Origin of the sequence: Lentzea rhizosphaerae (assembly GCF_042649515.1) — a bacterium.
Lineage (GTDB): Bacteria > Actinomycetota > Actinomycetes > Mycobacteriales > Pseudonocardiaceae > Lentzea > Lentzea aerocolonigenes.
In genome coordinates this window covers 53,606-108,901 of sequence record NZ_JBHRZI010000032.1, presented here as the reverse complement: position 1 = coordinate 108,901, position 55,296 = coordinate 53,606, and the positions used below count along the sequence as shown (strand labels likewise).

At 69.9% G+C, this 55,296-nt stretch carries 52 protein-coding genes and 1 pseudogene (1 of these 53 running past the window's edge); 22 read left to right on the top strand and 31 right to left on the bottom strand.

Features of this window, described 5'->3' with window-relative positions; genetic code table 11:
• Positions 1–485: 485 nt before the first annotated feature.
• On the top strand, positions 486–1,430 hold the full coding sequence (locus ACFOWZ_RS37320) for an MBL fold metallo-hydrolase (RefSeq protein ID WP_382378659.1): 945 nt from the start codon (positions 486–488) through the stop codon (positions 1,428–1,430).
• Positions 1,431–1,480: 50 nt separating this feature from the next.
• On the opposite strand, the gene ACFOWZ_RS37315 is transcribed toward ACFOWZ_RS37320, so the two are convergent.
• Together ACFOWZ_RS37315 and ACFOWZ_RS37310 are read right to left on the bottom strand one after the other, a co-directional pair.
• Entirely contained in the window at positions 1,481–2,788 is a 1,308-nt protein-coding gene (locus tag ACFOWZ_RS37315) for an MFS transporter (protein ID WP_382378658.1), read from the bottom strand.
• A 76-nt stretch (positions 2,789–2,864) separates the two neighbouring features.
• Positions 2,865–5,678, bottom strand: coding sequence for an FAD-binding and (Fe-S)-binding domain-containing protein (locus tag ACFOWZ_RS37310; protein ID WP_382378670.1), 2,814 nt, complete (start codon positions 5,676–5,678; stop codon positions 2,865–2,867).
• Between the two features lie 128 nt (positions 5,679–5,806).
• On the opposite strand from ACFOWZ_RS37310, the gene ACFOWZ_RS37305 reads away from it, so the two are divergent.
• Positions 5,807–7,354, top strand: coding sequence for a PucR family transcriptional regulator (locus ACFOWZ_RS37305; RefSeq protein WP_382378657.1), 1,548 nt, complete (start codon positions 5,807–5,809; stop codon positions 7,352–7,354).
• A gap of 63 nt (positions 7,355–7,417) precedes the next feature.
• Here the strand turns inward: ACFOWZ_RS37305 and ACFOWZ_RS37300 are convergent, their stop codons facing one another.
• Positions 7,418–8,116: a GntR family transcriptional regulator gene (locus tag ACFOWZ_RS37300; RefSeq protein ID WP_382378656.1), complete on the bottom strand. Its 699-nt coding sequence runs from the start codon at positions 8,114–8,116 to the stop codon at positions 7,418–7,420.
• 163 nt (positions 8,117–8,279) lie between these two features.
• Here ACFOWZ_RS37300 and ACFOWZ_RS37295 point away from each other — a divergent pair, with 163 nt between their 5' ends.
• The 6 genes from ACFOWZ_RS37295 to ACFOWZ_RS37270 are packed head-to-tail and all read left to right on the top strand — an operon-like array spanning position 8,280 to position 16,772.
• Positions 8,280–9,668, top strand: a complete 1,389-nt coding sequence (locus ACFOWZ_RS37295) for an MmgE/PrpD family protein (RefSeq protein ID WP_382378655.1) — start codon at positions 8,280–8,282, stop codon at positions 9,666–9,668.
• On the top strand, positions 9,668–10,774 hold the full coding sequence (locus ACFOWZ_RS37290; RefSeq protein ID WP_382378653.1) for an ABC transporter ATP-binding protein: 1,107 nt from the start codon (positions 9,668–9,670) through the stop codon (positions 10,772–10,774). Before ACFOWZ_RS37295 ends, ACFOWZ_RS37290 begins: the two co-directional genes overlap by 1 nt.
• On the top strand, positions 10,771–12,552 hold the full coding sequence (locus ACFOWZ_RS37285) for an ABC transporter permease (RefSeq protein WP_382378651.1): 1,782 nt from the start codon (positions 10,771–10,773) through the stop codon (positions 12,550–12,552). The genes ACFOWZ_RS37290 and ACFOWZ_RS37285 overlap by 4 nt, the downstream gene beginning before the upstream one ends.
• Positions 12,545–13,642, top strand: a complete 1,098-nt coding sequence (locus tag ACFOWZ_RS37280; RefSeq protein ID WP_382378650.1) for an ABC transporter substrate-binding protein — start codon at positions 12,545–12,547, stop codon at positions 13,640–13,642. Before ACFOWZ_RS37285 ends, ACFOWZ_RS37280 begins: the two co-directional genes overlap by 8 nt.
• A gap of 20 nt (positions 13,643–13,662) precedes the next feature.
• Complete coding sequence (locus ACFOWZ_RS37275; RefSeq protein WP_382378649.1) at positions 13,663–14,817, top strand: acyl-CoA dehydrogenase family protein; 1,155 nt, start codon at positions 13,663–13,665, stop codon at positions 14,815–14,817.
• The gene (locus ACFOWZ_RS37270; RefSeq protein ID WP_382378647.1) at positions 14,814–16,772 is read left to right on the top strand and encodes a 3-hydroxyacyl-CoA dehydrogenase NAD-binding domain-containing protein; all 1,959 of its coding nucleotides are present in this window, start codon (positions 14,814–14,816) and stop codon (positions 16,770–16,772) included. The genes ACFOWZ_RS37275 and ACFOWZ_RS37270 overlap by 4 nt, the downstream gene beginning before the upstream one ends.
• On the opposite strand, the gene ACFOWZ_RS37265 is transcribed toward ACFOWZ_RS37270, so the two are convergent.
• The gene (locus tag ACFOWZ_RS37265; protein ID WP_382378646.1) at positions 16,773–17,609 is read right to left on the bottom strand and encodes an acyl-CoA thioesterase; all 837 of its coding nucleotides are present in this window, start codon (positions 17,607–17,609) and stop codon (positions 16,773–16,775) included.
• 66 nt (positions 17,610–17,675) lie between these two features.
• Between ACFOWZ_RS37265 and ACFOWZ_RS37260 the strand changes: the two genes are divergently transcribed.
• The 3 genes from ACFOWZ_RS37260 to ACFOWZ_RS37250 all read left to right on the top strand — a co-directional run bounded on the left by ACFOWZ_RS37260 (position 17,676) and on the right by ACFOWZ_RS37250 (position 21,191).
• Positions 17,676–19,760 carry an acetate--CoA ligase family protein gene (locus ACFOWZ_RS37260; protein WP_382378644.1) on the top strand — a complete coding sequence of 695 codons (2,085 nt, stop codon included), beginning with the start codon at positions 17,676–17,678 and terminating at the stop codon, positions 19,758–19,760.
• Positions 19,757–19,993 carry a hypothetical protein gene (locus ACFOWZ_RS37255; protein WP_382378643.1) on the top strand — a complete coding sequence of 79 codons (237 nt, stop codon included), beginning with the start codon at positions 19,757–19,759 and terminating at the stop codon, positions 19,991–19,993. The genes ACFOWZ_RS37260 and ACFOWZ_RS37255 overlap by 4 nt, the downstream gene beginning before the upstream one ends.
• A gap of 802 nt (positions 19,994–20,795) precedes the next feature.
• A complete protein-coding gene (locus ACFOWZ_RS37250; RefSeq protein WP_382378642.1) occupies positions 20,796–21,191 on the top strand; it encodes a pyridoxamine 5'-phosphate oxidase family protein in 396 nt (131 codons plus the stop codon).
• A 28-nt stretch (positions 21,192–21,219) separates the two neighbouring features.
• Here ACFOWZ_RS37250 and ACFOWZ_RS37245 read toward each other — a convergent pair whose 3' ends face one another.
• The 4 genes from ACFOWZ_RS37245 to ACFOWZ_RS37230 form a co-directional block, all read right to left on the bottom strand.
• The gene (locus ACFOWZ_RS37245) at positions 21,220–21,651 is read right to left on the bottom strand and encodes a DUF1931 family protein (RefSeq protein WP_382378641.1); all 432 of its coding nucleotides are present in this window, start codon (positions 21,649–21,651) and stop codon (positions 21,220–21,222) included.
• 45 nt (positions 21,652–21,696) lie between these two features.
• The gene (locus tag ACFOWZ_RS37240; protein ID WP_382378640.1) at positions 21,697–22,776 is read right to left on the bottom strand and encodes a glycosyltransferase family 4 protein; all 1,080 of its coding nucleotides are present in this window, start codon (positions 22,774–22,776) and stop codon (positions 21,697–21,699) included.
• The gene (locus ACFOWZ_RS37235) at positions 22,764–24,905 is read right to left on the bottom strand and encodes an amylo-alpha-1,6-glucosidase (RefSeq protein ID WP_382378639.1); all 2,142 of its coding nucleotides are present in this window, start codon (positions 24,903–24,905) and stop codon (positions 22,764–22,766) included. Before ACFOWZ_RS37235 ends, ACFOWZ_RS37240 begins: the two co-directional genes overlap by 13 nt.
• A 181-nt stretch (positions 24,906–25,086) precedes the next feature.
• Positions 25,087–25,428: a hypothetical protein gene (locus ACFOWZ_RS37230; protein WP_382378638.1), complete on the bottom strand. Its 342-nt coding sequence runs from the start codon at positions 25,426–25,428 to the stop codon at positions 25,087–25,089.
• Between the two features lie 125 nt (positions 25,429–25,553).
• Between ACFOWZ_RS37230 and ACFOWZ_RS37225 the strand changes: the two genes are divergently transcribed.
• Together ACFOWZ_RS37225 and ACFOWZ_RS37220 are read left to right on the top strand one after the other, a co-directional pair.
• Positions 25,554–26,507, top strand: a complete 954-nt coding sequence (locus ACFOWZ_RS37225; RefSeq protein WP_382378637.1) for a S1C family serine protease — start codon at positions 25,554–25,556, stop codon at positions 26,505–26,507.
• Entirely contained in the window at positions 26,504–26,794 is a 291-nt protein-coding gene (locus ACFOWZ_RS37220) for an iron-sulfur cluster biosynthesis protein (protein WP_382378636.1), read from the top strand. Before ACFOWZ_RS37225 ends, ACFOWZ_RS37220 begins: the two co-directional genes overlap by 4 nt.
• A 186-nt stretch (positions 26,795–26,980) precedes the next feature.
• Here ACFOWZ_RS37220 and ACFOWZ_RS37215 read toward each other — a convergent pair whose 3' ends face one another.
• Positions 26,981–27,130, bottom strand: a complete 150-nt coding sequence (locus ACFOWZ_RS37215) for a hypothetical protein (RefSeq protein ID WP_382378635.1) — start codon at positions 27,128–27,130, stop codon at positions 26,981–26,983.
• A 64-nt stretch (positions 27,131–27,194) separates the two neighbouring features.
• Here ACFOWZ_RS37215 and ACFOWZ_RS37210 point away from each other — a divergent pair, with 64 nt between their 5' ends.
• From ACFOWZ_RS37210 to ACFOWZ_RS37200, 3 genes are all read left to right on the top strand, one after another.
• Entirely contained in the window at positions 27,195–28,331 is a 1,137-nt protein-coding gene (locus ACFOWZ_RS37210) for a glutathione-independent formaldehyde dehydrogenase (RefSeq protein ID WP_382378634.1), read from the top strand.
• 430 nt (positions 28,332–28,761) lie between these two features.
• Entirely contained in the window at positions 28,762–30,009 is a 1,248-nt protein-coding gene (locus tag ACFOWZ_RS37205) for a glycosyltransferase (protein ID WP_382378669.1), read from the top strand.
• A 254-nt stretch (positions 30,010–30,263) separates the two neighbouring features.
• Entirely contained in the window at positions 30,264–30,428 is a 165-nt protein-coding gene (locus ACFOWZ_RS37200) for a hypothetical protein (protein ID WP_382378633.1), read from the top strand.
• A 29-nt stretch (positions 30,429–30,457) separates the two neighbouring features.
• On the opposite strand, the gene ACFOWZ_RS37195 is transcribed toward ACFOWZ_RS37200, so the two are convergent.
• The 11 genes from ACFOWZ_RS37195 to ACFOWZ_RS37145 are packed head-to-tail and all read right to left on the bottom strand — an operon-like array spanning position 30,458 to position 40,355.
• Positions 30,458–32,128 carry an FAD-dependent oxidoreductase gene (locus ACFOWZ_RS37195; RefSeq protein WP_382378632.1) on the bottom strand — a complete coding sequence of 557 codons (1,671 nt, stop codon included), beginning with the start codon at positions 32,126–32,128 and terminating at the stop codon, positions 30,458–30,460.
• The gene (locus ACFOWZ_RS37190) at positions 32,106–32,369 is read right to left on the bottom strand and encodes a UBP-type zinc finger domain-containing protein (RefSeq protein WP_382378631.1); all 264 of its coding nucleotides are present in this window, start codon (positions 32,367–32,369) and stop codon (positions 32,106–32,108) included. Before ACFOWZ_RS37190 ends, ACFOWZ_RS37195 begins: the two co-directional genes overlap by 23 nt.
• The gene (locus ACFOWZ_RS37185; protein ID WP_382378630.1) at positions 32,366–32,791 is read right to left on the bottom strand and encodes a DoxX family membrane protein; all 426 of its coding nucleotides are present in this window, start codon (positions 32,789–32,791) and stop codon (positions 32,366–32,368) included. Before ACFOWZ_RS37185 ends, ACFOWZ_RS37190 begins: the two co-directional genes overlap by 4 nt.
• A complete protein-coding gene (trxA, locus tag ACFOWZ_RS37180) occupies positions 32,788–33,228 on the bottom strand; it encodes a thioredoxin (RefSeq protein ID WP_382378629.1) in 441 nt (146 codons plus the stop codon). The genes ACFOWZ_RS37185 and trxA overlap by 4 nt, the downstream gene beginning before the upstream one ends.
• Positions 33,225–35,852, bottom strand: a complete 2,628-nt coding sequence (clpB, locus tag ACFOWZ_RS37175; RefSeq protein ID WP_382378628.1) for an ATP-dependent chaperone ClpB — start codon at positions 35,850–35,852, stop codon at positions 33,225–33,227. The genes trxA and clpB overlap by 4 nt, the downstream gene beginning before the upstream one ends.
• Entirely contained in the window at positions 35,834–36,136 is a 303-nt protein-coding gene (locus ACFOWZ_RS37170; RefSeq protein WP_382378627.1) for a chaperone modulator CbpM, read from the bottom strand. The genes clpB and ACFOWZ_RS37170 overlap by 19 nt, the downstream gene beginning before the upstream one ends.
• Positions 36,136–37,026, bottom strand: a complete 891-nt coding sequence (locus ACFOWZ_RS37165; protein WP_382378626.1) for a DnaJ C-terminal domain-containing protein — start codon at positions 37,024–37,026, stop codon at positions 36,136–36,138. Before ACFOWZ_RS37165 ends, ACFOWZ_RS37170 begins: the two co-directional genes overlap by 1 nt.
• 6 nt (positions 37,027–37,032) lie before the next feature.
• Complete coding sequence (locus tag ACFOWZ_RS37160) at positions 37,033–37,524, bottom strand: nucleotide exchange factor GrpE (RefSeq protein ID WP_382378625.1); 492 nt, start codon at positions 37,522–37,524, stop codon at positions 37,033–37,035.
• A 5-nt stretch (positions 37,525–37,529) separates the two neighbouring features.
• Positions 37,530–39,407 (bottom strand): molecular chaperone DnaK, encoded by a 1,878-nt coding sequence (gene dnaK, locus ACFOWZ_RS37155; protein WP_382378624.1) that lies wholly within the window; start codon positions 39,405–39,407, stop codon positions 37,530–37,532.
• Positions 39,407–39,937 carry a general stress protein gene (locus ACFOWZ_RS37150; RefSeq protein WP_382378623.1) on the bottom strand — a complete coding sequence of 177 codons (531 nt, stop codon included), beginning with the start codon at positions 39,935–39,937 and terminating at the stop codon, positions 39,407–39,409. Before ACFOWZ_RS37150 ends, dnaK begins: the two co-directional genes overlap by 1 nt.
• A gap of 10 nt (positions 39,938–39,947) precedes the next feature.
• The gene (locus ACFOWZ_RS37145; RefSeq protein ID WP_382378622.1) at positions 39,948–40,355 is read right to left on the bottom strand and encodes an Hsp20/alpha crystallin family protein; all 408 of its coding nucleotides are present in this window, start codon (positions 40,353–40,355) and stop codon (positions 39,948–39,950) included.
• Between the two features lie 182 nt (positions 40,356–40,537).
• On the opposite strand from ACFOWZ_RS37145, the gene ACFOWZ_RS37140 reads away from it, so the two are divergent.
• The 4 genes from ACFOWZ_RS37140 to ACFOWZ_RS37125 all read left to right on the top strand — a co-directional run bounded on the left by ACFOWZ_RS37140 (position 40,538) and on the right by ACFOWZ_RS37125 (position 44,275).
• Complete coding sequence (locus ACFOWZ_RS37140; RefSeq protein ID WP_382378621.1) at positions 40,538–42,250, top strand: PucR family transcriptional regulator; 1,713 nt, start codon at positions 40,538–40,540, stop codon at positions 42,248–42,250.
• Complete coding sequence (locus ACFOWZ_RS37135) at positions 42,247–42,798, top strand: MEDS domain-containing protein (RefSeq protein ID WP_382378620.1); 552 nt, start codon at positions 42,247–42,249, stop codon at positions 42,796–42,798. Before ACFOWZ_RS37140 ends, ACFOWZ_RS37135 begins: the two co-directional genes overlap by 4 nt.
• 44 nt (positions 42,799–42,842) lie before the next feature.
• Entirely contained in the window at positions 42,843–43,883 is a 1,041-nt protein-coding gene (locus tag ACFOWZ_RS37130) for a hypothetical protein (protein WP_382378619.1), read from the top strand.
• 98 nt (positions 43,884–43,981) lie between these two features.
• Positions 43,982–44,275, top strand: coding sequence for an STAS domain-containing protein (locus ACFOWZ_RS37125; protein WP_382378617.1), 294 nt, complete (start codon positions 43,982–43,984; stop codon positions 44,273–44,275).
• Between the two features lie 53 nt (positions 44,276–44,328).
• Here the strand turns inward: ACFOWZ_RS37125 and ACFOWZ_RS37120 are convergent, their stop codons facing one another.
• A complete protein-coding gene (locus tag ACFOWZ_RS37120; RefSeq protein WP_382378616.1) occupies positions 44,329–45,504 on the bottom strand; it encodes a zinc-dependent alcohol dehydrogenase in 1,176 nt (391 codons plus the stop codon).
• Positions 45,501–46,043, bottom strand: coding sequence for an SRPBCC family protein (locus tag ACFOWZ_RS37115; RefSeq protein ID WP_382378615.1), 543 nt, complete (start codon positions 46,041–46,043; stop codon positions 45,501–45,503). Before ACFOWZ_RS37115 ends, ACFOWZ_RS37120 begins: the two co-directional genes overlap by 4 nt.
• 83 nt (positions 46,044–46,126) lie before the next feature.
• Here ACFOWZ_RS37115 and ACFOWZ_RS37110 point away from each other — a divergent pair, with 83 nt between their 5' ends.
• Positions 46,127–47,218 carry an Rv2629 family ribosome hibernation factor gene (locus tag ACFOWZ_RS37110; RefSeq protein ID WP_382378614.1) on the top strand — a complete coding sequence of 364 codons (1,092 nt, stop codon included), beginning with the start codon at positions 46,127–46,129 and terminating at the stop codon, positions 47,216–47,218.
• A gap of 230 nt (positions 47,219–47,448) precedes the next feature.
• On the opposite strand, the pseudogene ACFOWZ_RS48050 reads toward ACFOWZ_RS37110, so the two are convergent.
• Positions 47,449–47,577 (bottom strand): annotated as a pseudogene (locus ACFOWZ_RS48050) (hypothetical protein); the annotation flags it as partial.
• A gap of 86 nt (positions 47,578–47,663) precedes the next feature.
• On the opposite strand from ACFOWZ_RS48050, the gene ACFOWZ_RS37100 reads away from it, so the two are divergent.
• Positions 47,664–47,810: a hypothetical protein gene (locus ACFOWZ_RS37100; RefSeq protein ID WP_382378612.1), complete on the top strand. Its 147-nt coding sequence runs from the start codon at positions 47,664–47,666 to the stop codon at positions 47,808–47,810.
• Positions 47,811–47,864: 54 nt separating this feature from the next.
• Here ACFOWZ_RS37100 and ACFOWZ_RS37095 read toward each other — a convergent pair whose 3' ends face one another.
• From ACFOWZ_RS37095 to ACFOWZ_RS37060, 8 genes are all read right to left on the bottom strand, one after another.
• Positions 47,865–48,365, bottom strand: a complete 501-nt coding sequence (locus ACFOWZ_RS37095; RefSeq protein ID WP_382378611.1) for a hypothetical protein — start codon at positions 48,363–48,365, stop codon at positions 47,865–47,867.
• A gap of 70 nt (positions 48,366–48,435) precedes the next feature.
• On the bottom strand, positions 48,436–48,792 hold the full coding sequence (locus tag ACFOWZ_RS37090; protein ID WP_382378610.1) for a hypothetical protein: 357 nt from the start codon (positions 48,790–48,792) through the stop codon (positions 48,436–48,438).
• A 10-nt stretch (positions 48,793–48,802) separates the two neighbouring features.
• Positions 48,803–50,011 carry an FAD-dependent monooxygenase gene (locus ACFOWZ_RS37085; RefSeq protein WP_382378609.1) on the bottom strand — a complete coding sequence of 403 codons (1,209 nt, stop codon included), beginning with the start codon at positions 50,009–50,011 and terminating at the stop codon, positions 48,803–48,805.
• A complete protein-coding gene (locus ACFOWZ_RS37080; protein WP_382378608.1) occupies positions 50,008–51,405 on the bottom strand; it encodes an MFS transporter in 1,398 nt (465 codons plus the stop codon). The genes ACFOWZ_RS37085 and ACFOWZ_RS37080 overlap by 4 nt, the downstream gene beginning before the upstream one ends.
• Positions 51,402–52,109 carry a YoaK family protein gene (locus ACFOWZ_RS37075; RefSeq protein WP_382378607.1) on the bottom strand — a complete coding sequence of 236 codons (708 nt, stop codon included), beginning with the start codon at positions 52,107–52,109 and terminating at the stop codon, positions 51,402–51,404. Before ACFOWZ_RS37075 ends, ACFOWZ_RS37080 begins: the two co-directional genes overlap by 4 nt.
• The gene (locus ACFOWZ_RS37070; RefSeq protein WP_382378606.1) at positions 52,106–53,911 is read right to left on the bottom strand and encodes a gamma-glutamyltransferase family protein; all 1,806 of its coding nucleotides are present in this window, start codon (positions 53,909–53,911) and stop codon (positions 52,106–52,108) included. The genes ACFOWZ_RS37075 and ACFOWZ_RS37070 overlap by 4 nt, the downstream gene beginning before the upstream one ends.
• Positions 53,912–53,927: 16 nt before the next feature.
• Positions 53,928–55,037, bottom strand: coding sequence for a DUF3500 domain-containing protein (locus tag ACFOWZ_RS37065; RefSeq protein WP_382378605.1), 1,110 nt, complete (start codon positions 55,035–55,037; stop codon positions 53,928–53,930).
• Positions 55,038–55,265: 228 nt separating this feature from the next.
• A protein-coding gene (locus ACFOWZ_RS37060; RefSeq protein ID WP_382378604.1) for a TetR/AcrR family transcriptional regulator crosses the window boundary here: on the bottom strand, positions 55,266–55,296 show its 3' end. 587 nt of this gene lie beyond the right edge of the window; only the last 31 of its 618 coding nucleotides appear in the window; its start codon lies beyond the right edge, outside the window; the stop codon is at positions 55,266–55,268.

Below are 55,296 nucleotides of genomic sequence, written 5' to 3'. Positions count from 1 at the left end.
TGAGCACCGGAGGCGAGGCAGGTGTCGATGAGCGAGACGGAGTGGCCGGCGCGGCTGGAACTGCGCCTGCTACCGGATCTTCAACTACCTCGGCTGATCGAAATGATCTTCAACCGCATCACGGCGCGGGTGCCGGGGCAGGAGGGAACACCTGCTGATCAACCCGTTCGGGCCGATGGACCACGAGGTGACCGCGTCCAACCTGGTGAAGATCGATCTGGACGGCACCGTCCTGTCCGATTCGGACTGGCCGAATGGTGGCACACCACGACTTGGAGGGCGTCACCGTCGACCCGGAGGAGAAGCCGCTTGGTGGCGAACCTCGGGACCTGATGATCCTGAGCAACCACGGTCTGTCGGCACTGAGCCCGACGGTACTGGCGACCTTCGCGGCGCTGTGGACGCTGCCCGAGGCCCGCGTCGCGGGATCGACCCGGACTGCGCAAAGCCAGTCACCGGGAACTACCCCACAGATAGGAGTCCGTTTGTCCAGGCACTTCGATTCCCCGCTGTCACGCCGGAAACTGGGCCGCTACGCGGCCGGTGTCGGCGCCGCCGCCCTCCTGGGTGGCGGTGTCGCGAACGCGGCGACAGAGACGGCCGAGCACTACTACGCCAAAGCGCGAAGGCTGGCGGGGCGCGATCCCGTGCTGTTGGATCTCGTCGACGCCCTGAGCCGCGACTTCGTACTCCCTGACCTGCCGGCACCGGCTCCGGTGAAGGTCTTCGACAACGTCGCGGTGCTCAGCATCGGCTGGGTTTCGGCGCTTGCCCTGTTCACCAGCGACGGCATCGTGCTGATCGACGCGCTCAACACTCCCGCGGAAGCCGAGAACGTCATCGCGTCCGGGCTGCGCACCCTCGGCGCCGACCCCGCGACGATCCGGTACGTGATCGTCACCCACGGCCACTTCGACCACTTCGGTGGGGCGCAGTACCTCGCCGACACGTACGGCGCCAGGGTCATGATGTCGGCTGCCGACTGGACGTACATGGCGGGCACCACGCAGTCCAACCAACCCCGGCGCGACCTCGACATCAGCGACGGCCAGCAGCTCACCGTCGGGGACACCACCGTCACGCTCAACCTCACCCCCGGTCACACGCCCGGCAGTGTGTCACCGATCTTCCCCGTGCGAGACAAGGGAAGGCGGCACACCGCGATGCTGTGGGGCGGCACCAGGCCGCCCGACACCGCGGCGAACCTGCGCACCTATCTGTCCTCAGTGGAGTTGTTGCGGAACCGGATGAGCCAGGCACGCGTCGATGTGGAGCTGTCGAACCACCCGTTCTGCGACAACGGACTGGAACGTATCGCGCAGCTGGGGAACGCGCGGAACCCCTTCGTCGTCGGGGTGTCCGGGACACAGCGGTTCATGAACGTGATGGCCAACATGGTGCGCGGGCACATCATCGCCGCGGGCGGTTGAGACAAGGTGTGGCGCACTGGCCCTGTGCGCCACACCTTCGCGTTGACCGGTCAGGCTTGCAGGTCCACCCCTCGCGGTTCTCGGACCAGGGACACCGCGATCGTCGAGATCACCGCCAGCACCATGATGTAGACCCCGACCGAGACGACGCTGCCGGTCGACTTCACCAGTGCCTGTGCGATCGTCGGGGCGAACGCGCCGCCCAGGATGGCGCCCAGGGCGTAGCCGATGGACACGCCGGAGTAGCGGACCTGGGGCGGGAACATCTCGGCGTAGAGCGCCGACATCGGGCCGTAGGACAGGCCGAGGCCGAACGACAGCACGACGATCGCCAGCGTGAAGAGCAGTACGTCGGCGGTCTGCATGAGCAGGAACAACGGGATCATCCACACGAACAGCGCCGCGTAGCCGATCTGGAAGGTCCGCACCCGCCCGATCCGGTCGGACAGCCCGCCGCTCCACAGGGTGAAGACCAGCCAGCCGACGGCGCCCGTGACGGTGGCGGCGAGGACGCTGGAGCGAGCCATGCCCAGGGACGTGCCGTAGCCGATGAAGTAGGCGATGAGCAGGTAGCCCGCGGCGTTCTGCGCCACGAAGATCAGCGCGGTCAGCACGACGTTGCGGGTGTGGGAGCGGAACAGGTCACGCAGCGGCGCCGACGAGTGCGCCTTGCGGTTCAGCATCTCCTGGAAGACGGGGCTCTCCTCGACGATCCGCCGGATGACGTAACCGCCCACGATCAACACCACGGAGAAGAGGAACGGGATGCGCCAGCCCCAGGAGAGGAACTGGTCCTCGGTGGTGAGCGAGCTGGTCAGCCACAGCATCCCGGTGGCCAGGATCAGGCCGATCGGGACGCCGATCTGCGGGTAGGCACCGAACAGGCCGCGCTTGTCCCGCGGGGCGTGCTCGACGGCCATCAGCGCCGCGCCACCCCACTCGCCGCCTGCCGAGAAGCCCTGCACGATGCGCAGCACCACCAGCAGGAGCGGCGCCCCCACTCCGATGACGGAGTAGGTCGGCAGCAGGCCGATGAGCGTGGTCGCCCCGCCCATCAACAGCAGCGTGAGAACGAGCATCTTCTTGCGGCCGAGCCGGTCGCCGAACCATCCGGCGATGATGGCGCCGAGCGGGCGGAACAGGAAGCTGATGCCGATGGTGGCCAGCGAGACGATCTCGGCGAACCCGCCGGACGGCGCGAAGAACAGCGGGCCGAAGACCAGGCTCGCGGCCTGGGCGTAGATGAAGAAGTCGTACCACTCGATGGTCGTGCCGGCGAGGGTGCTCGCGAGGACCCGGCGTTCCTCACGGGTGCGGGTGGGGCTGTCCACGCGGACGGATTCGGCGGATTCGGACATCGGAACCTCTCTGTTCTGATGGTCGCGGTGGTGGGGGACTGTTGGCCGGAACTGGGCATCGCCGGGGCTGGTGGGGTCAGCGGGTGGCGCGTTCGAGCGCGACGATCGCCGACTCGTAGGGGCGGCCGGTGGCGTGTTCCAGGCCGAGTTCGCAGGTTCGGTTGCCGGACAGGTGCAGGTCGGCGTCGGCGGCGTGGACCTCCACGGCTTCGCGCCGGGTGGCGCTCTCGGTGACCTCGCGGTGCAGGAATCCCCGGTCGCCGGCGAACCCGCAGCAGGTCGCTTCCAGCGGCTCGACGACGTCGTCGGCGACGGCCGCGGCCAGCGCCCGCAGGTCCGCGCCCAGACCGAGCTGGCTCATGGCGCAGGTCGGGTGCAGCACGGCGCGGGCGACGCGGCGCCGCACGCTCGCCCGCGGCAGCAGCTCGGTGGTGACCCAGGCGAGCGCGTCGACGACGGTGATCGCGGCGTGGCGGCGCCGGTTCTCGTCGGTCAGCACCGGGGCGAGATCTCCCAGGATGCCCAGCGTGCACGAGGCCGCGTCGACGACGACGGGCAACCGGCCGCCGTCGGACCAGGCCCACATGCGTTCGACGAGGTCGTTGGCCGCGTGCGCGCGTGCCTCGGGGAACCCCTTGCTGTACCAGACCGTGGAGCAGCAGGACCCGGCTGTGTCGGCGGGCAGCCACAGGCGCGTGCCGGTGCGTTCGGCGAGTGCCGGTAGAGCGCGGGTGATGGTCGCGTCCGCGCGGTCCCGTGGAGCGCCGAAGATCCGGTTGACGCAGGCGGGGTAGTAGACGGCGACGGCATCACCTGGGCGGATCGCGGCACCGCGCACCGGTTGGGCGGGTCCTGGCGTGGCGGGCAGCCATTCGGGCACCAGGCCGGTGCCGCCGAACCGTCGCACCAGCCGGGTCAGCGCGGTCAGCGGCCGGTCGCCGGTCACGCGGGTGAGCAGCCGGGCGACGTCGAGTACGACCCGGACCACCGCCTCGACGGCAGCCCACCGGCGGGCCAGGACCAGCGCGACGCGGCGGGCCGTCCGGGACTGCCGGGCTTGGCGGTGTTGCTTCATCGCCGCGCCGGTGTCGATGCCCACCGGGCAGGCCACCGCGCACGAGTTGTCGGTGGCGCAGGTGTCGACCGCGGCGTAGGTGTGTTCGGCGCGCAGCTGTCGGCTGTCGGCGCCCAGCGCGTCCCTGCGGGCGATCTCGCGTCCGAGCGCGATGCGCTGCCGGGGTGTCGTCGTCACGTCACGGCTGGGGCACACCGGTTCGCAGAACCCGCACTCGATGCAGCCGTCGGTGATGGGGTCGGCCGACGGGATCGTCTTGAGGTTGCGGAGGTGGATCAGGGGGTCGTCGGTGAAGAGCACGCCGTCGCCGAGGATGCCGGCCGGGTCGATCGCCTTCTTGACCCGGCGCATGTGACCCAGGAGCTGCTCGCCCCATTCGCGGCGCACGTAGGGCGCCATGTTGCGGCCGGTGCCGTGTTCTCCTTTCAGCGAGCCGTCGAACCGGTCGAGGACGAGGTCGACGATCTCGTCGACGCAGACCCGGTAGCGCTCGACGTCTGCGGGCCGGCTCGGGTCGAACACCATCGAGTAGTGCAGGTTGCCGGCCGCTGCGTGGCCGGCGACGGCACTGTCGAAACCGTGGCGCTCCAACGTTTCGCGGAGCGCGACCGCGGCCTCGGCGACCCGGTGCGGCGGGAAGCAGGCGTCCTCACCGAGCAGGATCGTGCCGGCCGGACGGCCGGCGCCCAGCGCGGCGAGCAGTCCTTTGCGGACCGCCCAGTACCCTCGGGCGACGGCCGGGTCGCGGGTGAACGCCTTGGCGCAGCCGGGAAGCACGTCGTCCGCGCCTTTCTCGAACACCTCGAGCTCCGTCGGGTCGGAGGTGCGGAACTCGATGAGCAGCGCGGCGTCGTCCTCGCCGATGCCGGCCATCCAGTCCGGGGCGCCGGCGATGCCGCGGGTGCTGCGGATCGACAGGTTGTCCATGAGCTCGACGGCGCGGGCGCCGAGCTGGACCAGCGACGGCACCGCACCTGCGGCGCCGGCCAGGTCGGGGAAGCGCAGGAACGCCGTGGTCGCGAGCTTGCCCAGCGGCACGGTCCGCATGGTGATCTCGTCGAGGAAGCCGAGGGTGCCCTGCGACCCGACGAGGAGGCGCCGCAGGATCTGTGCCGGGGCGGTCTCGTCGAGGAACGCGTCGAGCCGGTAGCCGTTGGTGTTCTTGATCGCGAACTTGGCTCGGATCCGCTGGGCGAGCGCGGTGTCGGCACGCAGCTCGTCACGGATCGCTTCGAGTTCGGCGACCATCGCGGGTTCGGCCGCGGCGAGGTGGGCGTCGGCGTTCGGGTCGGCGGTGTCGACCACCGTGCCGGTCGGCAGCACGATCCGCAGCGCGGCGACGGTCCGGTAGGAGTTGTCGGTGACCCCGCACGCCATGCCGCTGGCGTTGTTGGCGACCACCCCGCCGAGGCAGGCGGCGCTGGAGCTGGCCGGATCCGGGCCGAGAACGCGGCCGTACTTCGTCAGCCGCACGTTGGCGCGGGCCAGGACGACCCCGGGACCCGCGCGCAGGATCTGGCCGTCCTCCTCGACCGCGACCCGGTCGAAGTGCCGGCGGACGTCGAGCAGGATGTCATCGCCCTGGGCCTGGCCGTTGAGACTGGTCCCGGCGGCGCGCAGCACGACGCGGCGACCGTGGGCGGCGGCGAACCGGAACACCGCTGCGACGTCGTCGGCGTCCCTCGGCACCGCGACCACCTGGGGGACGAGCAGGTAGGGACTCGCGTCGGAGGCGTAGCGCACCCGGTCGGTCTCCGAGAGCAGGACCCGGTCGGTGCCGAGGACCTCGATCAGGGGTTCCGGCTTCGTCAGCATGGGTTTCACGGCCTCCAGGTCGTCGTGGGAGCCAGCATGACGGCCTGTCAGACTCTGCGACAATGTCCACTCGTACATCCGTGGGACGGGTTGAGTGGCCTGTCGAACATCGCCGAAAGAGGGCAGCCATGTCGTCGATCCCACTGAGCGAACTCGTCATGGCGCTGGGGCCGGGCATCGCCGAGCACGTGGCCGGACCGGCAGACGCCGCGGTGGCCGCGGTCGACCTGTTCGACCCCGACGAGGAGGGGGAGACACCGGCCCGCAGCCTGCAGCTGGCGATCGGACTGGATCCGCGGTCGCCGGAGGCGCTCGACCGGGCGCTGGCCGTGGTCGCCGAGCACGACGGCGTGCTGGCCGTGCGGTCCCACCGCGACGGCGCGGAGTTCCTGCGCACCGCTGCCGAGGCCGCCGGAGCCGCTGCCGTGGCGATCGACCCCGCGATGCCGTGGACGCGATTGTTCGGCCTGGTCTCCGCGCTGCTCGCGACCGCGGTCGACGGGGAACGCGGCGGTGGAGCCGACGCCGGCGCCCCTGGAGGAGGCGGCGACCTGTTCGCCCTGGCCAACTCGGTCGCGATCACGACCGGCGGCGCGATCGCGATCATCGACACCGACCGCACGATCGTGGCCTACTCCAGCGTGCCGGGCCAGCCGATCGACGAGCCGCGCCGTGCCGGGATCCTCGCCCGCCGGGTGCCCGACGACAACCTGCCCGACCACCTGATCGCCGGGCTGTGGCGCAGCAACACCGTGTACGCGGTCCGCCGGCCAGGACACCTGCCGCGGTCGGCGATCGTCATCCGCGCGGGGGACCGGGTGCTCGGCTCGCTGTGGGCCCTCTTCCCGGACGAGGCGGCGACGGTCGGCGTCGAGCCGCTGCTGATCGCCGCGGCCCGCACCGCGGCACTGCACATGCTGGTGGCACGCCGGCAGTTCGACGCCGACCAGGACGCGCGCGACCAGGCGCTGCGCAAAGCCCTGGACCGGCCGGGCGCCGCGGCCGCGGTCCCGTGCCCGGCCACGCTGGTCTGCCTGGCCGAGACGGCCGGCGACAGCACGCGCACGAACCTGATGAGCGTGCTGGACGCGCTCGGTCCGGCCGCCCGCGCGCTCGGGTACGAGCCGGCGCTCGCCCTGGTCGGCGACATCGTGTTCGTGCACGTCCCGCACGTGGCGTCGGCGGTCCGGATGCCGGCGCTGCTCGACCAGCTGACCCGGCGGGCGGCGGGGGTGTCGGCCGTTCCGGTCCACCTCGTCGACGGCGGTGTCGTCACCTCGCCGCAGGAGCTGCCCGAGCGGCGCGAGGACCTGGAGGGCACCGTGCGGCACCTGCGGGCGGCCGGTGCGGCCCCAGGCCGGTACGCGCTGGCGGACCTGCGGATCGACCTCGTCGCGCAGCGGCTCGTCGACGCGGTCCGCGCTGATCATCGACTGCGTTCCGGTCTCGGCGCCCGCATCACCGCCGACGATCGCGAACGCGGCACCGAGCTGGGCCGCACCCTGCTGGCCGTGCTGCGCCACGCCGGGGACGTGCGTGCGGTGGCCGAGGAGCTGTCACTGCACCCGAACACCGTCCGGCAACGCCTGCGCCGGGCCACCGAGACCTACGGCATCGACCTGGCGAAGCCGGCCCAGCGCCTGGTGCTGGAGCTCGAGCTACGGGCGGGGTGGTGAGCGCACATCCGAGTTGGAGAAGGACAGCGGAACGGGAAGCGGGTCACACTCCTGCTCGGCGGATCAGGTGGCGCCGAGGTCCTCCCGGTCCTGGCTGCCGGAAGCGCGCAGTTCGGGGTGCTGGTCGCGGATCGCGGCCGCGTGCCGGACGTGCTCCGCGGTGAGCCGACCGGCGGCCTCCGCGTCGCCATCGCGCAACGCCTGGAGGATGCCGTCGTGATCACGCTGCAACGCGTCCGCGTGCTCGGTCGACCAGATCGTCGCGGGCGGCGTGAAGCGCACCCACAGCGCCTCGACGTACTGCAGCATCAGCGGTGACGACATCTCGTAGATCGCGAAGTGGAACCGCTTGTTGAGCCGGGACAGCTCGGCGGGTGCCGTGCCGTCGCGCATGGCCCGTTCGATGTCGGCGTGTCGTGCCTCGACGGTGCGCAGGCCTTCCGGGGTCATCCGCTCGACGGCCGCGCTCGCCGCGACGGCCTCTACGGCGGCGCGCAGGCGATAGAGGTCGGCGGCGGTGTCCGGTGTCATCTCCCGGACTGTGGCGCCTCTGTGCGTGGCGTAGTCGATCACGCCGTCGGCCTCGAGGATGCGCAGTGCCTCGCGTACCGGTGTGGGGCTCACGCCGTAGCGCTTGGCCAGCACCGTCTGCTTGATCAGCTCGCCGGGGCGCAGAGCGCCCGACGCGACCTCCTCGCGGATCCGGTCGGCAACCCAGGCTGTGCGGCTCTGCGGGGGAGACGCGGAGCTTCCGTTGGTCATTCGACGTCCTTCGGTCCGGAGGCCTGATCTCTACAGTCTATGGGCTATGGGAAATCGTCCCCGGATACTCAGGCGTAACCCGTAGACAACACTCTATAGACTATGTAGCTTCTCTCGCACGCCGCCGACGCCGGTGGCCCCACCAGCCGAGCGGGAGGGTGCAATGGCTGCACATACCGGTTTGACCTGGCACGTCTCGGAGTGGATCGTCGAGCAAGGGCACCGGCTCTTGCCTGCCGAGCTCGATCGGCACCTGCGGCGGATGACTCTCGACGCCGTCGCCGGGATGGTGGCCAGCTCGGCCGGGTCCGTCTCGCACGCGGTCGCGCGACATGCGGCGGCCCTGTACCCCGGCGACGAGGTGACCGCGATCGGTCACGGGCGTGCCTCGGTTCTCGGTGCGGCGCTGGTCAACGGCACGAACGGGCACGGCATCGAGTCCGACGAGGGGTACACCCCCGGGAGCATGCATCCCACGTCCGTGGTGCTGCCGGTGGCGTTCGCCCTCGGCCAGAGCACCGGCGCCGACGCGGCACGCGTGCGGGTGGCGGCTGCGATCGGGATGGAGCTGGCGTGCCGGATCGCGGCGGCCGGTCACCCCGCGACGCGCAATCGCCACTTCCACAACACCCCGCTCGGCGGCGTGTTCGGCGCGGCGGCCGCGGCGGCTGTGCTGCGCGGCCTCACGGTCGAAGAAACGGCGAACGCGCTGGGCATCGCCGGGTCGCACGCGAGCGGGCTGTTCGAGTTCCTCGGCGACTCGGCCGAGGTCAAGCGGTTCCACCCCGGCAAGGCCGCGCGGGACGGCATCGCCGCCGCGGACCTGGCGGCATGCGGACTGACCGGGCCCACCACCGTGCTGGAGGGCGTCGACGGGTACTTCGCCGCCTACGCGGGACCGGTGGGGGAGGCGTGGTCGCCGGAACGGGTTCGCGACGGCCTCGGCGAGCGGTGGGTGCTGCTCGACACGTACGTGAAGCCCTACCCGTGTTGCCGGCACGTGCACGGTGCGATCGACGGCGCGCTGGCTTTGCGTCAGGAGCACGGCATCGACCCGGCCGAGATCGAGGCGGTGCGGGTCGAGACGTTCCCGATCGCGGCCCGGCACAACGGCACCGAACTGGACACCGTGTTGCAGGCCCAGCTCAGCCTTCCGTACACGGTCGCCGTCGCGCTCACCCGCGGCGCGGTGACGTTGCGCGACTTTGCCGAGGAGGCCCGGTCCGATGCCGCCGTCCGCGCGCTGATGAACCGCGTGACCGTGACCATCGACCCGGACGCCGACGCCGCGTACCCGAGGTCGGGCCGCCCGGCCCGGACCACGGTCGAACTGAGCGACGGGCGCACCGTCAGCACGTGGGTCCAGCACCCCTACGGCGAGCCCGCGAACCCGTTGTCCGACGCCGCACTGGAGGAGAAGGTCCGCGGTCTCTGCGAACCGGTGATCGGCGAACCCGCGACCAAGGACCTGATCGACGCCGTGCACCGGTTCGACGACCTGGACTTCCTGGACGACGTCGACCGCGCGGCCCGCACCCGAGGAGCCAACTGATGAAGGTCGGTGTCGAGTCGCTCGAGCTCGTCTACGGCGAGCACCGTGCCGTGAAGAACCTGGATCTCACCATCCCCGACGGCAAGTCGGTGGTGCTGCTCGGCGAGTCCGGCTGCGGCAAGACCAGCACCATGCGCTGCATCGCCGGCCTGGAGGCGCCCTGCGGCGGCCGCATCACGATCGGCGACCGGACCGTGTACGACGGCGCGCGTGGTGTGTCCGTACCACCGTTCCGGCGCAACGTCGGCATGGTGTTCCAGTCCTACGCGGTCTGGCCGCACATGACGGTCACGGACAACGTCGCGTTCCCGTTGCGCATGAAGGGAATCAGTCGTACCGAGAGCCGGCGCCGCGCACTCGCCGTGCTGGAGGTCGTGGGACTGGCGCACCTGGGCTCACGCGGCGCCAGCCTGCTCTCGGGCGGCCAGATGCAGCGGGTGGCGCTGGCCCGCTCGATGGCGATGGAACCGGCCGTGCTGCTGCTCGACGAACCACTGTCCAACTTGGACGCACGACTGCGGGACGAGCTGCGGGTCGAACTGCGGCGCATCCAGCTGGAGAACGGGCTGACGAGCCTCTACGTCACCCACGACCAGCAGGAGGCGTTGGCGCTCGCGGACTCGATCGCGATCATGCAGAACGGCAGGATCACCCAGTTCGGCACACCGGAGGACATCTACGCCCGTCCGGCGAGTGCGTCCATCGCGCGCTTCCTCGGCGTCACCAACGTTTTCGAGGTCTCCGCCGTCGACGGTCACCGGGTGCGGCTGACCGGCCAGGAACTCGCGGTCGACGAACTGGGCGACGGTGATGGTCCGTGGCACGCCTGCATCCGACCGGAGCACGTCCGGGTCGACCTGACCTCCGGTGCGGAAAGCCCCGCGGTGAACCGGTTGTCCGGCACCGTCGAGGTCGCGGTGTTCCAGGGCGCGTCGATCCGGTGCACCGTGCGGACGGGGTCCGGGATGGTGCTGGAGGCGATCTGTCCTCCGCCGCCGGACGGGACGCTGACCGCGGGGACCGAGGTGAGCGTGGCGATCGAGGCACGCGACATCCACCTGCTGCCGGAGCACACAACGGAGTACGGGGAGGTCGTGGCGGCATGACGACAACTCCCGTCCCCACCCGTCCTCCCGCCACCCCTGCACCCGGCGTTGCAACCCCGAGGCCTCGCCGCCGCGCCACCGTCCCGCTTCGTACTCGCCTGCTCGGCCTTCCCCTGCTGGGTCTGGTCGCGTTCCTCGTGCTGGTCCCGGCCGGCTTCATTCTGCTCGCGGCGTTCAGCTCGGACGTGCCGCGCCCTGGCAGCACCGGCCTGAAGTTCACCCTCCACAACCTGAAAGTGCTGGTGGCAGAGGGCGTCACCGCCGCCGCCCTGAACTCGCTGGTGATCGCGATCGGCGCGACCGTGCTGGCGTTGCTGATCGGTGGCGCGCTGGCGTTCGCGGCGGCCCGCACCAATGTCCGTGCGCGCGGGTTTCTCTACCTGATCGGGCTGATGCCGCTGTTCCTGCCGTCCTACGTGGGCGCGCTGGCGTGGTCGATCCTCGCGAGTCCCGGCGCCGGGCTGATCAACGTCGGTTTCCGCGACCTCGGGATCACCGGGCCGGTGGTGGACGTCTACTCCTACGGCGGCGTGATCGTGGTGATGGCGATGTACTACGCGCCGTACGCGTTCCTGATGATCCACAGCTCGATGGCGCTGATGAACCCCGACCTGGAGGACGCCGCCGGCGTGCACGGCAGCCCGACGTGGCGGGCGTTGCGGACGGTCACGCTGCCGCTGTCGCTGCCCGCGGTGCTCGGATCCGGCCTGCTGATCTTCGTGCTGGTCTTCGAGAACTTCCCGGTCTCCCAGGTGCTCGCGACACCGGGCGGTATCGACACGTTGCCCACGTTCATCTACAAGCTGATGAACACCACGCCTTCGCGCGGCAACGAGGCGGCGGTGGTCGCGATCGCACTCGTCGCCGTGGTGGTGCTGGTGACGTGGCTGCAGCGGCGGTTCCTCGCGTCGCGGTCGTTCACGACGGTGTCCGGCAAGGGCGTCAAGCCGCGCACGATCGCGCTGGGCAGGTGGCGCACGCCGGTGTTGCTGGCGGCACTGGCCTACTTCCTGCTGTCGATCGTGTTGCCGTTGCTGGCGTTGCTGCTCTCCGCGGTGCGCAGTTCGCCGTACATGCGGTCGTTCGCCTCGCTGGCGGATCCAGGTGCCATCGACGTCACGTCGTTCGCGGCGGCGGTCACCTCTGACGGATTCCTCGGCGCGACGACGAACAGCGTCGTGGTCTCGGTGGCCGCCGCTGCCCTCGGCACCGCGATGGCCTTCGCCGTCGCCTACGTGGTGTACCGGACGCGGTCGTGGGGCAAGGGTGCGCTGGAGAGCGTTTCCATGGTGCCGCTGGCCATTCCGCACATCGTGCTCGGCATCGGTCTGTTGTGGACGTGGCTGGTGATGCCCCTGCCGGTCTACGGCACCCTCGGCGTGCTGATCATCGGATTCCTCGTGGTGCAGATGCCGCAGGGGTTCCGCGGCATCGCGTCCTCGATCCGGTCCCTGGACCGGGACCTGGAGGACAGCGCGGTCATGCTCGGAGCTCGGCGCACCCGCGCGGTCACGTGGATCACGCTGCCGCTGCTGCGGGTGGCGGTGCTGTCGACGTTCCTGTTGCTGCTGATGCTCAGCATGCGCGAGCTGACCGTGCCGTTGTTCCTCTACACCACCGACACCGAGATCCTCTCGATCGCCATCTACGACCAGTTCGAGAACGGTGGCGCGCTGCGCGAGGCCTCGGCCACCGCGATCGTCTACTGCGCGATCATGTTCCTGCTCAGCTACCTGCCACGCCGATTCGGGGCGGGCTCAGGGGGCCGTCATGGCTAAGATCAACATTCTCGTGGTGCTGGCACTCCTGCTGATCACCGCGTGCGGATCACCGGCGAACTCCAAGTCCGCGCAAGCGGAACGGCTGCTGCCACGCGCTGCGGTCGACACCTCCGACGGGCTGCGGATCGACGGCGAACTGGTCGCCGACCGCACGCTCTACGAGGCCGCACGCGGGCAACGCGTGATCCTGTACTCCGCGGCCGGCAAGGAGGCCGAGGACCTCACGATCGCCCGGTTCACCGCGGAGACCGGCATCGCGGTCGAGCTCACCCGGCTGCCCAACAACAAGCTGGCCGAGCGGGCGCTGTCCGAGCACGGCGCGGGCAAGCTCGGCGCCGACGTCATCCGGCTCACCGACCCCCGCACCGCGCGGAAGTTCACCGACGCCGGCGTGTACGTGCCGTACGAGACGCCGTTCCACGCGCAGCTCAAGCAGTCCAGCCCGAACTGGTTCGCCGCTTACTACTTCGTGAACGCGATGGCCTACAACTCGGCCATCCACACCGAGAACCCGCCGGACGGCTGGGAAGACCTGGTCGACCTGCGGTTCCGCGGTGAACTCGGCATCGTCGCGATCACCACGGGCGGCACGGTGAACGCGCTGACCCGCTTCCAGCTCGGCACGTTCGGCCCGCAGTTCCTGGACGGGATGGCCCAGCAGAAACCACGGGTCTTCAACTCGACCTCCACCGAGGTGGACGCCCTGGCGCGCGGCGAGATCTCGATCGCGACCGTCAGCGTGAACAACGCGTTCGGCGCGGAGACCGCAGGCGCACCGATCCGGCTGGTCATCCCGAAGGAAGGCGTGTCGGCCTCGGAAGGTCCGCTCGGGCTCACGCCTCGCGGGGCGCAGAGCGCGGCCGCACAGGTGTTCGTGAACTGGTCGGCGTCCAAGGCGGGTCAGCGGTTCGTCGGGTCGCAGGGTTTCGTGCCGGTGCGCACCGACATCGGCACCGTCCGCACCGGCGACTACGAGCTGCCCACCGCCGACTCACCGCGGTTCCACCTGCTCACCGAGGACGGTTTCGCCCGCCACGCCAAGGCGGACGAGGCCCTGTGGAAGCAGAAGTTCGGCTTCATCGGCTGACTTCCGACGAAAGGCTCGACATGACCGCGACCGTCGCACATCGCGACACCCAGGACCTGCTCGACTCGGTGAACGCTTTCGCCCGCAAGCACCTCGCACCGGGCGCTCTCGAACGCGCCCACGACCCGCGCTACGCCTGGGACATCGCCCGGATGCTCGGCGAGCAGGGCCTGCTCGGGCTCACGATCGCCGAAGCCGACGGCGGCCAGGGCGCCGGGCTCGCCACCGCCGTAGCCGTCATCCGCGCTGTCGCCCAGCACTGCCCGAAGAGCGCGGACATCCTCCAGGCGGGCAACTTCGGCGCCATCCGCACGTTCGCCCAGTTCGGCACGGCCGAGCAGAAGGCCGCCTACCTGCCGGACCTGTTGTCCGGCACCGGGTTGATCGCCCTCGGCATGAGCGAACCGGAGGCCGGGTCCGCCGCCACCGAGCTCACCACCAGCGTGGTCGAGGACGGCGACGGCATCGTCATCGACGGCACGAAGATCTGGTCCACGCACAGCGTGGACGCCACCCTGTTCCTGGTCTACGTCAGGTTCGGGCCGGGCACCGGCAACATCGGCTCGGTGCTCGTCGAGCGCGGCGACCCCGGCTTCACGCTGGGCACGCCGTCGTCCTACATGAGCGGCGAGACCTGGGCCCAGCTGTACTTCGACGGCTGCCGGATCCCGCGTTCGCGGATCCTGCTGGGCCCCGGCGGGTTCAAGAAGCAGATGAGCGGATTCAACGTCGAACGCATCGGCAACGCCGCACGTTCGCTGGCGCTCGGCAGGCTCGCGTTCGACCTCGCCCGCGACCACGTCTCGCAACGCACCCAGTTCGGGCGGACGTTGAACGAGTTCCAGGGCGTGCAGTGGACGTTCGCCGAGGCTGCGGTCGAGCTCGACGCGGCTGAGGCGTTGCTGGACCGCGCGGTGCGCAACGCGGAAGACGGCTTGCCGTCGGCCTACGAGACGACGGTGGCCAAACTCGCCGCCAACAAGGCCGGGTTCCACGCCGCCGACGCGGCGATGCAGATGATGGGAGCGCTCGGCTACAGCACCGAGACGCTGGTGGAGTACTGCATGCGGCGCACGCGTGGCTGGATGATCGCCGGCGGCTCGATCGAGATGATGAAGAACCGGATCGCCGAGGAGATCTTCGGTCGCCGCTTCAGCCAGCGGGCGCCCCGATGAGCGGGCCTGTCCGGATCGAACGGGACGGCGACATCGCCGTCATCGTGATCGACAACCCGCCCGTCAACGCGAGCACCGCCGCCGTGCGCCGAGGCCTCCTCGACGCGTTGCACGCGACCACCGACGACCGCGCGGTGGTGCTGATCGGGGCGGGCAAGCACTTGGTGTCCGGCTCGGACCTGCGGGAGTTCGAGGGCGAGATCCCGGAGCCGCAACTGCCCGAGGTGCTCGCGGCGATCGAACGGCACCCGCGTCCGGTCGTGGCGGCGATCTCGGGTTCCACCCTGGGCGGCGGCTTGGAGCTGGCGCTGGCCTGCGACCTGCGGATCGCGCTGAAGGGCGCGCGGGTGGGGCTGCCGGAGGCAGGGCTGGGCATGATTCCCGGCGCGGGCGGCATCGTGCGGACGGTGCGCCTGCTCGATCCGGACCGGGTGCTGGAGCTCGTGGTGTCCGCGACGCCGGTGGACGTGGCACACGCCGAAGGCTTGATCGACCTGGTGGTGTCGGAACGATTGCGGGACCGCGCTGTCGCGGCTGCCAGGACCGCGACCAAACGGGTGCTCACCGAGCAGCCTGCTCGTGCGGGAGTGCCTGGCCGCTTCGAAGAGACGGCTCAGCGGCTGCTGGCCCGGCACGGCGCGACCGGACCGGTGGCCCCGGCGATCGGGGCGGTGCTGACGGCTACCGCGGTACCGGCGCGGGCGGCGTTGCGGCACGAGCGGGCCGAGTTCCTGCGGTTGCGGGCCAGTCCCGAAGCAGCGGCGTTGCGGCACCTGTTCTTCGCCAGGACCGCGGCGACCCGCGCCGGCAAGCCCGCGGTGGAACGGAAGCTCCGCAGCGTTGGGGTGATCGGCGCCGGCACGATGGGCGCGGGGATCGCGCGGGCGTTCGCCTCGGCCGGGGTCGAGGTGGTGCTGGTCGACGTGGACGCCGGGATGCTGGAACGCGCCCGTGCGGCGGTGGAGCGGTCCGGGAACGACGTGCGCACCAGCACGCGGATGGCCGACCTCGCCGGGGTGGATCTCGTGGTGGAAGCGGTGTTCGAGGACCACGACGTCAAGGCCGAGGTCCTCGCGGCCGCCGCAGCGGTCGTGCCGGACGTTCCGCTGGCCACCAACACGTCCTATTTGGACGTCGACGCCCTCGCCGCGGTGACACCCGACCCGAGTCGCGTGCTGGGCATGCACTTCCTCGCCCCGGCCCACCGCACTGCCGTCCTGGAGGTGGTGCGAGGCAGGGAAACCAGCTCCGACGCGCTGGACCACGCGTTCTCCGCGGCGCGTCTGCTCGGCAAAACGCCGGTCGTGGTCGGGGTGTGCGACGGGTTCGTCGGCAACCGGGTGTTCAGCGCCTACCGGTACCAGTGCGAGCTTCTGGTCGAGGAGGGCGCGCAACCGCGACAGGTCGACGAGGCGTTGCTGGGCCTCGGTTTCGCGATGGGGCCGTTCGCGGTGGCGGACATGTCCGGGCTCGACGTCGCGTGGCGGGCCCGGCGCCGCCGCGACGCCGGTCGGGACCCGCGGGAGCGCTACCCGGACGTGGCGGACCGGCTCGTCGAGAAGGGCAGGCTGGGACAGAAGACGGGTGCCGGGTGGTACCGCTATCCGGACGGTGCGAGGACACCGCACGATGATCCCGAGGTCGCGCGGATCATTGCGGAATCCCGCGCTGACAAGGGGATCACCGCCCGGCCGATCGGGCCGGGCGAGATCGGTGAACGGGTGCTCACGGCGATGGCCAACGAGGCCGCGTTGCTGCTCGCCGAGGGGATCGCGGCCCGGCCCGGTGACGTCGACGTGCTGCTGACCCGCGGCTACGGCTTTCCGGAACGACTGGGCGGCCCCTGTCACTGGGCCACCACCCAACCGCCCGAGAAGCTCGCGGAAGCCCTGCGGCGGCTCGAAGAAGCAGTCGGCTGGGGGTTCCGCGCGGGTGACCCGGCGTTGTTGCGCTGATCAGAGCACGAGACCGTGCTGGGCGACCGAGGCGATGGCCAGGCCCGCGGTGTCGAACACCGTGCCGCGGGCGAGCCCGCCCCCGGCGTGCGCGGCGGGGCAGTCCTGGACGTACAGGTACCACTGCCCGCACACCGGGGCGGCGTGGAACCACATCGCGTGGTCCACGCTCGCCATCGGACGGTCACGGGCGATCACCGGCAGCAGCGAGCGGTCGGAGGCGAACGCCAGCACCGCCCGGTGCAGGTGCGCGCCTGCGCCCGGCGCGGGCTCGGCGCGGAACCAGAAGCACCGCGGCGAGCCGCCGACGTACCGGACGTCCAACGGCCGGGAAGCGGTGCGCCAGTCCCCGAGCGGCGGCAGGCGCACGCCCTCCGGCGGAAGACCGAGGGAACGGCGCTCGGCGAGCGTGGGCAGTTCCTCCGGCGCGGGCACGGACGGCGCCGTCAGCGAGACGGGGTCGTGCGGCGGCTCGTCCGGCCCCAGCGACACGACACCGGCGAGCAGCTCACGGCCCGCTTGCTCCGCGCTGACCGCGAGAACCGTGCGGGTGCGGCCCTCGCGGATGGTGCGGATCGAGTAGCCGATCGGCACGCCGGGGCGTCCGGGGCGCAGGAAGTAGACGTGCAGCGACTCCACGGCCCGCCCGGCGGGGGAGTGCTCACCCGCCGCCAGCACGACCTGCCCGAGGAGGTGGCCGCCGAACACTCGCTGGTCGAACCCGTGCACCGGCGACCCGGTGAGCAGGCCGCCCGCGCGGTGCAGCCCCAGTCGTTCGGCCAGTGGCGTGGTGTTCACGACTCCTGGAACGGACGTCTCGTCCCCGCTGTGGTCCATGCCGCAGACAATACAAGGCAATAGTCTATAGAGTATTGAGAACCGACTCTGCGCGAGGGAGAACCGATGAGCCAGACCCCGTTGGCCGCCGCCCTGCTCGAGCCCGCGACCGTGGCGATCGTGGGCGCCTCCGACGACCCGAGGAAGACCACCGGCCGGCCGCAGCGGTTCCTCGCTCAGGCGGGCTACCGCGGCACCGCGTGGTTCGTGAACCCGCGCCGCGACACAGTGCAGGGGGAGAAGGCGTACCCGAGCCTGTCCGCGTTGCCCGGCGTGCCCGATCACGTCTACGTGATGACCGGGGCGGACGCGGCCGTTGACGCGGTCGCCGAGGCTGCACGGCTCGGTGTGCCGGTGGTGACGGTGCTGTCGTCCGGGTTCGCCGAGGAAGGCGCGGAGGGACTCGCCAGGGAGGACCGGCTGCGCGCCGCCGCCGCGCAGGGCCCGACGCGCGTGGTGGGCCCGAGCAGCCTCGGTGTCGTGAACCCGCGCAACGGTGTGATGCTCACCGGCAACGCCGCGTTCGGCGAGCCGGACACTCCCCGCGGCGGGATCTTCGTGGCGTCGCAGTCCGGCAGCGTGATCGGCGCGTTGGTCAGCCGGGCGCGGGGGCGCGGGATCGGGTTCGCGGGCCTGGTGTCCACCGGTGGTGAGGCCGATCTGTCACTGGGGGAGATCTGCACGGCGACGCTCGACGACCCGGAGATCACCTCCTACGCGTTGTTCCTGGAGTCGTTGCGGCACTCCGGTCACCTGGCGGAGTTCGCCGCCGCCGCGCACCGGGCGGGCAAGCCGGTCGCGGTCTACAAGCTCGGCCGGTCCGAGGAGGCCGCCGCGCTCACCGTGTCGCATACCGGTGCGCTGGCCGGCGAGGACACCGAGGCGGACGCGTTCTTCCGCGCGTGCGGGTTCGCCAGGGTGAGCACGTTCGAAGGACTGGCCGAGGGACCCGCCCTGCTCGAACGGATCCCGGCGGGCAGCGGTCCGCGAACGCCACGCGTCGGCGTCGTGACCACCACCGGCGGCGGTGCGGCGATCATGGTCGACCAGCTAGCGCTGCGCGGGGTGTCCGTCCGTGCGCCCAGCCACGAGCTCGTCGACCGGATGGCGGCGGCGGGCGCATCCGTGCCGCACAGCCTGATCTCCGACCTCGGGCTGGCCGGTGCCCGGCACGACGTCGTCACGGCCGCCCTGCGCGAGCTGCAGGACAGCGGCGAGTACGACCTCATCGTGTTCGTGATCGGCTCCTCCGCGCGGCTCAACCCCGAACTCGCCGTGCAGGCGCTGGCCGACCGCGGCGGGCATGCCGTGCCCGTCGTCGGGTTCGCGCTCCCGGACGCCCCGGACGCCGCCGCGCTGCTGGCCGCGTCCGGCGTTCCCGCTTTCCGCACCCCGGAGACGTGCGCCGACGCCGTCGCCGCCGCGTTCGCCCGCCGCACCGCGACGATCGATCCGGAACGGATCGGAGCATGCCCTTCTGACGAGCCGGTGCTGATCGACGAGCAGGCGTCGGCCGAGGTGCTCACCGCGGTCGGCGTGCCCGTGCTGCCCTCGGTGGCCCTCAAGATCGCCTCGCTCGACGACGTCGACCTGCCGTTCGGATTTCCGGTGGTGGTCAAGGCGTTGTCCGACCAGCTCGCGCACAAGACCGACGTGGGTGGCGTGGTGCTGAACGTCGGCGATGCCGACGGCGTGCGCGAGGCGGCCCGCCGGATCGTCGCGGACGTCGCGCATCGCGCCGGTGTCACCGTCGACCGCGTCCTGGTGCAGCCGATGGCCGAGCCGGGCGTCGGCGAGGTGCTCGTCGGCTTCCGGCGCAGCCACGACGTGGGGCCGGTGGTCGTGCTCTCCACTGGTGGCGTGCAGGCCGAGCTGTACGACGACGTGGCGGTGCGCCTCGCCCCGGTCGACCGCGAGACGGCGCTCGAGATGATCGACGAGGTGCGCGGTCTCCTGGTGCTCAAAGGACATCGCGGTGCCCCGGCTGGTGACGTGACCGCGTTGGCCGATGCCGTCGTCGCGATGTCGGACCTCGCCCACGAGCTGGATGTCGTTGAGGCCGAGGCCAATCCGGTGCTTGTGCGCCGCAGCGGTGCGGTGGCGCTGGACGCGCTCGTGCGGCAGGTGACCGACCGGTCCGTGACGGCGTGATCTGCGAGCCTCTGTGCACACTGGTCGGTGCGTTCGGCGGGGCGCTGCGTGATGTTCCCGCGCACACCCTGGCGAGCACGGTGATCAGCGCGCTGATGGTGTGCCGCCCGGAAAGTCATCGCTGCTCTGAGCAGCGAGGTCTTCCCGGCTGCGAGCATGCCGGGGTGATCGTTTCGCTGTTGTACAAGGTGCTGCGAGTTGCTGTCTGTTCCGGCGGTGCTGCTTCGCAGTGAGGCGGCCAAGGACGCGGAGCTTCTTGTGCTGTGTCACGAGAACGTTGTGCTTCGTCGGCAGTTGACCGGGCCGGCTCGTTACGAGCCCGCGGGTTGGTTCTGGTTCGCCGCGCTGTCGAGACTGGTGCATCGCTCGCGCTGGCAGGGGGTCTTCCCGGTTACCCCTGGCACGTTGCTCGGCCGGCATCGCAGGTTCATCGCCCGGAAGTGGGATCACACGGCGCGCCGGCGAGCCGGGCGTCCCTCAACCGCAGCAGCGATCTCGTGCTCCGACTCGCTAAGGGCGCACAGATGAACAACACGCTCATTTGATCTTGATGTGCGCGCTCTCATTGCGCAGTCGATCCTGACCTGTACTTGCCGAGCCTGAACGGTCAGCGCACGGCGTGTCGCCCCTGTTGTTTGGCGCGAGAAGCACGTTCGGGCCGATAGATGGCCCGAACGTGACGTTCGCGCCAAACAACAGGGCGTTGCTGATCAGCCACATGACGACATCGCGATCAACGAGCCCAGACAAGACAGCGTCCAGGTTATTTGTCGGCGTGTCCTAAGCGCCTTGCCAGAAGTTGTGTCTGTAACGCGCGTGAGTTGACCTTGCCGCGAACGTGAAGAAGAGCCTCGTCGGGTCGGATTCGGTTACCACACCTGAACCACCTGAGGACAGTCACCGGCGGAGAGATCCTGAGGAGGCCGCGATGTCGCTGACGGCTGGGCCGGGTGCCGCTGTCGACTCGAGGATGCCCAGAGGACGCTGCAGAGCAGTGCATCCCGACGTTTCAGATGAGTGAAAGCGTGATGTGCGGTGACGGTTGCACACGAGCTCACCAACAGTGAGTGCTGGGACCTGCTGGACCGCGTCAGCCTGGGACGGCTGTTGTACACCTCAGCTGGTTTGCCACTGGCTCAGCCCGTGCGGTTCGTCGCGCGCAACAAAGTGGTCTTGCTCAGTCTTGATCAATGCACCGTGACCAGGGTGTTCCCGGCCGGATTCGAGTTCGTCGCGTTCCAGGCCGATGATTTCGTCGATGGTGTGGAGACGGGACACTCGGTGACTGTGTACGGCAGGGCACAGGTGGTGTCTCACCAACGTCGCAGCAGAGCTGAAGGAGCCGGGTTGCCCAGTCACGAGGGGAAAGCTGTTCACGCTTGTGTCGCACCGACACACCTGTGCGGCAGGCAGCTGGACCTTCGCACCTGACGTGCCTTCTCAATGACGTCGAAGATGGTCACAGAAGAAGGTCGAACAGGCGGAAGACCGACTCCCAGTGCTTGGTCTGAGGGTTCACCAGCTTCGGTTCGACTATCTTGAAGGTGCGGGCGAGCCCGAGGCTGATGCCGCCGGCGATGCGCGGCACCCAAGCCTCCGCCTCGTCCGACAACGTGATGTCCGGTGGTCGCGGCACCATCGCGTCCAGGGCGTCCTCGAGATCGGCGAAGAGATCGTCGAACTCGCGAATGCGTTCCTGCAGACCCTTGGTGATCGGGAAGTCGTAGGCCTGCACCACGTCGCGTGCGTTCGTCTTCGCCGTGACGCTCGCCATCAGGTACATGTCGTGCAGTTGCTGGTCGACGAAGTCGTTGTAGTGCTTGAGGTCCTCCTTGTCGACGTCGAGACCCGCCGCAGTGCGGAAGAAGTGCTCGAACCTGGCTACGTTCATGACCGGCACGGTTGGCTCCTCGGTTTGGTGATCTGGTGTGTCTGTTCAGCGTCCGCTGACCAGCTGGAGACCGCGTCCGTCGCCTCCCGCGGCTCGTCCAACGACCGACCGGTACACCGACTCGTAGCGTTGCGCCATCAGTGAGACGTCGAAGCGTTCCTCGGCGTCCGCTCGGCACCGCGCAGGACTCAGCGACCCGGCTCGGCGCAGTGCATCGACCAGTTCGTCCACGTCGTCGCACACCCAACCGGTCTCGCCGTGTGTCACCACTTCCGGCACGGAACCTCGGCGTAGTGCCACCACTGGCGTCCCGCACGCCAATGCCTCCGCCATGACGAGGCCGAACGGCTCCTCCCACTGGATCGGGAACAGCAGGCACCGGGCTGCGGCGAGCAACGCGAGTTTGCGCTCGCGGTCCGCCTCGCCGAGCCAATCGACGGTGTCGTCCTTCGAGAGCAACGGCTTCACCACTTCGTCGAAGTAGCGGATCTCGTCCCGCTCACGACACTTCGCCGCGATCAGCAGGCGTACACCCGCCGACCTGGCCGCCTCGATCGCCTCCGGGATGCCTTTCTCCGGTGTGGAGCGGCCGAGGAGCAACGCGAAGTCCTCTTTGTCCTCCCGGAACGGGAACTCCGCCACGCGCACGGCGTTGTGCACGGTCGCTACCCAGTTCAGGTCCGGCGCCTGGGTGCGCTGCGCCTCGGACAGTGCGACGAGATGCACGCTGTCGCCCAGATCCCGGTAGTACCGTCCCATCTCGTCGGTCACGGGGCCGTGCGCGGTGACCACGGTGGGCAGCGCCCGTCCGCGGGCCAGCAACGGTCCGGCAAGCGAGTGGTCGTGGACCAGATCGACGTCAAGATCGGCGAGCACGTCGGGCAGCGCGGCCGCGTGCCCCACCTCGGGCATGCTCATGCCCATGTGGTTTTCCTGTGACGCCTCTGAAATCGATATGAACTTCGCGCTCGTGCCGTTCTGCCCGACGCCGATCAACGTAACGTGCACGGCCTGTCTCATCAGCTGCTCGGTGAGGTCCGCGCACATGGATTCGATTCCGCCGTAAGCCTTCGGCGGGAGTTCGAACCACGGAGGCGCCACCATCGCGATCTTCAGTTCGTCCATTGCGGACGAGTTTCCCGAGGGCGCGAGACGAAACCGGCCGGGACGTCTTCGGAAAGCACTATTTCCTTTGGCAGACCGGCAACTCGGACCTCCGAGTCGACCTCGACGGTCACCCGCGTGCCGGCCAGCGGCACGTTGTCGAGCGCGATCGGCAGGAACTCGTCCGGCAGCACCGGTGCGAGCCACACTTTTCTGTCCGGCACGGCGGGTTCCAGCCGCAGCAACACCCGCAGCAGATGGACGGGGGACGCCGACGCCCATGCCTGCGGTGAGCACGACGTCGGATAGGGCACGGGCTGTGCGTACTCGGCGCGGTCGAACCCGCACAGCAGTTCGGGCAGCCTGCCTCCGAACGCCTCCGCCGCGTCGTACAGTGCGCTCGCGAGGTGCTGGGCGTGCTCGACGAACCCGTACCGCATCAGTCCTGCCGCGACGATGGTCGAGTCGTGCGGCCACACCGATCCGTTGTGGTAGCTCATCGGGTTGTACGCGCCCATGTCGGACGCGAGGGTGCGCAGTCCCCAGCCGGTGAACATCTCTTTGGACATCAGGGACTCCGCGGTCTGCTCGGCCTTGTCTTCATCGACGATGCCGGTCCACAGACAGTGCCCGATGTTGGATGCGACGGAGTCGACGGGTCGCTTGGCGTGGTCCAGTGCGACGGCGTAACGGCCGAGTTCGGGCTGCCAGAACGCCTCGTTGAACCTTTCCTTCAGCGCCTGAGCCCGATCCTCCCAGAACTTGGGATCATCACCGGCTACCCGTGCCAGACAGGCTCGCGCGCGGAATGCCGCGTATACGTAGCCCTGCACCTCGCACAACGCGATCGGGCTGCGCGCGATCGAACCGTCCGCGAAGTTGACGCCGTCCCAGGAGTCCTTCCAGCCCTGGTTCGCCAGGCCGCGCTCGGTCGCGCGGTGGTACTCGACGAATCCGTCGCCGTCGCGGTCGCCGTGGCGATCGACCCAGTCGAGCGCGCGGTCGGCGTGTGGCAGTAGTGCGGCCATCTGGTCGTCGCCGATGCCCCACCGGCTCAGCTCGCCGAGCAGCATCACGAACAACGGCGTGGCATCTGCGGTGCCGTAGTAGACGTTGCGTCCGCCGAGCGCGAGAGAGGAGTCCGCACCGAACCGGATCTCGTGCAGGATCCGGCCGGGTTCCTCCTCGCTGTTCGGTTCCACGGTCATGCCCTGGTGGCGCGCGAGCGTCTGTGCGGTGCCGAGCGCCAGCGTCGGGTCGATCGGCATCGCCATCAGGGACGCCAGGATCGAGTCGCGCCCGAACAACGTCATGAACCACGGTGCTCCGGCCGCGATCACCGTGTCCTGCGGCCGTTCCGGGTCGAAGATGCGCAGCGCGCCAAGGTCCTCCCTGCTCCGCTGAAGCGTGCGCATCAGCGCCGGCGCACCGAACACCCGCAGCACCGGCCCCGTCTCGTGCCACTGCCTCGTCCGTGTCATCGGCGTCGACTGCTCGACCGGCCGATCCAGCGGGAACAGCGCGGGCGCCAGCTCGCCGTCCACCACCGGCCGCGCAGTTACACGGGTCGACCACTCACCCCTCGCGGGGACCAGCGCGTGGAAGGTCAGCCGATCCAGGTCGTACTCGGCGTGGTCGGCGCTCACCTGCACGCCCCGGCCGCCGCGGCTGAGCGCGAGGCCGTCCTCGCGGACCTCCGCGCCGTGCTGGCGGTGGTCGGCGCGCACGCGATCCTCCTTGACCTCGAACAGGTCCGCGAAGTCGGCCTGCACGTGCACGGTGAGCGTCACGGACACGTCCTGTGGCCCGTAGTTGCGCAGCACGACGTCCTCACGCATACCGGCGCCGACGTACAGCGTGCGTTCCACCAGCAGGGAGCTCTCGCCAGGGCGGCCGAGCAGCGCCCGCCCGAGGAACGTCGTGCGGAACGGTTCCGCCGGCACGGTGGTGATCGGCTCGGCCGGCGTGCCGTCGATCCTCACGCGCCAGCAGGACACGATGCGGGTGTCCATGAAGAACGTGCCCTGCGGCCCGTTCGCATGGATCTCGCCGTCGTGCCCGCAAACGCAGAACGACGTGCCGTTGACCAGGGTGACCGTGCCGCCTGAGAGCGCAGCGGGTTGCCCCTCGAAAGCCCAGCCCCCCGTCATGTCGTTCGGGGGTGGCCGGCCGACGGAACGAACTCGTGGTCCGCACGCCGGCTCACGCCGAGCCCGGTGGTCAGTCGGAGATCGGGTACGCCGTCCCGTTCGCATCCGGTTGACGTGGTCGCGGGCATGATTCCTCCGTGTCCGCATCGAGCCTGTCAGGCGCGGGTGTACTGGGTTTCGATCACGCGCTGCTGGCCGTGGTCGGGGCTGAGGATCTCCACGCGCCGAGGCTTGTCCTTCTCCCATCGGAGCCAACACCGGGCAGATCGACGTGTACGCACGCCTCGTCACCTCTGCGGTAGGCCTCGACAAGCATCATCAGATGCGTTCGCGTCCCGCCGAGCACCTGCTCGGTGAACCGGTCGAGTTCGCGGAACGGATCGAACCGCATGAGCGTCATCGCCCTGACTCCTCTCGTGATGGCCACCACCAGCAGGCTGGCAAGGGTTCGGTGGAGTGCGCCTTCTCCCGCGAGGACGAAATTTCCCGCCCGCGTTCGTCCTCCGGAGTCAAGTGCGCGCATCCGTCCTTCCTGGACGCTCAGTGTGGTGGACCTGTTGCCGCAGGTCCTTCCCCCGCTCCAAGCGAATCCGGTGAGATTTCAGCTGGACCTCGTGTGAGCCGGGTATCGGCGGGTAGCCGGGCGGCATGTTCGCACGAATTCTGGCTTTCTTGCTGTTGTTGCTGGGTTTGATCGCGTGCTCGGACAGCCGGTCCCCGCCGCCTGCCGGTGCCGGCTCCTACGCCGACGTGGTCACGCGTACCGCGCCTTCGGCGGTGACCGTCCGGGTCGAGGACGGCGTGGGCAGTGGCGTCGTGCTGCGTTCTGACGTTGTGGTGACGAACGAGCACGTGGTGAAGACCAACCGACAGGTGCGCATCCGGTACGCCGACGGGCAGGAGTCCGGTGGCGAGGTGCTCGCCACGGATCCGTTGTCGGATCTCGCGGTGATCCGCACCGAGCGGAAGAACCTGCCTGCTGCCGAGTTCCGCGACGAGTTGCCCAGGCCGGGGGACGCCGTGCTGGCGATCGGGAGTCCACTCGGGCTGGAGTTCACGGTGACGGCGGGAATCGTGTCCGGTCTGCACCGGACGTTGCCCGGCGGGCCGCAGGTCGAGCTCATCCAGACCGACGCGCCGATCTCGCCCGGCAACTCCGGTGGCGCACTGCTCGATTCAGCCGGACGTGTCATTGGGATCAACGAGGCCTACATCCCGCCAACACAGGGCGCGGAGTCCCTGGGGTTCGCGATTCCGTCCGGCGTGACCCTGAACGTGGCGGAGAAGTTGTTGTCGGCCGGAAAGGTCGAGCACCCGTACCTCGGGGCGTCCTTGGGCGACCTGACGCCGGAGATCCGCTCGCGGTTCGGGATTTCCGCCGAACGCGGGGCTCTGGTCCTGGCGGTCGAGCCCGGAGGGCCTGCTGAGACCGGCGGGATGCGAGCCGGGGACGTGATCGTGGCGATGAAGGGAGAAGAGGTCGGCGATGTACAGGACGTGCAGGCCGTGTTGAGGTCTTCGGGCGTCGCGGAAAGGGCGTCTGTGTCGGTGCAACGCGGGGAGCAGCGGACCGAGTTGACGGTTGTCCTGGGTAGTCGATGAACGATCGGGAGGTTGCTGTGCTGGAGATGACGCCTGTTGCGACCGGTGTGATCAGGGATCTGATGGCGGGGGAGGGACCGTCGGCGGGACTGCGCCTCGACTTCGCGGACGGCGACCTGCACGTCACGCGAGTTGACGCGCCCGAGGAGGGCGACGAGGTGGTCACCGCTCGTTCCGGCGAACGCGTCTTCGTCGCACCGGAATCGGCGGACTATCTGAGGGACAAGGTCCTCGATGCCCGCACGGACAGGGACGGCACCCCCGTCTTCGCGGTGTCGGGGCGGTGAGGCACACGCCAGGGCCGTGTCGTTCGACGCCGAGCCCGGCGCGTTCGACCGGCCGGCCGGCGCGGTTGGTCACACGCTCACCGCCCGCTCGGCGAGCTCGGTTCGTCTTGTTCCAACGCTTTTCGCCGCCAGGCCGGATCTCCGGGCGATGGAGCGCCCGGTGGCTCGGCGAGCACTCGACCGACGTCAGGGTCTGCCGGACGCGGCACCGTCGGAGAACTCCCACCACACGAGGGAGAGCCAGTCACCGTTGACGAACGCGTCGACGGAGGTCCCGCCGCCGCGGATCACCACTTCCGTGCCGGCCGGATACGAGGTGCCAGACAGTCCCTGCACTCCAGACATGCAGCGTGCCAAGACGTTGCGACATGGCACGAATCTACCGCCGAAGGTAGTGATCATGAAGGCTGTTGTTTACAAGGAGCCGTACAAGGTAGCCGTCGAAGAGGTGCCGGACCCGAAGCTCCAGCACCCCAACGACGTGATCGTCCGCATCACCTCGACCGCGATCTGCGGATCCGACCTGCACATGTACGAGGGGCGGACCGCCGCCGAGCCGGGAATCGTGTTCGGGCACGAGAATCTGGGCGTGGTCGAGCAGGCGGGCGACGGTGTCACCGGGATCGAGCAGGGCGATCGGGTGGTGATGCCGTTCAACGTCGCGTGCGGGTTCTGCGTCAACTGCGTGCGCGGCTACACGGGGTTCTGCGTCACGGTGAATCCGGGGTTCGCCGGCGGCGCCTACGGATATGTGTCGATGGGTCCGTACCCCGGTGGGCAGGCCGAGAAGCTCCGCGTGCCTCACGCGGACTTCAACTGCCTCAAGCTGCCACCCGGGAATGACCATGAACTCGACTTCGTGCTGCTGGCCGACATCTTCCCGACCGGCTATCACGGCTGCGAGCTGGCCGAGGTGACGCCCGGCGAGTCGGTCGCGGTGTTCGGCGCCGGTCCGGTCGGCTTGATGGCCGCTTACTCCGCGCTGTTGCGCGGTGCGGCCAAGGTGTTCGTGGTCGACCGCGTGCACGAGCGGTTGCAGAAGGCACAAGAGATCGGCGCCGTGCCGATCGACTTCACCAAGGGCAACGCCGCGCAGCAGATCGTCGAGCAGTGTGCCGAGTTCGGCGGTGCGGACAAGGGCGTCGACGCCGTCGGATACCAGGCGCACTCGGACAGCGGTGCCGAGGAGGAACCGGCCGTCGTGCTGAACTCGTTGATCGAGGCGGTTCGTGCGACGGGCATGCTCGGCGTGCCTGGGCTGTACGTGCCCGCGGACCCCGGTGCGCCGGACGAGCAGTCGAAGCGGGGCATGCTGCTCGTGTCGATCGGGCGCATGTTCGAGAAGGGCCTGCGGATGGGCACGGGCCAGTGCAACGTGAAGCGCTACAACGCACCGTTGCGCGACCTGATCATCGCGGGCCGTGCGAAGCCGAGCTTCGTGGTGTCACACGAACTGCCGCTCGACGAGGCGCCCATGGCGTATGAGAAGTTCGACAAACGGATCGACGGTTTCACCAAGGTCGTGCTGCACCCGTGACCGGAAGCGGCCGCCGGGTTCGCCCTGGGCGGCCGAAGAGCGTGGCCGCGTTCACGTGCATCCTGAAGTGAGACGGTGAGCCCGGACGTGCCGGTGGGGACGCTCGCCGGCACGACCTCCGCGGCCCGGTCAGGTCCCCGCTGGCTGCTGTCGTTGCGTGAGAATCGGAACTCGTGCGATGACAGGTCAATCCGGGGGTCGTCCCACCAGGTCGCGGCGCTCGACAGCGACGAGCCGCGGCGTGAAGTGACCACCACGCCAGAGGAACGACGGACGGCCGCGCCCCATCTCTCCGCCACACCTGTATGAGCCGGCGTGACCAATCAGAACCGCCGACTTCGTCCTCCTCTGCCCAAGCGCCACCGGGGCCGGTTCGTCGACGATTGCGTTCGTCATTCGACGCGAGGAGGCGGACGTGAAGCACGACCGATTGTGGATCGCGATGGTGTCGGCGCAGGAGTCCGGCACCGGACAGTCCGTGCACGTCGCAGGACTGGCTGCGGCGCTCACCGGCTGCGGCCACGACGTCACGGTCTACACCCGGCGGGAGGGCCCGCGTACACCCGGCCGCGATCGCACGGAGTCCGGCTACAACGTCGTACGCGTGCCCGCCGGGCCCGCGCTGCGCGTCGACGAGGACGAGATCGTCCCGCACCTGGGCCGCCTCGCCGATTCTCTCGGCCGCGAGTGGCGGGACAACCTGCCGGATGTCGTGCACGCGCACGGGTGGACGTCCGGACTGGGCAGCGTGCTGGCGGAACGCCAAGGGATTCCCGTGGTGCAGACGTACTACGGGCTCGGCGGTTCTGCCAGGCGGCAGCAAGGGGAACGAATCGTCGGCGGAAAGGTGACGCGGGTCGTCGCGATGTCGTCCAGCGAGGTGTTCACGCTCGTCCGCACGGGTGTCGACCGGCGCCGGATCTCCGTCGTTCCGACCGGCGTGGACGTGCGGCTGTTCACTCCGTGGGGACAAATCGCAAAACGCGGCACGCGGAGTCGCATCGTGGCGGTGTGGACTGCTGCGCCGCACAGCGGGCTGGCCGACCTGGTGAGGGTGCTCTGCCAAGTGGACGACGCCGAGTTGGTGATCATCGGTGGGCCGGGAAAGCGGCGCCTCGGGCAGGCGCCCGAGGTACGGCGGTTGCGCGCGTTCGCCACGCGCGCAGGCGTGGCGGACCGGATCGTGTTCACCGGTGGCGTGCCGCGTGAGCAGACGGCCGATTTGCTGCGTTCCGCGGATGTTGTGGTGTGTTCGCCGCGCTGTGAACCGGTCGGCCACGTCTCGCTCGAGGCGATGGCGTGTGGCGTGCCCGTGGTGGCGACCGCGGTGGGTGCGTTGGCGGACTCGGTGGTCGACGGGGTGACGGGTCTGCACGTGCCGCCTGGCAGGCCGCGCCAGCTGGCGAAGGTGCTGCGAGGGTTGCTCGGCGATGAAGTTCGCCGCGAGGAGTTCGGCGTCGCGGGCCGCGACCGGGTGTGTGCGCGGTATTCGTGGGACCGGGTCGCGGCCGACACCGTCCGCGCCTACGAACGGGCGGGCGTGCGGACCTCCGGCTCGGTGCAGGGAGCCGTCAGCGTTCTACCTGGTCGCGGAGATCTCGTCGCGTGTGGGGGAGTGACTCCTGTCGCGGTACGTCGGGCTCCGAAAACGGACGACGACGAGTCGTCAGGCGGATAGTGACGGCTTCTGAGGGTCTCGGACGGCCTCTCCCCGAACCGCCGACGAAAATCTCCCGTGAACAGTCCCGATGGACGAACCCCAAGAGGCGGCTGCGTCGGTGACGGTGAGCCGTGTGGCCGTTCCTCCGACAGGTCCACGGCCCCGGCGGGATGCAGTCCTGCGCCTCCGGATTTTCGTGATGATCGTGGCGCAGCGTGAGCAACAGCCGTCCAGCACGAGTTGCTCCAGCGTGCTGCCTCACCGGCGTCGATGTGGGCGAGCTACACCAGCCCGGTACGACCGTCGTCTTCTCCGGGCCGGTGGCCCGGGAGCTCGTGGACCTCCTCACCACGTCGAAGGTTCTGGTCGTCTGGTGGAACGGCTCCATCCGGAACGGGTCGGGTCCGGCCTGCTCGGCGGGAATGACGTCGATGTGACGGGCCTGCCCGGAACATCCGCCGCCAGGTCATGTCCTCGCTCCGAACGACAGGTGGTCGTGGACGAGCCGGACCACCATCGCGCCCTCACCCACTGCGGAGCCGACTCGTTTGATCGAACCGCTGCGCACGTCGCCGATCGCGAACACGCCCGGCCGGTTCGTTTCCAGCGGGAACGGCCTTCTGCCCTTGTGCCACCAGGTGTCGCCGGTCGCGACGTGCTCACCGGTCAGGACGAAGCCGTCCTCGTCGAGCGCGATCAGCGAGGAGAGCCAGGCCGTGCAGGGGGTCGCGCCGATGAACACGAACAGTGCCCGCACCGGCAGAGTGCGCCGGTGACGGGTCTGGTTGTCCTCGACGACCACGCCCTCGACCTGGTTGTCGCCGAGCAGCTCCACGACCTCGTGGTGCAGCAGCACCTCGATCCGCGGGTGGCTCATCACTCGGTCGACCAGGTAGCGGGACATGTTCGTGTTCAGGTCGGCGTCGCGGACCACCAGGTGGACGCCGGGTACCCGGTCGGCGAGGAACACGGCAGCCTGGCCACCCGAGTTGCCCCCGCCCACGATCGCGACCGGGTTCGCCTGGCATTCACGGGCTTCGTGGATCGTGGCGGCGTAGTACACGCTGGTCGACTCGAAATCGGCGAGCCGCGGCAGGGCGAGCTTGCGATAGCGTGCGCCGGTCGCGATCACCAGCGATCGCGTGCGGACCTCAGAGGAGTCGTCGAAGCGCACCACGTAGTGGCCGTCGCGCGGCGAGAACGAGACCGCCTCCACCGACACGTTCACCGGCACGCCGAACTTCTCCGCCTGCAGCACCGCGCGTTCAGCGAGCTCCGGACCGGAGATGCCGGCAGGGAAACCCAGGTAGTTCTCGATCCGCGACGTCGTCCCGGCCTGACCTCCGGCCGCGATGGAGTCGACGGCCACCACGTCGAGCCCGTCCGCCGCGCCGTACACGACGGCCGCGAGGCCGCCGGGGCCGGCGCCGACCACGAGCAGGTCGGTGAGGTCGCGCGGCGCAGACGAGGCGTGCAGGCCGAGTACGTGGGCCAGTTTCCGGTTGCTCGGGTTGCGCAGCGTCTCGCCACCGGGCACGACGACCACAGGGGTCTCGTGGATGGTCACGCCGATCCGGCGCAGCAGTTCCTCGGCGTGGGTGTCCTTGTCAGTGTCGACGAGCCGGTGCGGGATCCGGTTGCGCGCGGCGAACTCCAGCAGCCGCTTGGTGTCCGGTGAGAAGCACGAGCCGACGATCTGCAGCCCGTTGCCCCTGCCGATGAGCACCGCCCGGCGCATCAGGTAGGCGCGCAGGATCAGATCACCGAGCACGGGGTCGCCCCGCACCAGCTCGTTCAGCTGGTCAGCGGTCAACTGGACGACCTCGCCCGGCTGTGCGACGACGGCCGTCACGAACGACGGTTGCCCTTCCAGCAGACCGAGTTCGCCGAGGAACCGGCCGGGTCCGTGGGTCCGCACGACCTCGCCGTGCTCCAGCACCTGCACGACACCGCTGACGATCACGAAGAAGTCGTGGCTGCGGTCGCCCTCGGCGTACAGCACTTCCCCCTCCCTGGTCGGACGCCGGGTGCCGTGCCGCGCGACCTGGTCGATCTGGTCGTCGTCGAGGCGGGGGAAGGCACCGTTCTCGTCCGGTGTCTCCTGCGCGGACTGGTCAGACGAAAGCCTGGTGGGCATAACACCACCGCCAGTTCTCGCCGGGTTCCAGGGAACGCACGATCGGATGGCCGTCGTCGAAGGCATGCCTGCGCGCGTGCTTCATCGGCGAGGAGTCGCAGCAGCCGACGTGCCCACAGGTGAGGCACAGTCGCAAGTGGACCCAGGTGGTGCCCGTGATGAGGCACTCGCGGCAGCCCTGCGGGGTCTGCGGCACGACTTCGCGCACCAGTGCCAGGTGTTCGTCCACGACCGTGGTCATCGGTCCTCCCTCATGACGTCGTCGATCACCAGCGACAGTCCGATGCCCACCAGCCACACGTCCTTCGCGAGCGCGATGCCCTGTTCGGTCGGTCGCAGGCTGCGTTCCTGTCGCATCCCGGGTGTTCGCAGGTAGAGCCCGAGCAACGCGCCGCCGAACCCGGTGAGCGCGGCACCGGCGACGCGCGCGGGCACCAGCGGCACCAGCAGCGCCAGGCCGGTCACGATCTCCCCAGCCGCGAGCAGTGCCGCGAACCGCTGGGGATCGAGCTTGCCCAGCACCGGATAGGTCGTCGCGGCCCAGCCGTGCATCGACTCGGCCGCTTGCTGGTCGGCGTGCAGCTTGCCCAGTCCTGAGTTGAGCACGTACGCGCCCGTGGTGACGCGCGCGGGCAGTTGTCGCAGCAGGGATCGGCTGATCATGTCCTCACCTCCGGAACGAGAGCGTCGCCGAGCCAGGCGCGCAACTGGGGTGCCGGCAGCGCGCCTGGCTGGCGCGCGATCACCTCGCCGGCGCGCAAGATCATCAGTGTGGGCACCGCGCGCACGTCGAACCGTTGTGACAGACGGGGTGCGCGGTCCACGTCCACCCGCACGAGCTTGATGTCGCCCGCTCGTTCGTGTGCGAGCTGGTCCAGGACCGGGCTGACCATCCGGCACGGCCCGCACCACGTCGCCCACAGGTCCACCAGCACGGGAACGTCCGCCTGCTCGGCCACCTCGGCGAAGTCGTCGTCCAGCGCGTCGACGATCCACGGCAGAGGCCGGCCGCAGTTGCCGCACTTCGGCTTGCCTTGCGCCGCAACAGGTATGCGGTTGGTCTTGCCGCAGTCCGGGCACGCGAGGTCCGTGGTCCTCATGCGGCGGCCCTGCTCTCACCGGAGGTGATGACGGACAGCTCGTCGTCCACCACGTCCACCCGGATCGTCGCGTCCTCGGCGACGTCACCCGCGATGAGCGCCCGCGCCACGCGCGTCTCGACTTCGTGCGCGATGTAGCGCCGCAGTGGCCGTGCACCGTAGACGGGGTCGAAGCCACGCCGGGCGATGAACTCGCGGGCCGGGGGAGTGAGTTCGACGTCGATCCGGCGTTCGGCGAGGCGGGCGCGCAGCTCGATGAACTGCAGGTCCACGATGCGTTCGATCTGCTCCAGCCGCAGTGGCGTGAAGAGCACGATGTCGTCGACGCGGTTGAGGAACTCGGGCCGGAAGTGGTCGCGCAGTGACGCCATCACGGCCCCGCGCGCGTCCGGTTTGATCTCCCCGTCGGGCGTGACGCCGTCGAGCAGGTACTCCGAGCCGATGTTGGACGTCATGATGATCACGGTGTTGCGGAAGTCGACCGTGCGGCCCTGCGCGTCGGTGATCCGGCCGTCGTCGAGCACCTGCAGGAACGTGTTGAACACGTCCGGGTGCGCCTTCTCCATCTCGTCCAGCAGCACGACGGAGTAGGGCTTGCGCCGCACCGCTTCCGTGAGCTGGCCGCCCTCGTCGTAGCCGACGTAACCGGGAGGCGCGCCGACCAGCCGCGAGACCGTGTGCTTCTCCTGGTACTCGCTCATGTCGAGGCGCACCATGTTGTCCTCGCTGTCGAACAGCGCCGCCGCCAGCGTCTTCGCCAGCTCGGTCTTGCCGACCCCGGTGGGGCCCAGGAAGATGAACGACCCGATCGGCTTGCGCGGGTCCTTCACACCCGCCCGTGCCCGGATGATCGCGTCGGCGACCACCCGCACCGCGTCGTCCTGGCCGATCACCCGGTCGTGCAGGATCTGGTCGAGCCTCAGCAACTTCTCGCGTTCGCCCTCCTTGAGCCGCGACACCGGGATGCCGGTCCACGCCGCGACGATCTCGGCGATCTCGTCTTCGGTCACCACTTCCTTGAGCAGCCGGTGCTGACCCTGTTTGCCGGCCAGCCGTTCCTCCTCGGCCGCGAGCTGGCTCCCCAGCTCGGCGAGCTTGCCGTAACGCAGTTCAGCGGCCCGGTTGAGGTCGTAGGCGCGTTCCGCCTCCTCGGCTTCGCGGCGCACGCGTTCCAACTCGCCGCGCAGGTCCTGCACGCGCCGGATCGCCTGCCGTTCCGCCTCCCACTGCGCCGTCATGGCGTCGAGCTCGGCACGGAGATCGGCGAGCTCCTTGCGCAGTGCGGCCAGTCGCTGCTGGCTGGCCTGGTCGGTTTCCTTGGCCAGTGCGGCTTCCTCGATCTCCAGCCGGGTCACCCGCCGCGAGGTCTCGTCCAGTTCGGCAGGCATCGAGTCGATCTCGGTGCGCAGCCGCGCACACGCCTCGTCCACCAGGTCGATCGCCTTGTCCGGCAGGAAGCGGTCGGTGATGTAACGCTGGGACAGCACCACGGCGGACACCAGCGCGGCGTCCTGGATCTTGACACCGTGGTAGACCTCCAGTCGTTCCCTCAGTCCGCGCAGGATCGAGATCGCGTCCTCCGGCGACGGCTCGGCCACGATCACGGTCTGGAACCGCCGCTCCAGCGCGGCGTCGGACTCGATGTGCTTGCGGTACTCGTCGAGCGTGGTCGCGCCGATCATGTGCAGTTCACCGCGCGCGAGCATGGGTTTGAGCATGTTGCCGGCGTCCATCGACCCCTCGGCGGCGCCCGCGCCCACGACGGTGTGCAGCTCGTCGACGAACAGCAGGATGCGGCCCTCGGCGGCTTTCACCTCGGCCAGCACGGCCTTGAGCCGCTCCTCGAACTCGCCGCGGTACTTGGCGCCGGCGACCAGCGAGCCCATGTCGAGGGAGAAGACCGTCTTGTCCCGGAGGCCTTCCGGCACGTCGCCGCGCACGATCCGCTGCGCGAGCCCCTCGACGATCGCGGTCTTGCCGACGCCGGGCTCGCCGATCAGCACCGGGTTGTTCTTCGTCTTGCGGGACAGGATCTGGATCACCCGCCGGATCTCCGCGTCCCGGCCGATCACCGGGTCGAGGTCACCGGTCCGCGCGTCGTTCACGAGGTCGCGGCCGTACTTCTCCAGCGCCTCGTAGGTTCCCTCCGGCGTGGCACTGCGCACGCGCTGGTTGCCGCGGATCCTGGTCAGACCTTCCAGGAACCGGTCCCTCGTCACGCCGTGCCGTGCCAGGACCTGACCGGCCTTGGTGGTGTTGCCCTCCTCGGCCAGCGCGAGCAGCAGGTGCTCGACGCTGACGTACTCGTCCTTGAGCCGCTTGGCTTCCTGTTCCGCAGCGTCGAGCAGGCCCAGCAGTCGTCGGGTGACGGTGATCTGTCCGGGTTGGACACCCGGCCCGGTCACCCTGGGGCGGCGAGCGAGTGCGGATCGCACGTCGTCGGTCAGCGCACGTACGTCGACGTCCGCCTGAGCGAGCAGGCGGGCCACCAGGCCGTCGGGCTGCTCGACCAGAGCCAGCAGGAGGTGTTCGCCGTCGGTCTCGGTGTGCCCGAGCCGTTGGGCGGCCTCCTGGGCGGACTGCAGTGCCTCCTGCGACTTCTGCGTCAGCCTGTTGACGTCCATGGTCGTTCACCTCCGCGCACTTGTGCTTCCAGGACTCGGATCCGGTCGAGCAGGTCCAGCACGAGCGCGATCGCGTTGTAGTTGAGCGAGAGACCTCCGTGCAGCCGCTGGATCCGCGCGATGCGGGCCGCGGTGTCCGGGGGGAACCACAGCCGTCCGTCGTCGTCCACCGCACACTCGATCAGCCCGAGCGCGGCGAACCGGCGCACCAGGTCCGGGTGGAGTCCGGTGTGGACGGAAACCCGGTCGACGCTCAGCCGGGCCGGTTTCGTCAGGACGTACATCACGAGCCCCTCGGGTCGAAGTCGGAGACCGCGGACAGTTCCTCGAACAGCTCCCGTTCCCGTTTGCCGAGGGACTTCGGCACCATGATCTTCACGACGGCGTAGAGGTCACCGGGCTTGCCGCGCGGGTTCGGCATGCCCTCACCGCGCAGCCGCAGCCGTCGGCCGCTCGACGAGCCGGCGACCACCCGAACCTTCGCCTCGCCGCCCGGCGTCGTGATCGGCACGGTGGCGCCGAGGGCCGCCTCCCACGGCGTGACCGGCAGGTCCATGACGATGTCGCGGCCCTCCAGCCGGTACCGGGGGTGCGGCGCGATCCTGACCACCAGGAACAGGTCGCCGGACGCGCCGCCGCCGGAGCCCCGGCCGCCCTGGCCGGCCAGCCTGATGCGCTGGCCGTCCACCACGCCCGCCGGGATCGTCACGTCCAGCTCGCGGTCGCCGATGGTCAGTCTGCGGTGACCGCCCTGGTAGGCGTCCTCGACCGAGAGCGTCAGCTCGGCCTCCTGGTCGGCACCCGGAATCGGACCGCCGCGCCCGCCACGGCGGAAGACGCCGCCGAACAGGTCCTCGAAGTCGAAGTCCTCGAACCCGCCGTAGCCCGGCCCGCTCGTGTACACCGTGCGACCCTTTGGGCCGCGTTCGGCGCGTTCCCCGTAGTCCTCCGGAACACGGCGGAAGTCGGCGCCGAACCGGTCGTACCGCTGGCGTTGCTCGGTGTCCGACAGGACCTCGTAGGCCTCGCTGACCTCCTTGAAGCGGTCCTCGGCACCGGGGTCGCGGTTGATGTCCGGGTGGTACTGCCGGGCGAGCTTGCGGTACGCCCGCTGGATCTCCTCACTGCTCGCCCCGCGTGGTACGCCGAGTGCCTCGTAGAAGTCCTTGGCCACGGCGCCTCACTCCCGTGCGCGCGCCACCGCGACGGCGGCGGGACGCAGGTCGCCGTAGCCCGGCCGCAGCACGCGCACGACCGTGTTCGGCGGCGCGTCCGGGTCGTCCAGGACCTGCACGACCTCGTGCACGTTCGGGTCGAACGGCACGCCGGTGGCGTCCTGGCGCGGGTAGCCGAGCCGGGCGAGCACCTCGACGGCCTGGTCGAGGGTCGCCCGCACGCCTTCGGCCAACGGATCGTCGGACGCGTGCCCGAGCGCGAGCTCCAGGTTGTCGAGCACCGGCAGCCAGGCCGACGCCACCCGCGCACGTTCGGCGGTGCGTTGGCGTTCCAGCTCGCGGGTGTGCCGTTTGCGCACGTTGTCGAGCTCCGCCATGGCGCGGAGCCAGCGATCTTCCAGCTCGCCGACGGCCCGGTCCGGGGCCGGCGGCTGAGGAAGGTGCTCGCCGGCCCCGGCTTCGGCCGCGGAGTTCGCGGCGTTCCCCTGAGAGGTCATGGTGATCAGACTCGGTCGAAGTCGGCGTCGATGACGTCGTCGTCCGAAGCGGTGGCCGAGTTGCCGCCGGAAGACGGCGGTGGCGTGGTCGACCGTGCCGCCATCAGGCCGTTCAGCACCTGGGTCAGCTCGTCGGTCAGCTCCCGCACCCGCTCGATCGGCGCCTCGTTCTGCAACGCCTCGCGGGCCTCGGAGACCAGCATCTCGGCGCGTGCCTTCTCATGCGCAGGCGCGTTGTCACCGAGGTCCGACAAGGTCTTCTCGACCTGGTAGGCGATCGAGTCGAGGGTGTTGCGGGCGTCCACGGCCTCGCGCAGCCGTTGGTCCTCCGCCTGGTGCGCCTGGGCGTCGGACACCATCCGCTCGATCTCGGACGTGTCCAGGTTCGAGCTCTCGCTGATGGTGATGCCCTGTTCCGCGCCCGTGTCCTTGTCACGGGCGGTCACGTTGAGGATGCCGTTGGCGTCGATGTCGAAGATGACCTCGACCTGCGGCTCACCACGCGGCGCCGGCCTGATCCCGCTGAGCTGGAACCGGCCCAGCACGCGGTTGTCGGCCGCGCGTTCGCGTTCGCCCTGCAACACGACCACGTCCACCGCGGGCTGGTTGTCCTCGGCGGTGGAGAACACCTCGGAGCGCCGGGCAGGGATCGTCGTGTTCCGCTCGATGATCTTGGTCATCACGCCGCCGCGGGTCTCCACGCCCAGGGACAGCGGCGTCACGTCGAGCAGCAGGACGTCCTTGACCTCGCCCTTGAGCACACCGGCCTGGACGGCGGCACCGAGTGCCACGACCTCGTCCGGGTTGACGCTCATGTTCGGGTCCTTGCCGCCGGTCAGCCGGCGGACGAGCTTCTGCACGGCCGGGATCCTGGTCGAACCGCCGACGAGGATGACCTCGTCGATGTCGTTCGCGGACACCTTGCCGTCGGCCATGGCCTGCTCGACCGGCCCGAGACAGCGCTCCACGAGGTCTGCCGTGATCTGCTCGAACGTCGACCGCGTCACGGTCTCGGTCAGGTGCTTCGGGCCGCCGGCGTCGGCGGTGATGAACGGCAGGCTCACCTGGGTCTGCGTGACCGAGCTGAGCTCGACCTTCGCCTTCTCCGCCGCCTCGGACAGCCGTTGCAGCGCCTGGGCGTCCTGGCGCAGGTCGATTCCCGTGTCGTTGGAGAACTTGTCGGCCAGGTGGTCGACGAGCCTGCGGTCGAAGTCGTCGCCGCCGAGGTGGGTGTCGCCGGAGGTGGACCGCACCTCGACCACACCGTCGCCGACGTCCAGCAGGGACACGTCGAACGTGCCGCCGCCCAGGTCGAACACGAGGACCGTCTCGTGGCCCTTCCTGTCCAGGCCGTACGCCAGTGCGGCCGCCGTCGGCTCGTTGATGATCCGCAGGACCTCGAGACCCGCGATCTTGCCGGCGTCCTTGGTCGCCTGGCGCTGCGAGTCGTTGAAGTACGCGGGTACGGTGATCACCGCCTCGCGCACCTTCTCACCGAGGTACTTGCTCGCGTCGTCGACCAGCTTGCGCAGCACCTGTGCGCTGATCTCCTCCGGTGCGTAGAGCTTGTCGCGCACCTTGAAGCGCACCGAGTCGTTCGGTCCCGCGACGACGTCGAACGTGACGGTCTTCGTTTCCTCGGTGACTTCGTCGAACCTGCGGCCGATGAACCGTTTGGCCGAGTAGATCGTGCCGTGCGGGTTCAGCACGGCCTGGCGCTTGGCCAGTTGTCCCACCAGCCGTTCGCCGCTGTCGGTGAACGCCACGACGGACGGGGTGGTCCGCGATCCCTCGGCGTTCGCGATCACGGTGGGCTGGCCGCCCTCGACGACCGCGATCGCGGAGTTCGTCGTGCCGAGGTCGATTCCTACTGCCGTGGCCACTACGCAGCACCCCCTGCGGTGGTCATACCGGCGAGCAGCCGCTGCGCCTCGTCCGCGACCTCCTCGTCCACGACGAGGTCGTACCGGCTCGGCACCATCATGGTCACGGAGCTGAAGTCACGCCTGCCGCGCTGCAGCCCGTAGGAGATCGCGGCGATGACGGCACCGATGACCGCGCCGAACACCAGGCCGTACAGCGCGAGCGTGAACGCGGCGACGAGCGGGTTGATCAGGTCGAACAGGCCGAAGATCCAGCCGAAGAACAGGCCGGGGACGGCACCGGACAGGGCACCGTTCAGCAGCGCGCGGCCCCAGTTCAGCCGGCCGACGACCTGCTCGACCATGCGGACGTCCGCACCGATGATCGCGGTGCGGTCGACCGGGAACTTGTTGTCCGACAGGTGGTCGACGGCGCGCTCGGCGCCGCGATAGTTGGTGAACGACGCGATCGTGCGCCGGCGCGACATGCTTTGCGCGGTGCCGGCGCTGGTGTCAGTGCGCGAGTGTGCACCCGAGTGATGAATGGTCATGGCTGCTCCCTCAGGCGTTGACCGTCGTCTGTTCGGAGATCTCGATCTTGCGCGGCTTGCTGGACTCGGCGATCGGAATGGTCAGCACGAGCACGCCGCGGTCGACCTCGGCGGACAGGTCGCCGGCGGCGAGCATCTCGCCGAGGAAGAACTGGCGGCTGAACTCCCCGTGCGGGCGTTCGTCGATCAGCACCTCGTCGTTCTCCTGCCGCAGCGGGCGGCGCGTGGCTTTGACCGTGACCACGTTGCGTTCCACGGTCACGTCCACGTCCTTCCCGTCCACGCCCGGCAGGTCGAGCGCGACGATGCATCTGTCACCGCGGCGGAACACCTCCATCGGCAGGGCGCGTGGCGTGCGGACGGTCTGCTCGGCGAGCCGGTCGAGTTCGCGGAACGGGTCGAAACGCATCAGTGTCATATGGACTCTTCCCCTCCTGGATCTTGTGTTCCGGGGGACGTGCATCTCATTCACCCTGGCGAAGGACACGCGTGCGGCGCGTCGCCCTGCGAGGGTGAAACCCACCCTCCGCAGTAGACCCGGCAGCACGACTGCACCGGGACTACGCTGATTGACACAGCAATGACTGCGCAGGGGAGGGCATGGCTGCAGGCACTGGAGACGTGGACGGTTGGGCCCGTGCTCAACTGTCCAATCTCTACGGCGTCTTCGTCTTGTCGATGAAGATGTTCGGCGGCAGGGACCCCGCGAAGATCCTCGCTCTCGCGGCGACGGCGGTCCCGTCGCTCGGGCCGTGGACCGTGATGGCGACCTATCTCATGGCCGCCGGCGGGCTCGAGCGCCAGCCCTCGGACCTTCCGGCCGACCCCGCGCTCGACCTGTCCGTGTCGCAGCTCGACGATGTTGGTTCCGGCGTGTTGCTTCCGGGCGAGACGTGGCGCTGGGCGTTCTTGCTGAGAGAGCAGTCGGTTCTCGCCGGCTGCCTGGTCGTGACCGCGGAGTCGGAGCCGACGGCCGAGGGCATGTTCTTGCTCAAAGTGCTCTGTCAGCAGACCAGCGCCGCGCTGGCGAACGCGGCCCTGCACCGCAGGGGTGACGAGTACGTCGATGAGCTGCGCCGGTCCAACGACGAACGGGCGGAGGTGAACGCACGGCTGACCGACACGGTGGACGTGCTGCGGCACCAGCAACGCGTGCACGACGTGCTGACTCGCGGGAGCGCTCGCGGGGACGGTGAACAGGGAATCGCGCAATCGCTCCACGAGCTCACCGCGCTCCCCGTCGCCATCGAGGACAAGTTCGGCAATCTGCGTGCGTGGGCGGGGCCGGGTCCTCCCGACCCGTACCCGAAGCTGCCCGCGTGGCGACGGGAGGACCTGCTGCGCCGCGCCGCCCGCCGCACGTACCCGCTGCGGGAGAAGGACCGGCTGATATCGCTGGTCAAGCCGCACCACGAGGTGCTGGGTGTGATCGCCTTGATCGATCCGGCGAAGACCGCGCGGGACCCGGAGATCTTCACGCTGGAGTACGGCACGACCGTGCTCGCGCTGGAACTGGCCCACCAGCGCACTCTCGCCGAGGTGGAACTGCGGCTGCACCGTGAACTCGTGGACGACCTGGTCGTGGGCACGGACAACGAGAGCGCGTACGCACGCGCCGCCGCGCTGGGCCACGACCTGCGGGGGACGCACCACGTGCTGGTGGCGCAGTGGGATGGCGCCCAAGCTGACAGCGCCCTGTCTGATGCCCTGTCTGACGCACTGTCGCACGCGCTGGTCGAGCTGGAGTGGAAAGCGTTGTGCTCACGGCGTGCCGGCGCCGTGGTGGTGCTCGTGCAGGGCCATCCGGACGGCGAGGCGTTGTTCCGGTCGGTGGCGAACGCACTGGGCACCGACACGGGCGTGGTCGCCATCGGTGGCAGCTGTGACACGCCGGAGGGACTGCCGCGATCGTTCAACGAGGCGATGCGCACGCTGCGCATCCGGCAGACGTCGGGCACTCCCAGCGGTGTGGCGTCGTTCGGCCAGCTCGGCCTCTACCGGATCCTCGACACCGGTGAGAGTCGCGCTGAAGTGACGTCCTTCGTGCGGGAGTGGCTGGGCGGCCTGATCGACTACGACAACGCACGGGAAGCGGACATGGTCCGCACGCTCTCCCGTTTCCTGGAGTGCGGCGGCAACTACGACAGGACCGCGACCGCGCTGATGATCCACCGCAGCACCTTGCGGTATCGGCTGGGCAGGATCAGGGAGATCACCGGTTTGGACCTCGGTGATGTGGAAACTCGGTTGAACGTCCACGTCGCGACACGCGCGTGGCAGGTGTTGAAGGGGCAACCGCTGGAGGGGCCGTGACGAGTGCGGTGTTCGACGGCGTGTCGCTCGAGCTGCATTCTCACGTGTGCGTGTTCCACCACGGTCCCGCCGAACGGGACGAGCTGCTGATCCCGTTCCTGTCGGACGGGCTTCGCCGCGGCGAGGCGTGCCAGTACTTCGCCGCCGCCGGGGAGAAAGCCGACGCGGAACAGAGACTGGGAGGTTCGCACCCGCGACTTCAGGTGCACGAGCCGGAAGGCGGGGATCAGTGCGACGGCGTGGACAGCGAGACGGTCCTGGCCGAACTGGACGAGTGGTCGCACTGCATCGGGGTGCCCTGCCGGATCGCGGGGGACATGGGGTGGATGGTCAGGGCGCTGGGTCGCCCGGGACAGCTCGACGCGCTCTTCCAGCACGAGGTCAACGCGAGTGTGTGGGTGAACAGGCGCCCGGTGTACGCGTTGTGCTTCTACGACCTCGACATGTTCGACGGTGACGTGATCGTCCCGATGGTGAACGCCCATCCACAGATCTGGATGACGGGCGTGCTCCTGGACAACCCCTACCACCGGCAGCCCGTGCTTTGACAGTCCGTTGAGTATCCAGGTCTTCGCGGGGTACTCGACGGCGCATGCAGAAAACCGTTGTGCTCGGACTGCTCGCCGATCCTGGGTTGGCGACCGACATCGTGGAGGACCTGGCCGAGGATCTGCCGCAGCGGCTGAGCCGCGACGTGGACGGCGACGTGGAGTGGCGGGTGGTGCCCGTTTGCGACCAGTTCGCCGCCGACGAGCACGGCTCCGTTCGGCACGTGGTGCAGGCGGTGCGTGATCAGGTCGTGGAGGAGCGTTGCGACCTGTGGGTGTGTCTGACCGACCTGCCGCGCAGAGCCGGCACCGACCCGGTGGTGGCCGATGCCAGCGCCGACGACGGGCTGGCCGTGGCGTCACTTCCCGCACTCGGCGGCTGGGGCCTGCACCGCAAGACCGGTGACGTGGTCAGTGCTGTGGTGGCCGAGCTCAGGGACCGTGAAGTTCCGATGAAACGGCTGGCCCAGCGGGTGGACTCGCCCACCGACGACATCGGCGTGCGGTTCGTGGCACCCGGCCTGCGCGGCCGGCTGCGGATGTTCCTGGGCATGGTCAGAGCGAACCGGCCGTGGCGGCTCGCGATGGGTCTGTCCAGCGTGCTCGTCGCCGCGCTCGGCACCGGCGCGTACACGTTGATCAGCCCGACCATGTGGATGCTCGGTGCCTATGCGAGCGTGGCCAGGCTGGTGGGGGCGACGCTGTTGTCGATCGCGGCCATGGTGGTGTGGCTGATCGTCAGCCACAAGCTGTGGGAACGCCCGTCCAACACGATTGAGAAAGAACGCGCGCGGCTGTACAACCTCACCACCGTGGTCACCCTGGTGCTGGGGATCTCCACGCTGTACGTGGTGTTGTTCGCGGTGGTGCTCGCGGCGGGCTTGCTGGTGCTCGAACCGTCGGTGATGGCGAATCAGATCGGCCATCCGCCTGCGGTCGGCGACCACCTCGGACTGGCGTGGCTCGCGGCCTCGGTCGCGACCGTGGCCGGTGCACTCGGTGCGCGGTTGGAGAGCGACGAGGCGGTGCGCAACGCCGCCTACGGTCACCGCCAGCAGGAGCGCCGCGAGAAGCTCCAGAAGTGACCCCGCAGGCCTACCGCCTGCCGGGGAATTCCGCCTCGCGGACCGAAGCGACGCACGCGTGCGGTGCGGAATCGTCCTCACCCCAAGAGCTGCTGGAGGTGAGCGTAGTGGTTCCCGTCGCCGTCGCGAAGGTGATCAGAGTCCGGGTGAGCGGAGAGATCGATTCGTCCACTGTGGACTTGCTGGTCCGGGCCATCGAGCCGCATCTGGACATATCGGATGCGGTGATCGTCGTGGACCTCACCGAGGTCACGTTTCTCGGCACCGCCGGCCTGAGGGCGCTCGAACGGGCCGAGCACCACGCGAACCGAGTGGGATCGGAACTCTGCCTGCTCACCGAGACCACGGCTGTGCGGCGATCCCTCGCGCTGCTGGACATGCTGCGCGCGTGACCCACCCGCGTTCGGCCACCGTGCCTGCCGCGGTGACCGAACGCGGCTGGCCGTCAGGGCTTGAGAACGACCTTCTCGCAGTTGTCCTGCTTGTTCTTGAACATCTCGAAGCCACGTTCCGCCTCGTCCAGCGACAGGGTGTGAGTGATGATCCTGGTCGGATCGATCTCCCCGCGCTCGATGCGCTCCAGCAGCGGCTTCATGTAGCGCTGGACGTGGCACTGCCCGGTGCGCAGGGTCAGCGACCGGTTCATCCAGGCTCCGGCGGGGAACTTGTCGATCAGTCCGCCGTACACGCCGATCACCGAGACCACGCCGCCGCTGCGGCACGACATGATCGCCTGGCGCAGTGCGTGGGGGCGGTCGGTCTCCGATCGCACGGCCTGCTTGACCCGGTCGTAGGCGGAGATGTGCGCGCTGCCGTGGGTGGCCTCGAGGCCGACGGCGTCGATGCACTTGTCCGGTCCGCGCCCACCTGTGAGCTCCAGCAGCCGTGACCGCACGTCGAACTCTTCGAAGTTCACGGGTGTGTGGCCTGCCCGTGCCGCCATCTGCAGCCGGTAGGGCTCCTTGTCGATGGCGATGACCTCCGCGGCGCCGAGGACCTTGGCGCTGTCCATGGCGAACTGGCCGACCGGGCCGGCACCCCAGACCGCCACCACGTCGCTGGGTTTGATGTCGCACATCTCGGCACCCATGTAGCCGGTGGGCAGGATGTCGGAGAGGAACAGCACCTGCTCGTCGGTGAGATCCGACTCGATCTTCAACGGGCCGACGTCGGCGAACGGCACGCGCGCGTACTGTGCCTGCCCGCCCGCGTAACCGCCGGTCAGGTGCGAGTAGCCGAAGATCCCCGCGACCGGGTGCCCGAACATCTTCTCCGCGATCCCGGCGTTCGGGTTGGAGTTCTCGCAGCAGGAGTACAGCTCGGCGGCGCAGGCGGCACACGCGCCGCAGGCGATCGGGAACGGCACCACCACCCGGTCGCCGACGCGCAGCCGATCCGGAGCGACACCGGGGCCGACCTCGACGACCTCACCCATGAACTCGTGCCCCAGGACGTCGCCGTCCTGCATGGTCGGCACGTACCCGTCGACCAGGTGCAGGTCCGAGCCGCAGATCGCGGTCGAGGTGATCCGGACGATGGCATCGCGGTTGTTCAGGATCTTCGGGTCCGGCACGTCGCGGACCTCGACCTTGTTGCGGCCCGCCCAGGTGTTCGCCCTCATGCGTCCGGCCCCTTCTCCAGCTCGGCGTCCGACAGCGGTTGTGCCGGGCGCTGTGGGAACTCCTTGCGGGCCCGTTTGCCCCACGGGGCCCCGTCGGACCGGACGACCTCGCCGGTCTCCAGCACCTGCTTGAGCCGGCGCAGGTCGTCGTCGAGCTGCTGATGCGGTTCCTCGCCGAAGTACTGGGCGACCGCCTTTCCGATCGCGCCGCCCGGAATCTCGTACACCAGGCCGACGTGGACCTCGGTGCTCACGCCGTCCGGGGCGCGCACGAACAGGACCGTGCCGGCGTTCGGCACGTCGGCGTCACCGGTCGACCGCCAGGCGATCTTCTCGGCGGGCACGTCGTGGATGATCTCCGCGTCCCACTCGACGTTCTTGCCGAACGGGGCGTCGGCGACCCAGTGGGTCCTCCGGTCGCCCGTGGTGCGGACCTCCTTCAGATGTCCCATGAACGTCGGGAGGTTCCGCAAGTCGCGCCAGAACGCGAACACCTCCTCCGCGGGTTTGCGAACTGTGGTCGTAGCAGTCAATTCCATGGATCCTCCTTTGCCCCTCGACCGAACTACCCCTCGGAGTTCCGCCTAACCTCGCCGCGAACGGGAACACCGCGTACATGGACATGTCGAAGTTGCAGGAGGTAGCTACGGCTCCCGGCCCGTTCGCGTCGGTCTACTGCGACGCGTCGCACGACACGGAGGACGCGGCCAAGGTGGCCGAACTGCGCTGGCGGGGACTGCGTGACCAGCTCGCGGATCAAGGTGCGCCGGAGGAGACCCTCGCCGCGCTGGACGAGGCCGTGTCGGCGGCGGATCCACCCGTCGGCAAGGCCGGGCGTGTGCTCATCGCTTCGGGCGCCGAAGTGCTGGTGGACCAGATACTTCCGGTCCCGCCACCCGCCGACGTCACCCGGTTCTCCTCACTGCCGGACCTGCTGCCGCTCGCCTCCTACCTGCCGCCGCCAGTGCCGCACGTCGTCGTGGTCGCCGACTCGTCCGGCGCCGACCTGCACTCGTTCGACGGGCGGGTCGACCTGGTCGAGACCGTGCGCGGCAAGCAGCACCCGCTGCACAAGACCGGTGGCGGGGGATGGGCCCACAAACGGCTGCAACAGCGCGTCGAAGACACCGTCAAGCACAACGTGAAGCAAGTGGCCGATGAAGTCGAACGACTCGTGCGCGAGGTACGCGCCGAGCTGGTTGTGCTCGGCGGCGAGGTGCAAGCGCGCAGTGCGGTGCGCCACGAGCTCGATCTCGATGACGGCCTGCTCGTGGAGGTCGAAGGCACGGGACTGGCCGAGGGCACTGACGACGAAGAGTTCGACAACGCCGTGCGTGCCCTCATCGCGCAACGCCAGCAGCAGCACGACGCCGAGGTCGTCGAACGGTTCCGTGCCGAACTCGGCCGGGACGGGCTGGCGGTCGAAGGCCTCGCGCACGTGACGGAGGCGCTGCGTCAGGCCAATGTGGACACTCTGGTCGTGAACACCGATGTGCTCGCGGACCAGCTGGTGTGGACGAGCGGTCAACCTGATCAGGTCGGTGTCGACGAGGCCGGCGTCCGGCAGGTCGTGGACGATCCGGCCGCTGTGGAGCGCAACCGCGCGGATGACGCGTTGGCGCGGGCGGCGGCTGCGACGGGTGCGAACGTGGTGGTCGGTGACGGCATCGAGGTGCTGCAGGGTGTCGGCGCGATTCTGCGGCACCGCCCGTAGTCAGGACCACGGGATGTCGGCCAGGCGGATCCATCGGAAGCCTGCGGTGGCACGGACACCTGGCACGGTTCAGGGCTCAGGTTGTGTGCGAAGAGCATGACGCCGTGCGGTCCGCGTGCCACGTGCACCAGGACGTGGGGCGGGCCGATGTCGAGCACCTCGTGCTCGCCGGTGGCGATCTCCTCGCACTCGCGGCGGGTGTGCAGGATGCGTTCGAACCAGGTGAGCAGGCTGTGCGGGTCACTGCGCTGGCGGGCCACGTTGACCTCGGCGAAGCCGCGTGGTCCGGTGCTGATCACGGGCCTGATCAGTGAGTCCGCTCTGGAGAATCCGGCGTTCTTCGCGTCCGACCACTGCATCGGGGCGCGGATCGCCTCCCGTTCCGGCAGCGTCAGGTCCTCGCCCATGCCGATCTCGTCGCTGTAGCGCAGCACCTGCCGTACAAATGCTGAAGATGGCCGTGGCCGGTCTGGTCGCCACCACCGGCCCGTGGATCGTGCCGCCGGTCGCCAGCGTCGCCGAGGACGTGGCGGCCGGACGGCTTGCCGGCGGGTCGCTGATCGCCCCCACATCGTTGCGCAAGCACAAGTAGAACAGTGCTATGAGTTGAGACTGTTCTATCGTATCGTCGGCTGCGGGCCCGACATTAGACGCCGCGGGTCCAAAACTCTTGTGCCGACCCGGTGAACGGCTCCGGATCGCCGGCGAGGAAGAACTCGTCCCACGTTGGACCGTCCGAGAGCTCCCAGTGCTCGACGGCCAGACCGTCCTTGAAACGCCACGCCCCCATGCCGACGCGGGTCCAGGTCCAGTCGCCGCGCGACGTGCGGAAAGTGCCGTGCACCACGCCGTAGTGGTCGTCGGCGAGGATTTGGTCGAACTGGACCGGTTCCACGCTGGCGTCGGCGAGACCCGCTCGCCGCTTCATGTACCGGCGCATGAAGTCCATTCCGCCGGTCGCCGCCAGGCGAACACCGCCGGTGTGGATCACCATGTCCGGGGACATCTTCTCCATCACCTCGACGGTGTGCTGGTGCAGCCGCTGGATCTTCTCGTCCTCGCTCAGGCCCGGATCGGCCGAGATCGCCGCTCCGCCCCGGTACAGGTCGGCCAGCCACACGGCGTTGGGGTGGGTGTCGGACAGCAAGGTGCGCCTCCTCGGGACTGAATTATATGAGATAGCTCTATTATTCAATATTTATGTCTCATTGGTGTGATCAGGAGGGCGTCGACAGGCACAGTTGGCTCGACACGCCGTGCTCTGCCAGGAAGCCGAGCCACTCCGCGGCGGACGCGGCCGTCGCCCGGTGCGGGCCAGGCGTGGTGCGGCCCACCGGCACCTTGGCCACGCTGGACGCCAGCGTCACCGACCGTCCGCGCCATCGCCGTCTCGACGTACTCGCCTGACCAGCGCCGCCCGTCCCGGTCTCGACGGACAAGATGAGGGAAGGGACCACGTCCAGGTGATCGTCGTTCATCAGGTACTTCTCGGCCAGTTGCGCCCCCAGCGCGACGACCTGGTCGTCGTCACCGTCGCGCACCACGGCCAACGCCTCCGACCACGTATCGGTCACCCTCGTGAGGTCAGGATTCCGCCAGGTATCGCAGGCGTTGTTTCGTCATGGCGAACTCCGGCAACGTGAGAGCCGAGTGGGCGTCGCGTCCCTGCGCCGGAGGCAGGGCGCTGAGACCGCGCAGCCTCTCATTGCGCCGCTCGAGGTCCTGGGCGGTGGTGGGGAAGAGCGTGGCGCCGCCCTTACCGACCAGGTCCTGGTTGAGGGTCACGAACTCGCGGGTGCTGTGCTCGTAGCGCCGGAAACCCTCGGCGTGGTCCTGGCCGGTGAGGCCGCCGGCGAGCATGTACGCGCCGACGAGCGCGAGGCTCGTGCCCTGGCCGGTGAGGAACGACGGCGCGTACGCCGCGTCGCCGACCACCGCGACCCTGCCGGACGACCAGTGCGGCATGCGGATCTGGCTGACCGCGTCGAAGAACAGGTCCTCGGCGCCGCGGAGGGCGGTGAGCATGCCGGGGATCTCCCAGCCCGCATCCGCGAAGACCGAGGTGACCAGGTCCCGCTGGGCCGCGAGGTCGCCGAACGCGTCGAACGGCGGCTGCGGCAGGGCGAAGTTGAGGAACGCGTGCACCTCGTCGTCGTTTCCGGTGGCGTACAGCGCGGCCGCCTTGCCCGGCGCGTTCCACATGACGGTCTCGTGGGAGAGGCCGAAGGTGTTGCGCATGGTGAAGATGCCGAAGCAGTAGCCCAGGTACCGGTGGAACTGTTCCTCGGGGCCGAACACCAGCTCGCGGGTGCGGGAGTGCGTGCCGTCCGCGGCCACAACGACGTCGAACGTCCGTGCGGCGCCGCTGTGGAAGGTGACGTCTACGCCGTGGTCGTGCTGGTCGAGGGTCGCGATCGAGTCGTCGAACAGGAACTCCACGTCGTCGCGGACGGCCTCGTGCAGCGCCTCGGTGAGGTCACCGCGCCGCACCTCGAGGTCCCGCCCCTCGACGCCGCCGCTGATGGCGTGGGGGTGCAGCGCGGCGACCCGGCTGCCGTCGCCCTGTAGGAAGGTGATGCGGCGCAGGTCGATGTGGGCCTCCCGCAGCCGGGGCAGGAGCCCCATCCTGCCGAGGACGTCGAGGGCGGTGCCGCGGACGTCGATGGGGTAGCCGCCGCTGCGCGGGGCGCTCGCCTTCTCCACCACGGTGACCGCGTCACCGGCGCGGTGGAGCCAATACGCGAGGACCGGGCCTGCGACGCTGGCGCCGGAGATCAGGACGGTGCGGGTCATGAGCGGGTTCCTTTTCCGGTGGTGCGGACGACCAGGAGGGACAGTGCGGTGACGGCTCCGGCGATCACGAAGCCGGTGACGAAGGCGGACTCGGCGGGGACGTCCGAGCCGGGAAGGGTGCCCGCGGTGAGGATCGCGCCGCAGACCTGGACGCCGACGGCGAAGCCGAGCACGCGCGTCACCAGGACCAGGCCGGTGGCGATACCGGTGTCGCCCTCGTCGACGGAGGTGGCGGTGCTGGTCACCATCGCGGTGATGCACAGGCCGTTGGCGAGCCCGACGAGCGCCTTGCCGACGATCAGGTGCCAGACCTCGGTGTGCACGGCGGCCATGGCGAGCAGTCCGACGGCCAGGAGGACGGCGCCGGAGGCCACGACGGCGCGCGAGCCGAAGCGCCGCGTCGCGAGCCCGCCGAGCGGTCCGGCCAGGGTCGCGGCCACCGCGCCGGGCAGCAGGTAGAAGCCGATCTGGGTGGCGCCGGCGCCGAACCCGTACCCGTCACCGGAGACGGCGAACAGCTGTGGCACGAGGTAGAGCGCCCCGGAGGTGCCGACGCAGATCACGAACGTCAGCAGGCACGACTTCCACACCGCGGGCTGGGCCAGCATGGTCAGGTCGACCATCGGAGAGGCCGCGCGGCGCTCGACGGCGACCCACCCCGTCGCGAACGCGGCCAGCAGGACGAGGAGGCCCGCGAGCACGAGCGGTTGCGCCGCGATCTCCGGTGCCAGCGCGAGGACCAGCATCAGCGTGACCAGCGTCAGGCTCAGCAGCGCGAGGCCCGCCCAGTCGATCCCGCTCTCGCGAGGGTGACCAGGCTGGTCGTCCGGCATCAGCCGGCCGAGCAGCGCGGTCGCCGCGATGACGGCGAACGTGGGCAGTGCGAACATCCAGTGCCGGGACAGCTGCTCGGCCACGGGACCGGCGGACAGCGTCCCTGCCATCCCGCCGCCCACGAACAGGCCGCTGACGACGCCGATGGCCACTTTGGACCGGTCGGCGGGGAGGTGCTTGCGCACCAGGATGAACGACAGCGGCAGCGCGCCCACCATGGCGCCCTGCAGCACCTGGCCGAGCAGCAGCACGGGCAGGTTGGGTGCCAGCGCCGACACCAGGCCGCCGGCGCAGACCACCGTCATCAGCCGGATCAACATGCGCTTGCCGCCGTAGCGGTCGCCGAGCTTGCCCGCGACCGGGGTGACGAGCGCGCCGGTGATCAGCAGCACGATGCTGAGCAGCGCTCCCTGCGCGGGACTCATGTCCAGTTCGCGTTGCAGCAGCGGCAAGGTCGGCGTCACCACCGACTCCAGCGCGCCGGTGGCGAGCGCCAGCAGGCCGAGCGCCCAGAGAGCCGACTTCCTCATCGTGGCTGGGGCGACCGGGGTGGTGGTCATGGGCGTCCTCCTGGTCGTTGTGCGGTGACGGGACTTCTCGTCGGGGACGAGGACGATCTGGTGGAGGCGGACACGTGGCCGAAGCCGGTGACGGCGAGCACGACTGCCGCCGCCGCGGTGACCGCGAGACTTTCGTGCACGAGGCACAGAGCCGCGCCAGCGGCGGCACCGAGCACGAGGAGCACGACCACGGCCACGCGCCGGCCCGCGCCCTGGCCGCGGGCCACTCCCAGCCGGGAGTCGGCGGCGAGTCCGGTCAAGGTGGAGGTGACGACCACGGTGGTGACGTCCTTGACGCCCAGATGGCGGGCTATCGCTGCCTGCGTGCCCATGGCCAGCGCGAGAGAGGACGCCATTACTGCGGAGGCGCTCGTCCCGATGAGGGCCAGGCCGAGCGCGGTGGCGGCCAGCACGAGGCCGGCGCCGGCCAGCAGCGCCGTGCAGCGGTGGCCCCAGCCCGGCGCGGCGGTCCGCAGCACCCGTCCGCCCGCGGCCGCGCCGGCGAGGAAGAACACGAGCGCCAGGGCCGGACCGAGCACTGGGAGTCCGGTGCCTCCCACGGCCGCCATGCCGAGGATGACCACGTTGCCCGTCATGTTGCCGGCGAAGACCTGGTCCAGGCGCAGGTACCCGACGGCGTCGACGACACCGGTGGAGAAGGTGAGGGCCAGCACCAGGTGCACCGGCGTGACGCGGGCGGTCACCGGCCCACCGCGTAACCCTGGGCGCCACGGGGGTTCGCCGCCGCCCCGAGGGCGCCGGTGTCCGGATCGCGGGTGACCACCGACAGCCGGCCCTGGCTCCACGGCCCGGACACCGCCACGTCGTGCCCGCGTTCCCGCAGACCGTCGACGACGGCGGCACCGGCGCGCTCCTCGACGACGAGGCTGCCGGGGCTCCAGGTCCGCGGCCAGAACGAGCTCGGGAACGCCTTGGTGTGGAAGGCCGGCGCGTCGATCGCCTCCTGCGGGCCGAGGCCGAACGCGAGCGTGCGCACCAGGTAGAGCAGTTGCCACTGGTCCTGCTGGTCGCCACCCGGCGTGCCGAGCGATGCCATCGGGCGCCCGTCGCGCAGCAGCAGCGTCGGGCTCAGCGTCGTGCGGGGCCGCCGTCCCGGCTCCAGGCATGACGGCGCGGCGGGGTCGAGCCAGGTCATCTGCAGCCGTGTGCCCAGCGCGAAACCGAGGTCCGGCACCGCGGGCGACGACTGGAGCCAGCCTCCCGACGGCGTCGCGGAGATCATGTTGCCCCACCGGTCGACGACGTCGATGTGGCACGTGTCGCCGCGGGTCTCGCCGGTCTGCTGCACGGTCGGTTCTCCGACCCCGTCCGCAGGGACGGCGTCCTGCGCGGTGACGAGCGGCGGTGTGTACGGCGGGACGCCGATGTCGCCGGGCCGGAACGCGGTCGACGCGACCGAGCCGATCAGACCGGCCCGTTCCTCGCTGTAACCAGGGTGGAGCAGTTGCCGCACAACGGATTCCGCCCGCGCCGGGTCGAGGTGTCCGTAGAACGCCTCGCGGTCCGCCATGGCCAGCTTCACGGCCTCGGTGATCGTGTGGACGCCCTGCGCGGTCGACGGGTCGATCTGCTCGTCGTCGAAGTGGTCGAGCAGGCTGAGGGCCTGCAGCAGCACGGGTCCCTGCGACCACAGACCCGCCTTCGCGACCGTGGTACCGCGGAACTCCGTGGTGACGGCGGGTTCGAGCGACGGCACGAAGTCGGCGAAGTCGGCGGCGGTGATCACGCCGGCGTGGTCGGTGCCGCTGGAGTGCCGGTGGGGGACCGCGGCGAACTCGGCCACGGCGTTGGCCACGAAGCCGGTGCGCCAGGCCCGGCGCGTGGAACGGATGCGCGCCGCTCTCGACCCGCCGGTGCCCGCGGCGCACAACCGGCGCAGGGTCCGGGCGTAAGTGGTGTTCACGACGGTCTCGTGCGCACGGGGCACCTGGCCTTCCGGCATCCACAGCGCGTACGAGGTCGGCCAGTGCGTGCGGAAGAGGTTCTCGACGGTCGCCAGGACCTTTGCCAGCTGGGGCACGACCGGAACGCCGTGCTCGGCGTAGTGGATTGCGTAGGCCAGCACCTCGGGCAGGTCCCAGGTGCCGTGCTCGGCGAGCAGCCACAGCCACGAGTCGACGGCGCCCGGAACCGCGGCGGCCAGCGCGCCCGCGCCGGGCACGTGGTCCAGGCCCTCGGCCAGGAAATGCTCGATCGTCGCCCCGCGCGGTGCGTGGCCCTGGCCCGCCAGCACGACGGGGGACGGGTCGCCCGCGGCGGCGAGCACGGCGACGAGGTCACCGCCCGGCCCGTTGAGGTGCGGTTCGGCCACGTGCAGCACGAAGGCGCCCGCCGCGGCCGCGTCGAAGGCGTTGCCGCCGCGTTCCAGCACGGACTGGGCCGTCGCGGAGGCGAGCCAGTGCGTCGAGGCACACATGCCGAACGACCCGCGGAGCGTGGGACGGGTGGTGTGCGGGTCGGTGTCGGTCTGGGGTGGACCGGCCATGGACGTCGTACTCCGTTCAGGGGTGGTGGGTGGCATGGTGGGCGGCCAGGACGTCGCCGCCGAAGTCGGCCTCCGGGTCCCGCCACACGGCGTGCGCGTGGTTGGCGCCGCGGTGGACGTTGGTCCACTCGACGAGCAGCCGCGGACCGCGCAGGCGGTAGTAGTGCGGTTCGCCCGCCGCGGTGGAACCGGCCCAGGCGAGGTGCACGGCGTCCAGCGCCGCCGGGTCGTCGTAGCGGGACAGCGGGGAGACGCCGTCCGGGACGCGGCCGAGGTAGGTGCCCAGCAACGCCCGCAGCAGCTCCCGCTGCCCGGTGTCGAGCTCGCTGCCCGGCACGCCCTGAGGCTCCCGCGTGAGGGCCAGCGCCCGCTGGTCGGCGTCGTTCAGGCCGGTGACCGGGTGGTCTGCGCGGTCGGGCACGTGCCCGCCGCGCCGCCACAGCTCGCGCCGCCGCAGCACGCGGTCCCCGACCCGGGAGCTGTTGCCCGCCACGACGTCGTTCGGAGCGGTGGGCAACAGCACCGCTCGGGCGGTGAGGTCGGGGTGCAGGGACCGGACCAGCTCACCGGCCAGGTCCTCGGCCGCTCCCAGCGGGCGCAGTGCCGTGCCGCCCAGCAACGGCGACGCGGCCGGGTCGGCGCCGAGGAAGCACGGCGTGGTCGCGACGACCCGCCCGTCCACCACGAGGTTGTTGAGCGAGACGTGGTGGCCGCCGAACCTCCACCCCCACGGCCGCGGCCCGCCGGGCTCGCCGAAGACCCGCAGGTAGTAGAGGCCGGGGTCGCGGGTGCGCTCCCGGCCCCAGTCCACCGAGAAGCCCTCGACGCGGTCGAGGACGTTCTCCAGGCCCAGCACGGTGGCGACGGTGGTGTATCCGGCCTCGGACAGTCCACTCGCGACCAGCCGCATCACCATCCGGTGCTGGGCGGGGCGTTGCTCGTGGAGGGTCAGGCCGCCGTGGTCGGTCGGCGTGTAGAACCACCGGGTCCGTTCGGCCTCGGTCTCGCCGTCGGCGCGAGGTGCCGGCCCGACCGCCACCTCGCGCTGGCCGGGGTCGAGGGAGGCGAGCCACGTGCCGGCCGCCTCCGCCATGCGCTGCGCGACTTCGGCGCTCGCGTCGCTCATGCGTGGGCCACGTGGACGTCGTGGTGGCGTGCGCTCTGCCAGGGAGTGCGCGCGGTGAACGTCCGGGAGGCGAGGTCGCTCGCTCGTGTGGTCGCACCGGACATGACGACTCCTTCGTTCATAGATCGCAACTAAATTATTGATTGAGATGATTCTATCAATTAATTGGCGCGCGGGTCCCAAGCCGGGGAACGGATCAGGTGCTGACGTGGGGCCGCGCGGGGGAGGTCAGCCGACGCGGGCCCAGCCGCGCAGCGCG

Excerpts from the sequence above, each read along its gene's own strand:
- ACFOWZ_RS37220 (WP_382378636.1), top strand. The coding sequence starts at position 26,504 with ATGAACGATCGGGAGGTTGCTGTGCTGGAGATGACGCCTGTTGCGACC.
- ACFOWZ_RS37310 (WP_382378670.1), bottom strand. The coding sequence starts at position 5,678 with ATGCTGACGAAGCCGGAACCCCTGATCGAGGTCCTCGGCACCGACCGG.
- ACFOWZ_RS37285 (WP_382378651.1), top strand. The coding sequence starts at position 10,771 with ATGACGACAACTCCCGTCCCCACCCGTCCTCCCGCCACCCCTGCACCC.
- ACFOWZ_RS37080 (WP_382378608.1), bottom strand. The coding sequence starts at position 51,405 with ATGACCACCACCCCGGTCGCCCCAGCCACGATGAGGAAGTCGGCTCTC.
- ACFOWZ_RS37160 (WP_382378625.1), bottom strand. The coding sequence starts at position 37,524 with ATGACCTCTCAGGGGAACGCCGCGAACTCCGCGGCCGAAGCCGGGGCC.
- ACFOWZ_RS37085 (WP_382378609.1), bottom strand. The coding sequence starts at position 50,011 with ATGACCCGCACCGTCCTGATCTCCGGCGCCAGCGTCGCAGGCCCGGTC.
- ACFOWZ_RS37265 (WP_382378646.1), bottom strand. The coding sequence starts at position 17,609 with ATGGACCACAGCGGGGACGAGACGTCCGTTCCAGGAGTCGTGAACACC.
- ACFOWZ_RS37130 (WP_382378619.1), top strand. The coding sequence starts at position 42,843 with ATGCAGAAAACCGTTGTGCTCGGACTGCTCGCCGATCCTGGGTTGGCG.
- ACFOWZ_RS37190 (WP_382378631.1), bottom strand. The coding sequence starts at position 32,369 with ATGACCACGGTCGTGGACGAACACCTGGCACTGGTGCGCGAAGTCGTG.
- ACFOWZ_RS37150 (WP_382378623.1), bottom strand. The coding sequence starts at position 39,937 with ATGACCATTCATCACTCGGGTGCACACTCGCGCACTGACACCAGCGCC.
- ACFOWZ_RS37300 (WP_382378656.1), bottom strand. The coding sequence starts at position 8,116 with ATGACCAACGGAAGCTCCGCGTCTCCCCCGCAGAGCCGCACAGCCTGG.
- ACFOWZ_RS37275 (WP_382378649.1), top strand. The coding sequence starts at position 13,663 with ATGACCGCGACCGTCGCACATCGCGACACCCAGGACCTGCTCGACTCG.
- ACFOWZ_RS37270 (WP_382378647.1), top strand. The coding sequence starts at position 14,814 with ATGAGCGGGCCTGTCCGGATCGAACGGGACGGCGACATCGCCGTCATC.
- ACFOWZ_RS37170 (WP_382378627.1), bottom strand. The coding sequence starts at position 36,136 with ATGTACGTCCTGACGAAACCGGCCCGGCTGAGCGTCGACCGGGTTTCC.
- ACFOWZ_RS37305 (WP_382378657.1), top strand. The coding sequence starts at position 5,807 with ATGTCGTCGATCCCACTGAGCGAACTCGTCATGGCGCTGGGGCCGGGC.
- ACFOWZ_RS37145 (WP_382378622.1), bottom strand. The coding sequence starts at position 40,355 with ATGACACTGATGCGTTTCGACCCGTTCCGCGAACTCGACCGGCTCGCC.
- ACFOWZ_RS37115 (WP_382378615.1), bottom strand. The coding sequence starts at position 46,043 with ATGGAATTGACTGCTACGACCACAGTTCGCAAACCCGCGGAGGAGGTG.
- ACFOWZ_RS37120 (WP_382378616.1), bottom strand. The coding sequence starts at position 45,504 with ATGAGGGCGAACACCTGGGCGGGCCGCAACAAGGTCGAGGTCCGCGAC.
- ACFOWZ_RS37240 (WP_382378640.1), bottom strand. The coding sequence starts at position 22,776 with ATGGACGAACTGAAGATCGCGATGGTGGCGCCTCCGTGGTTCGAACTC.
- ACFOWZ_RS37235 (WP_382378639.1), bottom strand. The coding sequence starts at position 24,905 with ATGACGGGGGGCTGGGCTTTCGAGGGGCAACCCGCTGCGCTCTCAGGC.
- ACFOWZ_RS37290 (WP_382378653.1), top strand. The coding sequence starts at position 9,668 with ATGAAGGTCGGTGTCGAGTCGCTCGAGCTCGTCTACGGCGAGCACCGT.
- ACFOWZ_RS37245 (WP_382378641.1), bottom strand. The coding sequence starts at position 21,651 with ATGAACGTAGCCAGGTTCGAGCACTTCTTCCGCACTGCGGCGGGTCTC.
- ACFOWZ_RS37315 (WP_382378658.1), bottom strand. The coding sequence starts at position 2,788 with ATGTCCGAATCCGCCGAATCCGTCCGCGTGGACAGCCCCACCCGCACC.
- ACFOWZ_RS37065 (WP_382378605.1), bottom strand. The coding sequence starts at position 55,037 with ATGAGCGACGCGAGCGCCGAAGTCGCGCAGCGCATGGCGGAGGCGGCC.
- ACFOWZ_RS37260 (WP_382378644.1), top strand. The coding sequence starts at position 17,676 with ATGAGCCAGACCCCGTTGGCCGCCGCCCTGCTCGAGCCCGCGACCGTG.
- clpB (WP_382378628.1), bottom strand. The coding sequence starts at position 35,852 with ATGGACGTCAACAGGCTGACGCAGAAGTCGCAGGAGGCACTGCAGTCC.
- trxA (WP_382378629.1), bottom strand. The coding sequence starts at position 33,228 with ATGAGGACCACGGACCTCGCGTGCCCGGACTGCGGCAAGACCAACCGC.
- ACFOWZ_RS37195 (WP_382378632.1), bottom strand. The coding sequence starts at position 32,128 with ATGCCCACCAGGCTTTCGTCTGACCAGTCCGCGCAGGAGACACCGGAC.
- ACFOWZ_RS37185 (WP_382378630.1), bottom strand. The coding sequence starts at position 32,791 with ATGATCAGCCGATCCCTGCTGCGACAACTGCCCGCGCGCGTCACCACG.
- ACFOWZ_RS37110 (WP_382378614.1), top strand. The coding sequence starts at position 46,127 with ATGTCGAAGTTGCAGGAGGTAGCTACGGCTCCCGGCCCGTTCGCGTCG.
- ACFOWZ_RS37140 (WP_382378621.1), top strand. The coding sequence starts at position 40,538 with ATGGCTGCAGGCACTGGAGACGTGGACGGTTGGGCCCGTGCTCAACTG.
- ACFOWZ_RS37230 (WP_382378638.1), bottom strand. The coding sequence starts at position 25,428 with ATGCGCGCACTTGACTCCGGAGGACGAACGCGGGCGGGAAATTTCGTC.
- ACFOWZ_RS37225 (WP_382378637.1), top strand. The coding sequence starts at position 25,554 with ATGTTCGCACGAATTCTGGCTTTCTTGCTGTTGTTGCTGGGTTTGATC.
- ACFOWZ_RS37070 (WP_382378606.1), bottom strand. The coding sequence starts at position 53,911 with ATGGCCGGTCCACCCCAGACCGACACCGACCCGCACACCACCCGTCCC.
- ACFOWZ_RS37280 (WP_382378650.1), top strand. The coding sequence starts at position 12,545 with ATGGCTAAGATCAACATTCTCGTGGTGCTGGCACTCCTGCTGATCACC.
- ACFOWZ_RS37210 (WP_382378634.1), top strand. The coding sequence starts at position 27,195 with ATGAAGGCTGTTGTTTACAAGGAGCCGTACAAGGTAGCCGTCGAAGAG.
- ACFOWZ_RS37295 (WP_382378655.1), top strand. The coding sequence starts at position 8,280 with ATGGCTGCACATACCGGTTTGACCTGGCACGTCTCGGAGTGGATCGTC.
- ACFOWZ_RS37100 (WP_382378612.1), top strand. The coding sequence starts at position 47,664 with ATGCTGAAGATGGCCGTGGCCGGTCTGGTCGCCACCACCGGCCCGTGG.